The sequence below is a fragment of the Chondromyces apiculatus DSM 436 genome (genome assembly GCF_000601485.1).
GTDB lineage: Bacteria > Myxococcota_A > Polyangia > Polyangiales > Polyangiaceae > Chondromyces > Chondromyces apiculatus.
On the sequence record NZ_ASRX01000036.1, the window covers coordinates 1 to 49,057 of the forward strand.

At 69.7% G+C, this 49,057-nt stretch carries 20 protein-coding genes and 1 tRNA gene; 12 read left to right on the plus strand and 9 right to left on the minus strand.

What is annotated here, in order from left to right:
* The first annotated feature begins 1,471 nt into the window (after nt 1–1,471).
* Nucleotides 1,472–3,532 carry a TonB-dependent receptor plug domain-containing protein gene (locus CAP_RS22375; protein ID WP_231511622.1) on the plus strand — a complete coding sequence of 687 codons (2,061 nt, stop codon included), beginning with the start codon at nt 1,472–1,474 and terminating at the stop codon, nt 3,530–3,532.
* A gap of 15 nt (nt 3,533–3,547) precedes the next feature.
* Here the strand turns inward: CAP_RS22375 and CAP_RS22380 are convergent, their stop codons facing one another.
* From CAP_RS22380 to CAP_RS22405, 6 genes are all read right to left on the minus strand, one after another.
* Complete coding sequence (locus CAP_RS22380) at nt 3,548–4,351, minus strand: endonuclease/exonuclease/phosphatase family protein (protein WP_044244453.1); 804 nt, start codon at nt 4,349–4,351, stop codon at nt 3,548–3,550.
* Entirely contained in the window at nt 4,348–5,547 is a 1,200-nt protein-coding gene (locus CAP_RS22385; protein ID WP_052375659.1) for a phospholipase D-like domain-containing protein, read from the minus strand. Before CAP_RS22385 ends, CAP_RS22380 begins: the two co-directional genes overlap by 4 nt.
* Nucleotides 5,544–7,442, minus strand: a complete 1,899-nt coding sequence (gene treZ / locus CAP_RS22390; RefSeq protein ID WP_044244455.1) for a malto-oligosyltrehalose trehalohydrolase — start codon at nt 7,440–7,442, stop codon at nt 5,544–5,546. Before treZ ends, CAP_RS22385 begins: the two co-directional genes overlap by 4 nt.
* Complete coding sequence (treY, locus tag CAP_RS22395) at nt 7,439–10,687, minus strand: malto-oligosyltrehalose synthase (RefSeq protein ID WP_052375660.1); 3,249 nt, start codon at nt 10,685–10,687, stop codon at nt 7,439–7,441. Before treY ends, treZ begins: the two co-directional genes overlap by 4 nt.
* A gap of 54 nt (nt 10,688–10,741) precedes the next feature.
* Nucleotides 10,742–12,946 (minus strand): glycogen debranching protein GlgX, encoded by a 2,205-nt coding sequence (glgX, locus tag CAP_RS22400; protein WP_044244457.1) that lies wholly within the window; start codon nt 12,944–12,946, stop codon nt 10,742–10,744.
* A gap of 150 nt (nt 12,947–13,096) precedes the next feature.
* Nucleotides 13,097–13,909 (minus strand): DUF5995 family protein, encoded by an 813-nt coding sequence (locus tag CAP_RS22405; protein ID WP_044244460.1) that lies wholly within the window; start codon nt 13,907–13,909, stop codon nt 13,097–13,099.
* Nucleotides 13,910–14,356: 447 nt separating this feature from the next.
* Here CAP_RS22405 and pepN point away from each other — a divergent pair, with 447 nt between their 5' ends.
* The 6 genes from pepN to CAP_RS22435 all read left to right on the plus strand — a co-directional run bounded on the left by pepN (nt 14,357) and on the right by CAP_RS22435 (nt 21,391).
* Nucleotides 14,357–16,912, plus strand: coding sequence for an aminopeptidase N (pepN, locus tag CAP_RS22410; protein WP_052375661.1), 2,556 nt, complete (start codon nt 14,357–14,359; stop codon nt 16,910–16,912).
* Nucleotides 16,913–17,004: 92 nt separating this feature from the next.
* Complete coding sequence (locus CAP_RS22415; RefSeq protein WP_052375662.1) at nt 17,005–18,048, plus strand: CheR family methyltransferase; 1,044 nt, start codon at nt 17,005–17,007, stop codon at nt 18,046–18,048.
* Nucleotides 18,049–18,064: 16 nt separating this feature from the next.
* A complete protein-coding gene (locus CAP_RS22420) occupies nt 18,065–18,769 on the plus strand; it encodes a class I SAM-dependent methyltransferase (RefSeq protein WP_052375663.1) in 705 nt (234 codons plus the stop codon).
* A gap of 190 nt (nt 18,770–18,959) precedes the next feature.
* Nucleotides 18,960–19,496 (plus strand): GNAT family N-acetyltransferase, encoded by a 537-nt coding sequence (locus CAP_RS22425; RefSeq protein ID WP_044244461.1) that lies wholly within the window; start codon nt 18,960–18,962, stop codon nt 19,494–19,496.
* Between the two features lie 53 nt (nt 19,497–19,549).
* Complete coding sequence (locus tag CAP_RS45260; protein ID WP_052375664.1) at nt 19,550–21,247, plus strand: choice-of-anchor Q domain-containing protein; 1,698 nt, start codon at nt 19,550–19,552, stop codon at nt 21,245–21,247.
* Between the two features lie 68 nt (nt 21,248–21,315).
* Nucleotides 21,316–21,391 (plus strand) — tRNA-Arg (locus tag CAP_RS22435).
* Between the two features lie 21 nt (nt 21,392–21,412).
* Here the strand turns inward: CAP_RS22435 and CAP_RS22440 are convergent.
* The gene (locus CAP_RS22440) at nt 21,413–22,462 is read right to left on the minus strand and encodes a hypothetical protein (RefSeq protein ID WP_156041047.1); all 1,050 of its coding nucleotides are present in this window, start codon (nt 22,460–22,462) and stop codon (nt 21,413–21,415) included.
* Between the two features lie 243 nt (nt 22,463–22,705).
* Here CAP_RS22440 and CAP_RS22445 point away from each other — a divergent pair, with 243 nt between their 5' ends.
* From CAP_RS22445 to CAP_RS22465, 5 genes are read left to right on the plus strand one after another with little or no spacing between them, the layout of a single operon-like run.
* A complete protein-coding gene (locus tag CAP_RS22445; RefSeq protein WP_231511623.1) occupies nt 22,706–26,062 on the plus strand; it encodes a methylmalonyl-CoA mutase family protein in 3,357 nt (1,118 codons plus the stop codon).
* A gap of 12 nt (nt 26,063–26,074) precedes the next feature.
* A complete protein-coding gene (locus CAP_RS22450) occupies nt 26,075–27,850 on the plus strand; it encodes a methylmalonyl-CoA mutase family protein (RefSeq protein ID WP_044244466.1) in 1,776 nt (591 codons plus the stop codon).
* Nucleotides 27,847–30,012 (plus strand): methylmalonyl-CoA mutase, encoded by a 2,166-nt coding sequence (scpA, locus tag CAP_RS22455; protein ID WP_044244468.1) that lies wholly within the window; start codon nt 27,847–27,849, stop codon nt 30,010–30,012. The genes CAP_RS22450 and scpA overlap by 4 nt, the downstream gene beginning before the upstream one ends.
* Nucleotides 30,009–31,052 (plus strand): methylmalonyl Co-A mutase-associated GTPase MeaB, encoded by a 1,044-nt coding sequence (gene meaB / locus CAP_RS22460; RefSeq protein ID WP_044244471.1) that lies wholly within the window; start codon nt 30,009–30,011, stop codon nt 31,050–31,052. The genes scpA and meaB overlap by 4 nt, the downstream gene beginning before the upstream one ends.
* Entirely contained in the window at nt 31,049–35,275 is a 4,227-nt protein-coding gene (locus CAP_RS22465) for a non-ribosomal peptide synthetase (protein ID WP_044244473.1), read from the plus strand. Before meaB ends, CAP_RS22465 begins: the two co-directional genes overlap by 4 nt.
* A gap of 62 nt (nt 35,276–35,337) precedes the next feature.
* Here CAP_RS22465 and CAP_RS45265 read toward each other — a convergent pair whose 3' ends face one another.
* Together CAP_RS45265 and CAP_RS22475 are read right to left on the minus strand one after the other, a co-directional pair.
* Nucleotides 35,338–45,963 carry a hybrid non-ribosomal peptide synthetase/type I polyketide synthase gene (locus CAP_RS45265; RefSeq protein ID WP_052375665.1) on the minus strand — a complete coding sequence of 3,542 codons (10,626 nt, stop codon included), beginning with the start codon at nt 45,961–45,963 and terminating at the stop codon, nt 35,338–35,340.
* A partial coding sequence (locus CAP_RS22475; RefSeq protein WP_044244474.1) for a type I polyketide synthase occupies nt 45,960–49,057 on the minus strand: 3,098 nt, incomplete at its 5' end. The genes CAP_RS22475 and CAP_RS45265, both read right to left, overlap by 4 nt.

Genomic DNA, 49,057 nt, shown 5'->3' on the forward strand with positions numbered 1-49,057 from the left:
GAGGTGGGGGCTGGCGGGGATGGCGTCTCAGAAGCACGTCTCACCTGCGGTCTGGCTGGCGATGAGGCGTGAGGGCGAGCCGCCCTGTGGCGGCGCTGAGGGGTGGGGGGTGACCGGGGGCGGGATGGCGCGCGGTTCGGTGCTCTGGCGCCCCCCGCGGCCACCCCGCGGCACCACCCCCCCACGCGCGCCCGCATCGCGCACGGACACGCAGGGCAGAAGAGGGGGATGGAGAGGTGTCGGCGGTTGGGGTGGAGTCCGGTTGACCCATATCGCCCTCCACCCAGGCCACATCGCCATCCCGGGTAGCCCATATCGCCCTCCACCCAGGGCCACGTTCGCCTTCCGGCAGGCCGACATCGGCATCCTGCCAGGCTGACATCGACCTCCACCCAGGCCGACATCGGCATCCCCGGAGGTTCATTTCAGCTTCCTGCCAGGCCGACATCGGCATCTTGCCAGGCTCACGTCGTCCTCCACCTAGGCCGACATCAGCATCCCCGTAGCCTCATCTCGCCCTCCACCCAGGCTCACGTCGTCCTCCACCCAGGCCGACATCAGCATCCCCGTAGCCTCATCTCGCCCTCCACCCAGGACCACGTCGTCCTCCACCCAGCTCGATGTCGACCTCTACCCAGGCCGACATCAGCATCCTCGTAGCCTCATGTCGTCCTCCACCCAGGCTCACGTCGTCCTTCACCCAGGCCGACGTCAGCATCCCCGTAGCCTCATCTCGCCCTCCACCCAGGACCACGTCGTCCTCCACCCAGGCTGATGTCGACCTGCGGGGAGGCTGACGAGGAGACCCCGGAGCCTCCTTCAGGAGGATCCAACCTCTCCTCCGGGAAGAGCCATCGCGTGTCCTGTCTCGCAGGCAGGACACCTGCGCTCTCGTGTCCTGGCAGAGGGAGCCGCGTGTCCTGATTGGGACACCACCGCGGTTGGGGAGAGGGGTGAACGGGACCTCCTCGTCGACGGTCACCTGGGCCTGAAGCGAGCTCCATGCGTGATCGTCGACCCTCGGTTGTTCCTCGCTCTGCCTCCCCACTGTCTCGGTCTACCTCCACCTGGTAACCCCCACCCAACCAGGAAGCCTCTCTCGGAGCCCCCAGCACCAGGGTGCAGGTGGGGCATGCGGGCGCAGACGGGCGCGCCAGAGCACCGAACCGCGCGCCATCCCGCCCCTGGTTGCTTGAACCTCTCAGCGCCGCCACAGGGCGGCTCGCCCCCACGCCTCACCGCCAGCCAGACCGCTGGTGAGACGCGCTTCTGAGACGCCATCCCCGCCAGCCCCCACCTCCCCCGTGTCTTGTCTCCCCCTGAGCGCCCGCCCGCGCCCGCATACCCCACCTGCACCCTGGTGCTGGGAGCTCCGCAGAGCCAGGTGCACCCCCGCACCGTTTGCCGCTAGCCTGCGCCACCGATGGGAAGGCGTGTGCTGCATCGCGGGACCAGGGCTGGTGCGCTGGCCATGACGCTCGCCGCGTCGACCGCGCTCGCCCAGCAGCCACTGTCCACTTCCCCCGAGAAAACAGCGCCGTCCCAGCAACAGACGCCCGCCTCGCCCGCGCAGGACGCCCCCGGGAGTCCACGGCCCGACACCAGACCTGCACCGGGACGAGCGCCCGAGGCCGTCGAGGTGGTCGTCACCGGCACGAGGACGCCGGAGAGCAGCCAGCGGTCCACGGTGTACACGCAGGTCATCACCAAGGCGGAGGCGGAGCGCCGGGGTGCCACCAACGTGGGAGAGGCGCTCTCGCAGCAGCTCGGGGTGCAGGTGAACCCGAGCGCGTATGGCAGCCTCGGGAGCCCGAGTGCCATCCAGATCCAGGGGTTCGATCGGGACAGGGTGCTGGTGCTCGAAGACGGGGAGCGGGTCATCGGAGACACGGGAGGGGCGATCGACCTGTCGCAGCTCCCGCTCACGGATGTCTCGCGGATCGAGCTGGTCACGGGACCGACCAGCTCCCTCTACGGAACCGCGGCGATCGGCGGGGTGGTCAACGTGCTCAGCGGACCGCCGGCGCAGTTCGGGGCGAGTGGGCGGGTGAGGCTCGAAGGGAGGAGCCGGTGGGGGCTCCTCGCGCAAGGGACGGGGGCGTACCGGGCCGAGGACCTGTGGGTCAGCGCGGATGCCTCGGTGCAGCGGGAGGATGGGCTGGCGCTGGATCCGAACAAGCCGGATCTGTGGCTGCCGGACAGGATGCAGACGCTGCTCGGGATCAAGGCGGGGGCGCCCCTCGGGTCGCGCTCGCAGCTCAGGTTGAAGGCGCGGTGGCTGCGCGACGGGCAGGACACGCTGGAGTCGCAGGAGCTGCCGGGGCTCGACACCTACCTCACGGACGTGCACGAGACGACGCAGCGGGTGACGCTGAACGCCTCGGAGGTCGTAGATCTCGGGGGTGGCTCGAACCTGCGCATGTCGCTGAGCCGGCAGTGGGCGGGGAGGACGCGGAACAGGGACCTGCGGGACTCGCCGGCGGACGAGACGCGGGAGCTGCGCGGGAGCATGCAGAGCTTCGAGGCGACGGCGACGTTCGCGGAGGGGCCACGCACGTGGGTGGTGGGGACGCGGGCGGAGGTGGAGGTCCTGTCGCAGCAGATCCTGCGGTCGGAGGCGACGCCGGACGGGGTGACGACGCGGGAGCTGACGGAGGTGCCGTCGACGAAGCTCGGGAACGGGGCGGCGTATGCGCAGCTCGGGTGGAAGATCGGGGACACGCTGACGGTGCTGCCGGGGGTGCGGGGGGAGATGCACCTCAGGTATGGCGGCGTGGTGGCGCCGCGGCTCGCGGTCGCGTACCGGCCTTCGTCGCGGCTCGGGCTGCGGCTCTCGGGGGGGCGAGGGTTCCGGGCGCCGAGCGGGAAGGAGATCGGGTTCTCGTTCGACCACTCGTACCTGGGCTACCGGGTGATGGGGAATCCGGACCTGAAGCCGGAGGCCTCGTGGGGGGTGAACGGGGACGCGACGGTGGAGGTCGCACAGGATCTCCAGGTGCGGGTGGGGGGGTTCATGAACTGGGTGGACAACCTGATCGACATCGATGTCGAGGTGCCGCTCTCGTCGTCGGGTGGGGTGGACACGTACGCCTACCGGAACATCGCGGAGGCGCGCACGGCGGGGCTCGACGTGCAGGCGACGGCGAAGGTGGGCGGGCTGCGGGCGGAGGTGGGGTACGCCTACCTGTGGACGCGGGACGACACGCACCAGCGCCCGCTGGAGTCGCGGCCGCCGCACACGGTGCAGGCGTCGATCCGCGCGGAGCTGCCGTGGAAGCTTGAACTCGTGCTCAGGTACAGGGCGGTGTCGGATGCGTTCCTGGATCAGGGGCTCAGGACGGTGCCTTTCCAGACCATCGACGCGCGCCTGGCGCGGCCGCTGTGGTCACGGGCGCAGGCGTACGTGGGGACCCGGAACGCGCTCGGGGTGCAGCGGGACGTGCTGAGGCTCGGGGACCAGCGGCCCATGGAGGGGCGCATCGTGTACGCGGGGCTCATCGCCGAGCTGCCCTGGGACGACGAGGAGGATTGAGGGCAGGCTGATCCTTCAGGGCGGCGGGTGGGGCTCCGGGATCAAGCGGAGGTCGGCGAGGACGCCGAGGTGGTCGGAGCCGGCGTAGGGGATGCGGATGCAGCGCTCCACGTGCCAGACGGGGGCGGGCTGGCAGAACACGTAGTCGATGCGGCGAAGCGGCAGGATGGCGGGCCAGGTGCCGCCGCGGGCGCGTGCGGGGTTGCAGCACTTCCAGGCGTCGCGCCAGGCGCCGTGGGTCTCGTGCTCCAGGGCAGCGATGGCCTCTTCGTGGGGAGGCGCGTTGAAGTCGCCGAGCAGGATGGCGCCTGCGCTCCGGGAGCGCTCGCGCTCGGCGCGGATGAAGTCGCCGAGTTCGCGGAGGGTCCGGGCGCGGGCGCGCTGGGAGAGGGAGAGGTGGGTGACGAAGACGTCGATCCGATGGCTCTGGTGGGTGATGCGGCCGCAGAGCGCGACGCGGCGGTTGCCGGCTTCGAGGTAGTCGTGGGGATCGAGGCTCAGGGCCTCGACGGCGCGCTCGTGGACGTCGCGGGCGCAGAGCAGGGCGATGCCCTCGCACGAGGAGAGGCCGATGGGGCGGGCGTGGGCGAAGTAGGCGGTGTAGCCGCCGAGGAGGGCGGCGAGCTCATGGGCCTGGCTCACCTCCTCGTGGCCTTCCCGCGGGGCGCGGACCTCCTGCAGGCCGATGATGTCGGGCCGGATGCGGGCGAGGGTGCGGGCGAGGAGGTCACGGCGATCGGGCCAGGCGGCGGCGCCGCCCCAGAGGTTCTGGGTGAGCACCACGAGGGCGTCGTCGCTTGCGCGGGGGCCGCCGTTCATCCCGGGATCTTGGACTGCCTGGCTGGAGGGCCGAAGAGCACGTCGATGACGCGGAGGCCGTCACAGGCGAGGTGATCGATGAAGCGCTTGTGGATGGGGCGGGCGCGCGCCTTCTCCAGGGTGACCTCGTCGCTCTTGCCGCGGTCGCGCTTGAAGACGGCGGTGAGCTGCTGGATGAAGGTGCGATCGTGAACCCAGACGTTGACCTCGTTGGCGAGGCGCATGCTGGTGGGGTTGGCGTTGAGGGTGCCCACGGTGCAGAGGTCGTCGTCGAAGACGGCATACTTGGCGTGGAGCGTACCGTGCGCGTACTCGAAGATGCGCAGGCGCTGGTTGATCCAGTAGGCGTAGTCGGCGCAGGCGGCGCGGCGGATGATGGGCAGGTCGGTGGTTCCGGTGGCGATGACCTGCACGTCGACCCCGCGTGCAGCCGCGTCGAAGAGGGCGTCGCGCATCTCGGCGGGCGGGTAGAAGTAGGCGTTGCACATCCACACCCGCGACCTGGCGCGCCGGATGGCGTCGAGGTAGCGCTCGTAGACTAGGTCCTCTTTGCCGGGGGCGTCGGCGAGCAGCTCAAGGTCGGGGTACTTGCCGCCGCACGTGTAGTCGCAGGGCTCCTCGTTGTCGCCGTTGGCGTCGGCCCAGCGCATCTCGAAGAGGTGCGCGAAATCCTCCACGCAAGGGCCTTCGAGCTGCATACAGACGTCGTGCCACCCCTGCCCGCCGAGCTCGCGGGGGAGCCACTCGTCGCCCCAGGCAGCGCCGCCCGTGTAGGCGTGGTCGTCGGCGACGATGACCCGGCTGTGGTCACGAGGGAACAGGCTGCCGCGCCCGAAGACGAGGTGCGCGGGCCTGTAAGCGCGCACGTCGATGCCGCGGCAGCGCATCTCGTCGAAGAAGGCGGGGTCGGTCTCCTGGGAGCCCAGAGGATCGTAGATCATCCGCACGTCGACGCCGCGCTGGGCCGCGAGGGCGAGGGTGTCCGCGAAGCCGCGTCCGAGCTTGTCGTCGCGGTAGATGTAGGTCTCGATGAGGAGACGACGCCGTGCACGCTTTGCATCCCGCTGGATGGCGGTGAGCATCACGTTCATGTCGGGGAGCAGCCGCAGCTTGTGCTGCGCGGTGCGGATGGTCGGGGGGAGCGGATCGTCTTCGAGCACCTCCAGCGGGGCCGGGGTGACTGCGGAGCTGTTCATGGGATGACCTCGAGGATGAGGGCCGCAGGGCCCGGGAGCGTCACCTTTCCGGAGGCGGGCGACGGGTGCTGGGCATCGCCACCGAAGCGTGGTTCCTCGCTGTAGGCGAGGATGTGCGGTTTGTGCCCGCCGAGGTCGATCTCGACAGGGCCGCGCAGACTGACCAGCAAGACCAGGGCCACTCCGTCCGCGCGCCGTTCGAGCCTCACCGCGTCGACGCCCACCGGGTCGGCGCTGAAGCTGCCGCGGGCACGTCGCGCGAGGGCGGGGTGCTGGGCGCGCAGGGCGCCGAGGGCCTGGTACCAGGCGAGGACACCGGCGTGCGGGGCGCGCTCACGCTCGGACCAGTCGAGCTTGGAGCGGAGGAAGGTCTGGACGTCCTGGGGGTCGGGGACCTCGGGGCCAGCGAAGGAGGAGAAGCTTCCGAACTCCTTGCGGCGGCCCTCGGTGACCCGTCGGCCCAGCTCCGGCTCGTGGTCGGTGAAGTACTGGAAAGGCGTCGAGGCGTTCCACTCCTGGCCCATGAAGAGCAGCGGGGTGTACGGGCCGAGCAAGAGAAGGGCGCTCATGGCCTTGTAGGCCGAGGGGGTCACCCGCTCGAAGAGGCGATCGCCCGTGGCGCGGTTGCCGATCTGGTCGTGGTTCTGGATGCAGTGGACAAGGCGCGCGGGCGGCAGGCCATCGGCAGGGGTCCCGCGGGGAGCGTTGTGGAAGCGCGAGAGCTGGCCCTCGTAGAGCCAGCCGTGCTGGAGGGCCGCGGCGATCTCGGCGGCGGTGCCCGCGTAGTCCGAGTAATAGCCGTCGCGGTCGCCCGCGAAGGCGGCGCGGACGCTGTGGTGGAAGTCATCGGCCCACACGCCGTCGAGGCCGATGCCGCCCTGGGAGGCGGGCGTGACGAGGCGCGCGTCGTTGCGCTCGTCCTCCGCGATGACCACCACGGCGCGCCCCTCGCCAGCCGCATGGGCGGCGGCGGCGATCTCCTGGAGCAGGTGGGTCGGCGCGTCGTCGACGAGGGCGTGGGTCGCGTCGAGGCGGAGGCCATCGGCGTGGTAGTCGCGGATCCACATCGCCGTGTTGGCGAGGAAGAAGGCGCGCACCGCGGCGGAGCCCTCGTCGTCGAGGTTGAGCGCGTCGCCCCAGGGGGTCTGGTGCTTGTGGGTGAAGTAGTGCGTCGAGAAGGCCCGCAGGTAGTTCCCGTCGGGGCCGAAGTGGTTGTAGACGGCATCGATGAGCACCGCGAGGCCCTCGCGGTGGGCGGCGTCGATGAGGCGGCGCAGGCCGTCAGGGCCGCCGTAGGGTGCGAAGGGCGCGAAGAGGCTGACGCCGTCGTATCCCCAGCCGCGCGCGCCAGGAGCGCTCGCCAGGGGCATCAGCTCGATGGTGGTGACGCCCAGCGCGCGGATGTCGGCGAGGCGGCCGATGAGGGCGTCGAAGGTCCCCTCGGGCGTGGCGGTGCCCACGTGCACCTCGTAGATGACCAGCTCTTCGAGCGACTTGCCCTTCCAGTCCGTATCGGTCCAGGGGAAGGCGGCGTCCCAGAGCGCCGAGGGGCCGTGCACACCGTGGGGTTGCGCGCGGGAGCATGGATCGGGGAAGGGGCCTTCGCCGTCCACCCGCAGCTTGTAGAGGGCGCCGGGCCCGAGGCCCGGGATGCGCGCCTCGAAGTAGCCTTTGCCGGTGTCCTCGGCCTGAGCGCCCGATGCGTCAGGCGTTGCCGATGCGCCCGGCGCTCCCGATACGCCTGTAGAGAGCGGCGTCGCCGCGATCTCGCGCTGGATGGTCTTGCCGTCCTCCGCGAAGAGGACGACGTCGATCCGGGTGTGCTCGGGCGCCCAGACCCGGAACCATGCCTCCCCGTCTTCCAGCCACGCTCCCGTACGCAGTGTGGTGCTCATGCCGCTCCTTGGTCGAGACCCCGTGCGAGCAGTGCGACGGGAAGGGTGTGCAGGATGCCGTCGAGGGACAGCGACGCCCCCGCCTGCGCATCGTTGGCAGCCTCCTTCGGGGCGTCCTGCCGCGCTTCCTCCGGCATGTCGACCGCACGGATGACGGCGCCGGTGAGCAGGTCGGTGTAGCGCGCCCCGGACTCGGTCGGGATCCAGGTGCCGCGCCAGACGTCCCCGAGCGGCGGCGCGCACTTGCCCTCCATGAGCTTGGCGGTGAACCTCGGCGCGACGACCACGATCTCGCGATCACCGGCGCGGCGGGCGAAGGCGACGACGTGGTCGGCGCGCTCGCCACCGGCCATGAGCGGGACGTAGGCGCCGACGTCTCCGAAAAGCTCGGGCGCGCGGCGCCGGGCTTCGAGGGCTCGGTGGATGACGAAGAGCTTGATGTGCCCGTCCTCGGCGCGCTCGAACAGCTCCTTCGCGAGCGCCGCGAGCCCGGTGGGCTCTCCGGAGCGGGCGCGGATCTCGGCGAGCGCCCTGGCGCGCACCTCGAAGTCGACGGGCCTGCGGTTGTCGGGATCGACCAGGCTGTCGTCCCACAGCTCGGTGCCCTGATAGAGGTCGGGCACGCCGGGGGAAGTGAGCTTGAGCAGCACCTGCGACAGCGCGCCCCACATGCCGTGGTAGGCGGCCACGCGGGCGACGGGCAGGATCTCCTGGAGCGCCGCCGAGGGTGCGAGCAGGGTGCGCACGAACGCCTCCACCGCCGCGTCGTAGTCGGGGCTCGGCTGGATCCACGAGGTGTTCACCTTGGCCTCCTTGGTGGCCTTGCGCATGTACGCGACGACGCGATCCACGTACGTGGCGAGGGCGTCTCCCTCGGGGAGGCTGGGCCCCTTCGCGTCGAGCAGCGGCACGAGCGGCATGCTGCCGATGAGGGTCTGGTAGAGCAGGTACTCCTCGTTGGGGTCGGGCGCGGGCCGGCCGTCGACGTCGGCGCGAGGGCCCACGGTCGCGGCCGTGGCGTGCGCCAGGGCCTCTTCCCAGGCCCCGGGCACCTCGCTCAGCACGCTGATGCGCGCGCGCACGTCCTCGCTCCGCTTGGTGTCGTGCGTCGAGGTGCCGAGCAGCCCGTTCGGCCAGGCGCGCTGCCGCGTCGCGTTCTCCCGGTGGAAGGCGGCGATGCTCAGCCCGTAGCGCTCGGGCTCGCCGCCCACCTCGTTGAGCGAGACCAGGCGGTTGTAGATGTAGAAGGTGGTGTCCTCCAGGCCCTTGGCCATGACCGGGCCGCTGAGCTGCTGGAACTTCATCACGAACTCGCGCCAGAGCGCGCGGTCCCTGTCGCTGACGTCCTGCGCAGGGTCGAGCGTCAGCACGGAGCGGACGAAGGAGAACACCGAGCCCTCGGTGGTGGGGTTCCGGCGGCGCGCGACGCCGATGGCCCGGTGGATCGCCACCCGGTCGTGATCGGAGAGGGTGGTGGTGCGCTCGTTGATGTAGGTGCGGTAGACGGGAAAGCAGGCGATGACCTCGCGCAGTGCGTCCGTGAGCGATCCCAGGGTGAAATCCCGGAGGTGCCGGTCACGCTCGGTGATGCGGTTCAGCGCGTGCGCGAGCACGTTCAGCTCGCTGGAGAGCGACGAATTGAGGATGAGCTGCTTCTTCTCGTAGACGAGATCCTCGAAGTCGTGGCGCTCGCCGATGAACCGCTCGTAGGTGGTGGTCATGGCCGCCTCGCTCGCGGGGTCGACGAACAGGGCCCCGACGCTGCGCCCGAACTCGTAGCCGCTCGTGCCGTACACTGCCCACTCGTCAGGCAGGGTCTCGCCGCGGGAGAGGATCTTCTCGACCACCAGGTAGAGCTTCCGGGAGGCCACCGAGCGGGGGTCTGCCTGGAGGCGGGCGTCGTAGCGCGCGGCGAACTCCAGGGTGGGGGGAGACGCCGTGGGGGAGGACGGACGAGGCGAGGGAGCCCCGCCGCCCTGACGCTCGCGCGTGGGCTGAGAGGTGGGCTGCGTCGTGGCCTGAGTCGTGGACTGCAGCGCGTACGTCGCACAGCGGGCGAGGAAGTAGCTGCGCTGCAGCGCGCTGAAGTAGCCGATGGGATCCCACAGGCCATCGGGGTGGTCGATGCGCAGACCGGTGAGCTGACCCGAGGCGAACAGCTCGATGATGAGCCGGTGCGCCGCCTCGTACACGGCAGGGTTCTCCATGCGGATGGCCGCCAGGTCGTTGATGTCGAAGAAGCGCCGGTAGTTGATCTCCTCGGCCGCCGTGCGCCAGTAACTGAGCCGGTACGCTTGCTCCTCCAGCATGCGATCCAGCGCGTCGAAGGAGCGCGGCTCGCCGACGGTGCCGTTCATCCGGGCGATGCCCTCGCGGAGCGCGCGCTCCACCGCCGGCATCTCCGCGACGAGGTTTGCGAGCCTCCGCTTCAGGATCTCCTTCTCGCGCCGGCGCTCCATGACTCGGGAGCGCTGGGTCTCGGTGCGGACCGGGAGGTTGCGCAGGCCAGTGAGAATGCTGAGCAGCTCCATCACCGCGTCGTGCTCCGCGCCGAGCTTCTCGGAGAGGAGCGGCACGAGCGGCTCCAGGATCGTGGTGTAGGTGCGGGGGTTGAGGGGGAAGCGGTTGTCGTAATAGCGCAGGAAGAACGCCCCCCCGTCGCTCTCCACCCGGAGCTCGCCGCGCTCGAGCACGTGGCCGTAATGGTCGCCGAGAATAGGCAGGAGCACCTTGTTCCGGAGCTCGGGTTTCACCGGATCCCAGTCGATGTCGAAGTACGGGGCGTGAAGCGAGCTCGGCCCGTTCTCCAGGACGTCGGCCCACCAGGCGTTCTGGGAGACGCCGATGCCCATGTGGTTCGGGACGAAGTCGAGAACGAGGCCCATGCCGTGCTCGCGGAGGGTGGCAGAGAGGGTGTCGAGGTCCTCGCGCGTGCCGATCTCCGGGTTGAGCGCGTTGTGGTCGGTCAGGTCGTAGCCGTGATTGCTCCCCGGCATCGCCTTGAAGAAGGGGGACGAGTAGAGGTGGCTCACCCCGAGGTCGGCGAGGTAGCCCGCCCACCGCCGCGCGTCCTGAAAGGTGAAGCCGCCGTTGAGCTGCACCCGATAGGTGGCGCGGGGGATGTCGGCCACGAGCTGCGCCGAGACCTCGTCGATGACGCGCTCCGCCGTCGCCACCTGTTCGAGAGACACGCGGTCTGCCTCGTCACTCCCGTCGCCGAACTCACCTCCCCAAGGTTGCTTCATGGATCTCCCGTTCCTCGTCTCGCCAGGGCACGCCCTGCGCGCCGGTTGCTCTGATCATGCGGTGCGCTCGATGCGCCGCAGGATCGCCATCGAGCGTCCGATCAGCCGGAACCTGTCCGCTGCCCTGGAGGGAGGCACGCCTTCCTCCGGGGGCAGGGCGGTCGCCGTGTCCAGCGTCAGCGCCCACCGCTCGCCCCATTCGATGTCGGGGAGCACGAAATCGAGCGCTCTGTCGCTCGCATTGAGCAGAAAAAGAAGGGTGTCACCGGTGACGCGCCCGCCACGGGGGTCGAGATCGGGGATGGCGTCCCCCCCGAGCAGGACGGCGAGCGCCCGGGTGTGAGGCAGGTGCCAGTCCTCGCCGGTCATCTCCTGGCCATCGGGCCTGAACCAGACGATGTCCCTCTGGCCGCTGCCGTGCACGTTGCCCCCCGAGAAGAAGGAGCGGCGTCGGAGCACCGGCTGGGAGTTGCGGAAAGCGACGAGGCGAGCCGCGAAGTCGAGGAGCGCCTGCCGGGGCGCATCGAGGTTCCAGTCGAGCCAGGAAAGCTCGCTGTCCTGACAGTAAGCATTGTTGTTGCCCTGCTGGGTGTGGCCCATCTCGTCGCCGGACAGGATCATCGGCACGCCCTGAGAGACCAGCAGCGCGGTGAGCAAGTTGCGCTTCTGCCGCTCGCGCCGTTCGAGGATGTGGGGATCGTCCGTCTCGCCTTCGACGCCGTGGTTGTCGCTGTGGTTGTGGTCGTTCCCGTCGCGGTTCTCCTCGCCGTTCGCCTCGTTGTGCTTGTGGCTGTAGGCGCAGAGGTCGTGAAGGGAGAACCCGTCGTGCGCGGTGATGAAGTTGATGCTCGCCTGGGGGCGCCGCCCGCTCAGCTCGAAGAAGTCGCTGGAGCCGGTGAGCCGGTAGCCGATCTCCGCGGCCAGTCGGGGCTCCCCCTTCCAGAACCTGCGCATGCCGTCGCGGTAGCGGTCGTTCCACTCCGCCCAGCGGATGGGAAAATTGCCGACCTGGTAGCCTCCTTCGCCCACGTCCCAGGGCTCGGCGATGAGCTTCACGCCAGCGAGCACCGGATCCTGGTGAACGGCGGCGAAGAACGCTCCGACGCGGTCCACGCCATGGGCACCGCGGGCGAGGGTGGAGGCGAGGTCGAAGCGGAAGCCGTCGACGTGCATCTCCGTCACCCAGTACCGCAGGCTGTCCATCACCAGCATGAGGACCTGGTGGTGGCGCGTGTTGAGGCTGTTGCCGCACCCCGTGTAGTCGCGGTACAGGCGCGGTGAGCGCGGCTCGAGGCGGTAGTAGGTGCGGTTGTCGATCCCGCGCATGCCGAGCGTGGGCCCGAGGTGGTTGCCCTCGGCGGTATGGTTGTAGACGACGTCGAGGATGACCTCGATCCCGGCGGCGTGGAGGGCGCGCACCATCCGCTTGAACTCGACGATCTGCTCCCCACGCCTGCCGCTCGATGCATAGCGGCCCGCGGGCGCGAAGAAGGAGAGGGTGTTGTAGCCCCAGTGGTTCTGGAGTCCCCGCGCCCACAGCTCGCGCTCGGAGACCATCTCGTGCACCGGCAGGAACTCGACGGCGGTGACTCCCAGGCGCTTGAGGTGGGCGATGGATGCCTCGGAGGCGAACCCGGCATAGGTGCCGCGCAGCGCTTCGGGGACACCGGGGTGGCGCATGGTGAAGCTCTTCACGTGCACCTCGTAGAGGATGGTGTCCTGCCACGGCGTCCTCGGCGGGCTGTCGCCAGTCCAGTCGAAGGCAGGGTCCACCACCACGCACCTGGGCGCTCCCCAGGCGCTGTCGCGCGTGCAGGGAACGAGGTCGTCTTCGGGCGCCGCCTGGCGATCGAAGCCGAACAGGGGTGCCCGCCAGTCGGGTTCGTTGGCGATCGCGCGCGCGTAGGGATCCACGAGAAGCTTGTGCGGGTTGTGGCGCTGGCCCGAGGCCGGGTCGTACGGCCCGTGCACCCGGAAGCCATAGAGCTGGCCGGGGGCAAGGCCAGGCACGTAGCCGTGGAAGACGTGCGCCGTGCGCGCAGGGAGGGTGATGCGTGCGCGCTCGTGGACCGTTTCGCGCGCCGGTTTCTCGCGGCCCTCGCGACGGCCCTCGCGGCGGCCTTCGTGGGCCGCCTCTTCATCGAACAGACACACCTCCACCCGGGTGGCGCTCTCCGAGTAGAGGGCGAAATTGACCCCGGAGCCGTCGTAAGTGGCGCCGAGAGGATGGAACGTGCCAGGCCAGACGCGCGCGCTCATGGGGGAGGCGGACTCTACGATGCACGTTCTCGCGGGAACGTCGCGTCGCGTCGAGTGAAAAGCGCTTTGACGCGCGGCGCTGTGCGCGACGCGTCTTCCTTGGAGCGCCCGGGAGCTGTGACTTTCAGGTCAGGCAGGAAATAGAGAGGCTCAGGCGGCAAGGCCGGCAAGGGCGGCGATGCGGGCACGGGCTCCCTGGAAGAGCGGCCGACCAGCGACGTAGGCGGCGCTCGGGAGCACGATGGCGCGGCCGATCCAGGCAGCGCGCCGACCCATCGCCTCGACGATCTCCTCGCGCTCCTCGGCAGTGTCGGCGTTCAGCATGGCGAGGACCGTGTCCCAGACCTGGGCGCGCCACTGGCGGAGCATGAACATCGCGAACCAGCGGGCCGAGGTCTTCGCGCGCTGGTAGACGACCTCGGTCACCGAGCAGCGGTGCCGCTCGATGAGCAGCTCCAGGGTCTCGTACACGGCCCCGTGGAGGATCTCGTTCACCTGGTCGTGGTCACGCTTGTAGCGGGCCAGCATGCGCTCGTCCTTGGCATGGCCGAACTCGACGATGGTGTCGTGAATCCCGATCGCCAGGTCGTAGTTGATGTGCGCGCTCAGCCCGAGCAGCGCCTCCTGGACCGGGAGGCTGGCGCCCTGGGGGCCGTAGTGGTGGGCGAGCTTCCAGGCCTCACAGGTCTGCGTGTCCCCCGAGAAGCTGCGGCTCACGGTCTCCAGGTACATCTCGCAGAAGCGCCCTGCGAGTCGCGAGATCCACTCCGGCTCCAGATACATGCCGCCGTCGGAGCGGGTGACCTGCTCCGCCACCCGGCGGGTGATGACCGCATACACATCGGGGAATGCGGCGCGGGGATCACCCTCGCTTCGCAGCAGGTCTGCGACGGCATCCAGAGCGCGGAGCGCCTCCACGGCGTTCCTCGGCTGCTCATCGATCCTGCTCCCATCGAGCTTCATGACTGCTACCTCCGAGTCCCTTCGAACTGCGACGAATCGCCTGAATATCGTGCCTCGATCGCTCACTTGACCTGCTTGGATTTTGGAGTCCGGTTTCCTCTTCCGAGCCAGGTCGGGTCGCCATCTGGTGACTTCGTAAGGAGCGCCCCGAGTGACCAATCTGTCGTTTCGCAGGTCATTCGCGGCTGGTGCGCCCATCACCATGGGCGCGGTCGCGGTGCGTGGCCTGCGGTCGACGACCAGAGCCTCTTGCACCCCCCGTTCCGCTCCCGATCGGTCCCGAATCGGCAGTTTCGTCACGCCCCTGCTGCGCGGACCCTGCCCTGGGCAGGTGCCGCCGCCCCTGGCGGCGTGCAGAGCCGGAACTGTCTGGTCGCCTTGTGCAAGCTCAGCCTAGGCTGTGACCCCATGATGGCGGTCCAGAGTACGAATGGGGGCGGTAGAGACATGCTCACCCAGCAGCACGCCGGGGAGCGCGCCGCTCGGGTCGATGATGTCCGCTATGAGCTACGGCTCGACATCGAGCACGGAGCCTCTTCCTACAGGGGTGAGGTCACCGTGCAGTTTCGCGCCACCGGGAGCGGCGACACGTTCCTCGACTTCAGGGGTCGGCAGGTCGAGCGGCTGGAGATCAATGGCACGGAGCTGACGCCAACCTGGGCGGACTGTCGTTTGATCCTGCCCGGCGCGCACCTCACTCCCGAGACCCGCGTGCGGGTGGTCTACCAGAACGACTTCGACCATACAGGCGACGGCTTTCATCGGTTCGTCGACCCTGAGGACGGCGAGACGTACCTGTTCACCGACTTCGAGCCTTACAGCGCGCACCGGCTCTTTCCCTGCTTCGATCAGCCCGATCTCAAGGCCACGTACCGGCTCACGGTCACGGCGCCGGCAGGCTGGGAGGTGGTGAGCAACGCCCCAGTCGACAGGACGGAGCCCGCGGCGGACGGGCGCACCACCCACTGCTTCCAGGAGACGTTGCGCTTCAGCACCTACCTGTTCGCGCTCGTCGTCGGCCCTTACCACGCAGTCCGGGACGAGTACCGCGGCATCCCCCTCGGCCTCTTCTGCCGCCGCTCCCTCGCGCGCCACCTCGACCCGGACGAGGTCTTCACGATCACTCGACAAGGCCTCGACTTTTACCCGGACTTCTTCGACTACCCTTACCCGTTCAAGAAGTACGACCAGCTCTTCGTCCCCGAATACAACGCAGGGGCCATGGAGAATGTGGGGGCGGTGACCTTCAGTGAACGGATGATCTTCCGCGACCCGCCCACCGCGCACCAGCGTCTCTCCCGGGCGGAGGTGATCCTCCACGAGATGGCGCACATGTGGTTCGGCGACCTCGTCACCATGCGCTGGTGGAACGATCTGTGGCTGAACGAGAGCTTCGCGACGTACATGTCCTATCTGGCGCTGGAGCACGCCACGCGGTTCGGGCCGGATGCATGGACCTCCTTCAACGGGATCAAGGGCTGGGCCTACCGTCAGGATCAGCTCTGCACGACCCACCCCGTCGCCGGCGAGGTGCCCGACACCGATCACACCTTCCTCAACTTCGACGGGATCACCTACGGCAAGGGCGCTGCGGCCATGCGGCAGCTCGTGGCGGCAATCGGCCTCGACGCATTCCGTGAAGGCATGCGTCGCTATTTCCGGCGTCACGAGTTCGGCAATGCGTCACTGCGCGATTTCCTCGACGCAATCGCCGTCCCCGTGGGCGGGCGGGCGCTCACCGACTGGGCGCACCTCTGGCTGGAGAAGCCTGCGCTGAACACGCTGCGCGCAGACGTCACGATCGAGGGCGAGCGGATCACGCGCCTCCGTCTGCAGCAGGAGGCGCCGCCCGAGCACCCCACGTTGAGGCCCCACCGGGTGGATGTGGTGCTCGGCTGGGACAAAGGCGGCACGCTCACGCTGGAGGCGCTCCCCGCCTTCATCGACGGCGCGGAGGTGGATGTCCCGGCGGCCGTCGGACGCCCCGCGCCAGCGCTGGTCTTCCCGAACCACCAGGACCTCACCTTCGCTCAGGTTGCCCTCGATGCGAGGACCCTCGCGTACGTCAGGGCAAACCTGGAGGGTGTACACGACCCTCTCCTCCGACAGCTCCTCGGGGCCTCCCTGTGGAGCATGGTCCGGGACAGACAGCTCTCGTCGCTCGAGTACCTCGCCCTGCAACGGGAAAAGCTCCCCCTCGAGCCCGATCTCGAGCTCACCGAAACCACGCTGGGGCACGCCACGCTCTGCCTCTCGCGCTACGTCCCCGAGGAGGAGCGCGCCGCCGCGGCCTCGGCGCTCTGCGAGGTGGCGCTGCGCGGCATCGGCACCGCGCCTCCCGGCGACGCGCGCCTCACCTGGGCCCGCGCCCTGGTGAACGCCGCCTTCAGCCCGGAGGATCTGCGGCTCGCCGCCGACCTGTGCGACGGCGCGCGCGGCATCGGGGAAGTGCCGGTCGATCAGGACATGCGCTGGACCGTGGCCACCAAGTGGATTGCCCGCGGGATGCCTGGCGCCGAGGAGCGCCTCGCCGAGGAGCGTCGCCGCGACGTGTCCGATCGTGGACAGCGCGCCGCGTTGCGCGCCGAGGTCGCGCGGCCCGATGCCGGTGCCAAGGCCGCCGCGTGGGAGCGCTTCCACGGTGAGGGCTTCGGATCGCTCCACCTCACCACCGCGGCCATGTCCGGCTTCGCCTGGTCCTTCCAGCGCGAGATCCTCCTGCCGTTCAGCGAGGCCTTCTTCGAGCAGGTGGTCGGCGTCTTCGCCTCCAGGCCGCCCGAGCTCGCCCGTGCCTACGTCAACCACCTCTTCCCAGCATGGCGCGTGGAACCTGCAGTCCTGGAGCGCTCCGCCGCGCTCCTCGCCTCGCTGAACGGTGAGCACCCCATCCTCGCGCGCATGCTCCGCGAGGCCAACGACGACCTCGCCCGATCCATCGCCTGCCGCGCACACGCCCTTCAGGTGCTGTCGTCCTCCTCACCGTCCGGTGCCGTCACGACGTGATCCAGGTTGGAACGCTGCTCCATTTCGAGCAGAGTGGTCCTGATCGGCGGGGGGACCGGCCTGCGGGCCCCCGAGCACCAGACACCGACCCGATGATCGAGCTGCACCGAGCGCGCGCCCCCCAGAGCTCCTCCGGGAGAGAAGGATACGGGAGCGCCTCGTCGTCGCCGGCTTCGCTCCCCCTCCCCTCCTTCCTCCCGCCGCCCCTCGTCCCCCCTTCTCCATTCTCCCTACCGCCTCCGCTCTCCCTGCCGCCTCCGCTCTTCCGTGCCTTCCGTGAGCTCGCCGCAGAGCAGTGCGGCATTAGGCTTCGCGACGGCAAGGAGACGCTGGTCGCCACGCGCATCGCAGGCCGCATGTCCGAGCTTGGACTCGTCGACCCTGCCGCGTACCTGGCCCGCCTGCGCGCCGACCCCTCGGGCGTGGAGATGGTGCGCTTCCTCGACGCCCTCTGCACGACCTTCACGGGCTTCTACCGTGACGCCGAGCACTTCACGCTCCTCGCCGGCGAGGCTGGGCGCCATGCGTCCAGGGACGGGCGCCAGATGCGGGTGTGGTGCGCAGCCACGGCGAGCGGGGAGGAGGCCTACAGCGCCGCGATCACCCTGAGCGAAGCCTTCGGTGGCGACGACGAGGCCTACCGGATCCTGGCGACGGATCTCTCGACGAGCGCCCTCGCCACCGCCGTCGCTGGCCGCTACACCGAGCAGCAGGTCGCCCCCGTCCCCGAGCGGCTCCGCGCCAAGTACTTCACCGCCGTCCCTCCCGCGACGCCCGCTGGTCCTCCCTCCGCGCTGTCTCCCGGCGCCGTCACGGCTGCGGACCCGGGGGCATCCTCGCCCGCGGCGCCTGGCCTCTACGAGGTCTCCCAGCGCCTGCGGGAGCGCATCCTGTTCACCCGCATGAACCTCACGACGGCGCCTTTCCCTCACCTGCCACACTTCGACGTCATCCTGTGCCGCAACGTGATGATCTACTTCGACGTCCAGCTCCGGCAGCGCCTCCTCGACGATCTCACCCGCCTGCTCCGCCCCGGCGGCCTCCTCCTCGTGGGGCACGCCGAGACGCTCACCGGGCTCGCCTACCGCCTCAACCAGGTGCGCCCCTCGGCCTTCCGCAAGCCGCGCGGCTACTGACCTCGCGCGGAGAGCCATGCGGGCACAGATCGGCAAGACCCTCGTCGACCTCGGTCCTGCAGAGCTGCGCGCGCGGCTCGAAGGCCACGCTCACGTGCTCATCGACGTCGGCACCGGCGATGGTCGCTTCGTCTACCGCTGGGCCAGCGCGAACCCGGACACCCTGTGCATCGGCATCGACGCCGTGGGCGAGCGCATGCGCGAGGTCTCCCACCGCGCCTCCCGCAAACCCGCGCGCGGCGGCCGCCCCAACGCCCTGTTCATCGTCGCCTCGGCGCAGGCGCTCCCGGAGGAACTCGACGGCCTCGCCGACACCCTGACCATCAACTACCCGTGGTCATCGCTCTTCACGGCCCTCGTCCTGCCAGATCCCGAGGTCCTCGCCGGTCTCCGGCGCCTCGTTCGCCCTGGCGCGGAGCTCGTCACGCTCCTCAACCAGAGCGTGCTCGACGACCGCCCTTATGCCGAGCGCCTCGGCCTCCCTCCCCTCACCGACGAGCGGGTCGAGGCGGAGCTGCGCCCCGCGTACCTCGCCGCAGGCTTCGAACTCCGCGAAAACCGCCTCCTCGACGGCGACGCGCCCCACCAGACCTCGTGGGGTCAGCACCTCACCCTTGGCTCCGGCCGGCGTACCCGCCTCGTGACGGCCCAGGCGGTCGCGGCTGCGTCCACACCGGCAGGCGCGAGCGCCGCAGCGTCGGGGGCGGCGGAGAGCGTCTGAGCGCAAACGTCGCCAGCATTGTGCCGACAAACTCATCATCTCCGGGGTGCTGCGCCGGAGGACGCGGGTCATACTCACCCGCGCGGGGAGGGCGCAGGAGACGCTGAGGGGGTGGTTCCCCTGCAGCGCTCCTCCGAGCATGTCGGCTTTGCGCCCGCGCGCCCGCTTCGCACGCCCGAGCCCTGCCCCCATGCCCCCCAACCAGATCACCCGCATCACCCTCCGCCGTGCCATCCCCCGCGATGCCAGCGCCATCGCCCGCGCCCATGTCGATAGCTGGCAGGCCGCGTACCTCGGCCTGATCCCCGCTGCCGTCCTGAACCGCCTCACCGTCCCCGTCCAGACCGCCAACTGGCGCCGCATCCTCGACGCCGACGAGACCGGGACCCACACCTGGGTCATCGCCAACGACAGCACGGTCCTCGGCTTCTCGAGCGCGGGCCCCTGCCGCGACGACGACGACAACCCCCGCCACGTCGGCGAGATCTACACGCTCTACCTCATCCCTGCCGCGTGGAGCCGGGGCCTCGGCAGCGAGCTGCTCGACACCGCACAGTCCGGCCTCGCCCGCCGCGGCCTGTCCGCGGCCACCTTGTGGGTGCTCGCCGGCAACACCCGCGCGCGCCGCTTTTACGAACTCAACGGCTTCGTGCCGGACGGCGCCCGTAGACCGACGAAGCTCGGTGACGCCGAGCTCACCGAGATGCGCTACCGCCGCGCGCTGTAGAGACGGCTCTGGTAGCCTCGCTGCGCGCCCCCACCGGGCCGCCTGGAGGTTCCATGCCCCTCTCTCGCCCCGCCTCTCGCTTCGCCCTTCCCCTCGTCGCTGGAGCCCTCCTCGCAGCCCTCAGCGCCGCATGCGGCGGCGACGACGCGGGCACGACCGGCGGTGATCCTGGCGGGACGGGAGGAGCCGGCGGCGCAGGTACGGGCGCAGGCGACCCGGGGACTGGCGGCAGCGTCCCCGTCCCACCGCCTCCCGAGGCCACCTGCGAGCCCCCCGTCACGCTCGCCGACGTGACCACACCCTCCACCGTCATCGGCGACGGCACCCCCGGGAGCTGCACCGAAGCGGCGCTCGACGCGGCGCTCGCCGCCGGAGGGACCATCGTCTTCGACTGCGGCCCCGACCCCTTCACCCTCCCCATCACCACCACCAAGGAGATCACCGCCGACACCGTCATCGACGGCGGTGGCCTCATCACCCTCGACGGCGGCAACGCGACCCGCATCCTCGCCCTCGACACCGGCAACTACGAGGCCACGAGCCCCACGCTCACCGTGCAGCGCCTCACCTTCACGCGGGGTCGCGCGAGCGGCACGGCCATCCCCCTCGGCACCGACACCGACGGGGGCGGCGGCGCGATCTACCACCTCGGCGGCACGGTCATCGTCATCGACAGCGTCTTCGACGGCAACGCCTGCGCCGAGGTGGGCCCCGACGTCGCCGGCGGCGCCATCTACGGCATCGGGCGCGGCGAGACCATCGTCGTCGGCAGCACCTTCGTGAACAACCGCGGGGCCAACGGCGGCGCCCTCGGCGCGCTCGGCACCGCCCTCACGATCGTGAACAGCACCCTCGTGAACAACACCGCCACCGGGGAGGGCGCGAACTACATCGACGGCAGCGGCCAGCAGGCAGGTCGCGGGGGCAATGGTGGCGCCATCGTGATGGACGGCCAGGGCCGCACCCTGACCATCTGCGGCACCCTCGTCCGTGGCAACAACGGCGGCGCCCTCGGCGGCGCGCTCTTCCGCACCGGCTACGAGAGCGAGCCCACCACCATCGACCGCTCCCACTTCGACGACAACGCGGTCACCGACAGGACCGACGATCTGCCGAGTGGCGCCGGGGGTCTCTACATCCAGGGCACCCACGTGACCATGACCGCGACCACCGTCTCCGGAAACGCTGCCCGTTCGAGCGCCGGGCTCTGGATCCTCGGGCATGGTGCTGCCGCGGCCACCGCCGATCTCACCAACGTCACCCTCTCCGGCAACGCGACCTGGCCCCGCGAGGACTTCACCACGCGCGGCATCGGCGGCGGCCTCGTCATCGGCGACAACACCACCGGGACCTTGCTCAACTGCACCATCGCCGGCAACCAGGCGCAGTTCGCGTCCGGCATCGCGCGGGTCAGCAGCCTGACCCTGCGCAACACCATCGTCAGCAACGAGGCCGACAACGAGTACACCCCGCTCAACTGCACGGGCAGCGCGTACAACACGCCCTCGGGCTCCGGCGAGCACAACCTCCAGTGGCCGAATGGCCTCCAGGACGATCTCGACTGCACGCCCGGCATCCTCCGCGCCGATCCGCTCCTCGGCCCCCTCGACGATCACGGCGGCCCTGCCCCCGCGATGGCCCCTCTGGAAGGGAGCCCCGTCCTCGGCGCGGGCACCGACTGTCCCCCGACCGATCAGCGCGGCAACCCGCGCGACACGACCTCCTGCGCCCTCGGCGCCTACGAGCCCTGATCCGACGGCGAGCAGCTTCAGGCCAGCATTGACCTGCGCGTCAGGGCATGAAAGTCTGCGCGCCCCCTGCCCCCGTAGCTCAGTGGATAGAGCAGCGGTTTCCTAAACCGAAGGTCGCAAGTTCAATTCTTGCCGGGGGTGCCAAAGGAGCCTGCACACCCTGCCTCAGGGCAGGGGCCCGAGCGGCACCGCATGGTCCACGAGGACGAGTCGGCCGTCGTCGCAGCCGACGACGAGGGCGGCGCCGACCTGCGTGCCTACCTGCGTCACGGCGGTGATCGCCGCAGGTAGCTCGACACGCGCGACCTCCTCGCCCTCCGCGTCGAGGAACCTCAGCCGTGTCGAGGCCACACGCCGCGCCCGCGCGCTCTCCTTGCCTCCGCCGGGCCACTGGACCTCAGCGCGCACGAGCGCCGCGTTGCCCTCTTCGAGCGCCACGAGATGCGTCACGTCCTCGAAGCGCGCCTCGATGTCCAGCGGCGCCCGGTCCGCGTGGGGGAGACGCTCGTCGCCGCCCGGGGGCGGGACGGGCAGGCACGCGGTGCCCACGAGGCACCCACGCACACCGAGCGCCACGGCGATGGGCTCGTGCTCCGAGGGGCGCATCGTCTCCCCCAGCACCACGTCGAGCACCCGACGGCCGCTCGACACCTCCGCCACGACCAGCACCTCTTGCTGGCCCCACCCCCAGTCCCCGACGCTCGTGTAGTGAACGTCGAGCCCAGTCAACGCGACGGTCTCCCCGTCTGCGCTCAGCGCCACCCGGTCGACCTCGAAGCAGTCCCGGGTCTCCGGCTCGATCTTGCCGAGCCACGCCCCGCACGCCTCGTCCACGATCTCCACCGAATCGTTCCGGTACGACCCGGAGAGCATCCCTCCCGCGGGCACGATGCGCGCCGAGACCGGGGCTCGCGCTGCCGGACACCACCGCCTGCACGCGCCGATGTTGTAACGCGTCACCGCTCCAGAGGCGCGCTCCAGGAGGACGACCTCTCCGGACTGCGCGACGAAGTACACCCGGTCTCCCCAGCCTCCCGCGCCTGCCAGCGGACCTGCGAGCACACCTACGGCACGCGGGGTCACGGGGAGAGGTGCCGAGGTGGGGACGACGAAGCAAGCACCACCATCGCACACGACGGCGAGCACATCCGCCTCTGCAACGAGGGCGAGGATCCTGGGGGCGGCGGGAAGCTGGGCCAGTGTCGTCCGTGGCACGAGGGCAGGAGCCTACCGAGGCTTGACTATGAAACCGAGCGCCATGAAGGTAGGCCGCCGATGCCGCTGAAAGCCCCTCATCGGGGGGATCGACGCCTACACCGCCACCCCGAGAGCACCTGAGAAGGAGGGTCTCGTCTCGTGCAGCCTCCTGCCGCCACCGCACCGTACAGCCCCCGCCACCACGTCCGCCTCGTGAGCGCTGCCTCGCTCTTCGATGGTCACGACGCCGCGATCAACGTCATGCGCCGGCTGATGCAGTCCTCCGGCGCGGAGGTCGTGCACCTCGGGCACAACCGCTCCGTCGCCGAGATCGTCAACTGCGCGATCCAGGAGGACGTCCAGGGAATCGCCATCACCTCCTACCAGGGAGGTCACGTCGAGTACTTCAAGTACATGATCGATCTCCTGCGGAAAGCGGGAGCGCGGATCGAGGTCTTCGGCGGGGGTGGCGGGACGATCCTCCCCTCCGAGATCCAGGAGCTGCACGAGTACGGCGTCTCCCGCATCTACTCCCCCGACGACGGCCGGGCGATGGGGCTGCAGGGGATGATCAACGATCTCCTGGCGAGGTGTGACTTCGAGAAGCGCTCCCCGGACTTCGAGCCGCTCCTCGCGCGCCTCGGCCAGCGTGAGCCCGACACCATCGCGGCGCTCATCACCATCGCCGAGAATTTCCCCGAAGCAGGCGACAAGCTGCGCGCGGCGCTGGCGGCGCTCCCCCCTCGGGAGCGCAGAGCCCCGGTGCTCGGGATCACTGGCACCGGCGGCGCTGGCAAGTCGAGCCTCGTCGACGAGCTGGTGCGCCGCTTCCTCGCGGAGAGCGAGGACAAAACGATGGCGGTGCTCTCGGTCGATCCCTCGAAGCGCAAGTCGGGTGGGGCCCTGCTCGGCGACCGCATCCGCATGAACGCAATCGACGACCCGCGCATCTACATGCGCTCCCTCGCGACGCGCCAGTCGAACCTGGCCCTCTCCAAGCACGTGGGGGAGTCGATCGAGGTGTGCCGGGCGGCCGGCTTCGATCTCATCATCGTCGAGACCTCGGGCATCGGGCAGTCCGACACCGAGATCACCGAGTACGCCGACGTGTCGCTCTACCTGATGACGGCGGAGTACGGCGCCGCGACCCAGCTCGAGAAGATCGACATGCTCGACTTCGCCGACATCGTCGCCATCAACAAGTTCGACAAGCGGGGCTCGCTGGACGCGCTGCGCGACGTGAAGAAGCAGTGGCGGCGCAACCACAACGCCTTCACCGTCGCCGACGAGGACCTCCCGGTCTACGGGACGATCGCCTCGCAGTTCAACGACCCGGGGATGAACCGGCTGTACCGGACGATCATGCAGCTCGTCGCCAGGAAGACGGGGGCGCCCCTCGACCCGCGGACGGAGATCACCGCCGGCATGAGCGAGAAGCGCTGGATCATCCCGCCGGAGCGCACCCGTTACCTCGCCGAGATCGTCGACACCTGCGACGCCTACGACGCCTTCGTGCGCGCCCAGGCGGCGATCGCGCGGCGGATGTACCAGCTCCACGGCACCATCGAGGCCCTCCGCGCCAACGTGGGCAAGAAGCGCCTGGAGATCGTGGAGCCCGCCGGCCCCACCGACACCGTGCAGGTCACCCAGCGCATCGAAGGGGAGCCAGCGTTTCTCGGCGAGATCGTGGATCTCTACCGCGACCTGGAGGTGCGCCTCGCGCCCGAGTGCAAGCAGCTCCTCGACGAGTGGCCCGCCACCAAGCGCCGCTACGCGGCTGCGAAGTACCAGTTCCAGGTACGCGACAAGGTGATCGAGCTCGACCTCGTCTCCGAGTCGCTCTCGCACCTGCGCATCCCCAAGGTCTCCTTGCCCAGGTACGAGGACTGGGGCGACGTGCTCACCTGGCTCCTCCGCGAGGCGCCCCCCGGGCAGTTCCCCTTCACCGCCGGCGTCTTCCCGCTCAAGCGGGAGAACGAGGATCCGGCGCGCATGTTCGCGGGCGAAGGCGGCCCCGAGCGCACCAACAGGCGCTTCCACTACGTGTCGCGCGGCCTGCCTGCCAAGCGGCTCTCGACGGCGTTCGACTCCGTCACGCTCTATGGAGAGGACCCCGACCACCGGCCCGACATCTACGGGAAGGTCGGCAACTCCGGCGTCTCGATCGCCAACGTGGACGACGCCAAGAAGCTCTACTCGGGCTTCGACCTGTCCGATCCGACGACGTCGGTCTCGATGACCATCAACGGCCCGGCGCCGATGCTGCTCGGCTTCTTCCTCAACGCCGCCATCGACCAGGGCTGCGAGAAATGGATCCGGAGCCAGGGGAAGGTCGCCGAGATCGAGCAGAAGATCACCGAGATCTTCGCGCAGCGCGGGGTGCCGCGGCCGAGCTACCAGGGAGCGCTCCCCGAGGGCAACGACGGGCTCGGCCTCATGCTCCTCGGCGTGTCCGGCGACGAGGTCCTGCCCCACGAGGTGTACACGAAGATCCGCGCGGCAACGCTCTCCGCGGTGCGGGGGACGGTGCAGGCCGACATCCTCAAGGAGGATCAGGCCCAGAACACCTGCATTTTCTCGACCGAGTTCGCGCTGCGGCTCATGGGCGACATCCAGCAGCACTTCATCGAGAACAAGGTCCGGAACTTCTACTCCGTCTCGATCTCCGGCTACCACATCGCCGAGGCCGGGGCGAACCCCATCTCCCAGCTCGCGTTCACGCTCGCGAACGGGTTCACGTTCGTCGAGTACTACCTCTCGCGCGGGATGCACATCGACGACTTCGCCCCGAACCTGTCGTTCTTCTTCTCGAACGGCATGGATCCCGAATACACGGTGATCGGGCGGGTGGCGCGGCGCATCTGGTCGAGGACGATCCGCGACAAGTACCGCGGCAACGAGCGCTCGCAGAAGCTCAAGTACCACATCCAGACGTCGGGCCGCTCGCTGCACGCCCAGGAGATCGCGTTCAACGACATCCGCACCACGCTGCAGGCCCTCCTCGCCTTGCAGGACAACTGCAACTCCCTCCACACGAACGCCTACGACGAGGCGATCACCACGCCGACCGAGGAGAGCGTGCGGCGGGCGCTCGCCATCCAGCTCGTCATCACCAAGGAGTTCGGCCTGGCCAAGAACGAGAACCCGACCCAGGGCTCGTTCATCGTCGAGGAGCTGACGGACCTCGTGGAGGCGGCGGTGCTGAACGAGTTCCGCTCGATCTCCGAGCGCGGCGGCGTGCTCGGCGCGATGGAGCGCATGTACCAACGCTCCAAGATCCAGGAAGAGTCGCTCTACTACGAGACCCTCAAGCACAACGGGGAGCTGCCCATCATCGGGGTCAACACCTTCCTCGATCCGAAGGGTTCGCCCACGGTGGCGCCTCCCGAGGTCATCCGCGCCACCACGGAAGAGAAGGACTACGCGATCACCTCGCGCGACGCCTTCTGGAAGCGCAACGCGGCGGTGGCGCCGGCAGCCCTGGATGCGGTGCAGCGCGCGGCGCTCGACGGGGGCAACGTCTTCGACGCGCTCATGGAGGCCTGCAAGGTCTGCACGCTCGGCCAGCTCTCGGGAGCGCTCTACCAGGTCGGCGGACAGTACCGGCGCAACATGTAGGAGGAGCCCGCGGTGGAGTTTTCACCCGTCACCGTCGCCGAGTGGCGAGCACAGGTCGAGAAGGAGCTCGCGGGCAAGCCGTTCGACGCGGCGCTCGTCCACGAGGCGATGGAGGGCATCCTCGTCGCGCCGCTCTACACCGAGGGCCCTCGGGCCACGCTGGCCACACTGGCCCCGCGCGAGCGGCGCGGGGTGCCGTTCCGGATCTGCATGCGCCATGAGCCCGGCGCAGCCGCCGACGACAGCGCTGGTGACGCCGATCTCAAGGCAGGCGCCGACCTCAAGGCAGACGCCGATCTCAAGGCAGACGTCGAAGGAGGCGCCGACGCGCTGTGGCTCGGGCTGGAGAGGGCGCTCACGCGCGACGACCTGGCCCGCAGGTTCCACGTCATCGACATGGACGAGGCCTCCTCGGCGGAGGACCTGGAGAGCGCCGTGGGCCGGCTCGCGCCCGTCGCCACGTCGGGCTTCGCCCTGACCCTGGATCCGCTCGCGCGGCGCGCGCGGGGGAGCGCGCCTTTCATGACCCTGGCGGAAGACCTCACGACCCTCGGGCGCGTGGCGCGGGCCGTCGAGGAGCACGCGCAAGGCGCGACCGCGGCGATGGTCTCCACGCTCCCGTACCATGAGGCTGGCGCAGACGCGGCCGACGAGATCGCCTTCGCGCTCTCCACCGGCGCGCGCTACCTCGACGCGCTGCTCTCATCGGGCCTCTCGCCCGATCAGGCGGCGCGCCAGATCGCGGTGCAGGTCTCCGTCGGCAGGGACACCTTCCTGGAACTCTGCAAGCTGCGCGCGCTCCGGACGTGCTGGCAGAAGCTGCTCGCGGCGCTCGCGGCCGTGGACACGCGCCGCGCGGGCCCCGCGGAGGCGACGCTGATCCACGCGGTCTGCTCGTCACGGACGCTCACCGCGCGTGACCCCTGGGTGAACATGCTGCGCGTCACCACCCAGGTGTTCTCCGCGGTCCTCGGCGGCGCCGATCTCGTCACCCCCAGCGCCTTCGACCAGGCCCTGGGCGCCCCCTCCGCGCTCGGTCGGCGCGTCGCGCGCAACACGGGCCTCGTCCTCCGCGAGGAGAGCTTCCTCGGCAGGGTGATCGACCCCGCGGGCGGCGCGTACTACTTCGAGACCCTCACCGATGCGCTCGCGCGCGAAGCCTGGCGCCGCTTCCGGGCCATCGAGCGGGAAGGCGGCATCACCGCCGCCCTGGAGAGCGGCCGGATCTCGGCGAAGCTCGACGCGGCCTGGCACGACTGGCTCGCCCGGATCGCCAAGCGCAAGGCGCCGATCCTGGGGGTGTCGGAGTTCGCGAACCTCGACGAGACCCTCCCGCGCCCGGCCCCGCGCGACGAAGCTCCGCAGGCCTCCCCCGGGGCCCTCGCAGCCCACCGCGACGCAACGATCTTCGAGGCCCTGCGCGCGCGCGCAGAGGCCGCGGGTACGCCTCCGGAGGCGCTGCTGGTGACCCTCGGCCCCTTTGCCGAGTCCCGCGCGCGCGTCGGCTTCGCCACTGGCTTCCTCGGCGCGGGCGGCATCCGCACCCGCGAGAGCACCGCGGACGAGGGTGTCCCCCTCGCCTGCCTCTGCGGAAGCGACGAGCGCTATGCCGCCGAGGCCGTGGACCGCGCGCGGGCGCTCAAGGCTGCGGGTTGCAGGCGCGTCCTCGTCGCCGGGAGGCCCGGGCGGCTCGAAGCTCCGCTGCGCGAGGCAGGCGTCGACGGCTTCATCTTCATCGGCTGCGACGTGGTCGCTGTGCTCTCCGAACTCCTGGAGGTGCCGTCATGAGCCACCGTCTCCCTGACTTCGCGGGCCTCGACTTCGACGCCGTGCAGGTAGACGCCGCACCGGCGGTCACCGGAACCACGCGCCCCGCGGGCCCCGCGGACACCTGGGATACCCCCGAAGGAATCCCCCACCGGCAGATCTACACGGCCGACGACCTCGCGGGCGTCGCCCACCTCGGCAGCCTCCCCGGCTTCGCGCCGTTCGTGCGCGGCCCCTACCCGACGATGTACGTCCAGAAGCCCTGGACCGTGCGGCAGTACGCGGGGTTCTCGACGGCCGAGGAGTCCAACGCCTTCTACCGGCGCAACCTCGCCGCGGGGCAGATGGGCCTGTCCATCGCCTTCGATCTGGCCACCCACCGCGGGTACGACAGCGACCACCCGCGCGTCAGCGGCGACGTCGGCATGGCCGGCGTGGCGATCGACTCCATCCTCGACATGCGCCTGCTCTTCGACGGCATCCCGCTCGACAAGATGAGCGTGTCGATGACCATGAACGGCGCGGTCCTGCCGATCCTCGCCCTCTACATCGTCGCCGCGGAGGAGCAGGGCGTCTCGCCGGAGAAGCTCACCGGCACCATCCAGAACGACATCCTCAAGGAGTTCATGGTGCGGAACACCTACATCTATCCGCCCGCTCCCTCGATGCGGATCATCGCCGACATCTTCGCGTTCACCTCGCAGAAGATGCCGAAGTTCAACTCGATCTCCATCTCCGGCTACCACATGCAAGAAGCCGGGGCGACCGCGGACCTGGAGCTCGGGTACACCCTCGCCGACGGCCTCGAGTACGTGCGCACCGGCATCGCCGCGGGGATGAACGTGGACGCCTTCGCGCCGCGCCTCTCGTTCTTCTTCGCGATCGGGATGAACTTCTTCATGGAGGTGGCGAAGCTCCGCGCCGCGCGCCTCCTCTGGGCGGAGCTGATGGCGCGCTTCTCGCCGAAGAGCCAGAAGAGCCTCGCCCTCCGCACCCACTGCCAGACCTCCGGCTGGTCGCTCACCGCGCAGGACGTCTACAACAACGTGATCCGCACCTGCATCGAGGCGATGGCGGCGACGCAGGGCCACACCCAGAGCCTCCACACCAACTCGCTCGACGAGGCGCTCGCGCTCCCCACCAACTTCTCCGCGCGCATCGCCCGCAACACCCAGCTCCAGCTCCAGCTCGAGTCGGGTACCTGCCGGCCCGTCGACCCGTGGGGAGGCAGCTACTACGTCGAGCGGCTCACCCACGACCTCGCCGCCCGCGCCCGGGCGCACATCGAGGAGGTCGAGGCGCTCGGCGGCATGGTCAAGGCCATCGAGGCCGGCGTGCCCAAGCTCCGGATCGAGGAGGCCGCCGCCCGCACCCAGGCCCGCATCGACTCCGGCCGCCAGGCCATCGTGGGCGTGAACCGCTTCCGCCCCACCAGCGACGAGGCGGTCCCCGTGCTGAAGGTCGACAACGCCGCCGTCCGGCGCACGCAGATCGAGCGGCTGGAGCGGCTCCGGCGCGAGCGCGACGAGTCCGCGTGCCGAAGCACCCTCGACGCCCTCACGGCCTGCGCGGAGGGCGGCGGGGGCAACCTGCTCGAGCTGGCGACGCACGCCGCGCGGGCCCGCGCCACGGTGGGTGAGATCTCGATGGCGCTCGAAAAGGTGTGGGGACGCCACCAGGCCGAGATCCGCTCCATCGCCGGCGTGTACGCGGGCGAGGTGGGAGAAAGCATAGTCTCCGTGGCGACGGCGCGAGAGCGCACCAGGGCGTTCCTCGATCGGGAAGGCCGAAGGCCGCGCATCCTCGTCGCCAAGATGGGCCAGGACGGCCACGACCGCGGCCAGAAGGTGATCGCCACCGCCTTCGCCGACCTCGGCTTCGACGTCGACATCGGCCCGCTCTTCCAGACGCCCGAGGAGACGGCGCAGGCCGCCGTGGAGAACGACGTCCACGTCGTCGGCGCGAGTTCCCTCGCAGCCGGCCACCTGACCCTCGTCCCTGCGCTGCGGGCAGCCCTCGCGGACCTCGGCCGCCCCGACATCCTGGTCGTCGTCGGCGGGGTCATCCCTCCCGACGACTACCCGGCGCTGCGCGAGGCCGGAGCGGCGGAGATCTTCGGGCCCGGCACCGTGATCGCCGAGGCAGCCTGTGCCCTCATCGATCGCCTGGAAGAAGGTCGATGACCCGGAAGCGCCCGCGCCTGGCGCTCGACGAGTACGAGCGCGGTGTCCGCGCGTGCGACCGGGCCATCCTCGCGCAGGCGATCACCCTCGTCGAGAGCCGCGACGAGGCCGACGCCGCGCTCGCGCAGGCGCTCCTCATCCGGCTCCTGCCCGCAACGGGGAACGCGCGCCGGGTCGGCATCACCGGCGTGCCCGGGGTCGGCAAGAGCACCTTCGTGGACGAGCTGGGGATGCGCCTCCTCGGGCGCGGCAGCCAGGTGGCGGTCCTGGCGATCGACCCGTCGAGCACCATCTCGGGCGGCTCCATCCTCGGCGACAAGACCCGCATGGCCAGGCTCTCGCTCGAGCGGCGCGCCTTCATCCGGCCCTCGCCGAGCGGGCTCTCTCCCGGCGGCATCGCCCGGCGCACCCGCGAGACCATGCTCCTCTGCGAGGCCGCGGGGTTCGACGTGATCCTGGTCGAGACGGTGGGCGTCGGGCAGGGCGAGACCGCGGTCAGTGACATGGTCGACTTCTTCCTGGTCCTGGCGCTCCCAGGCTCCGGCGACGAGCTGCAGGGCATCAAGAAGGGCATCCTGGAGCTTGCCGACGCCATCGCCGTCAACAAGTGCGACGGCGACGGGGCGGCCCGCGCCCGCACCTCGCTCGGCAACCTGCGGGCAGCCCTTCGCTACCTGCCCCGAAGGCGCCCGAGCTGGGAGGCCCACGCCCTCGCCGTCTCGGGCCTGACCGGGGAAGGGCTCGACGCGCTCTGGGACGTGGTCGAGGAGCACCGCCGCACGCTCGAAGCCTCCGGGGACCTCGCCGCGACGCGCGCCGAGCAGCAGCGCTCGTGGATGTGGTCCCTGATCACCGAGCGGCTGGAGCGCACCTTCCGCGCGCATCCGGGGGTCGCGCGGCGCCTCGCGCAGCTCGAGGCCGACGTGGTCGCAGGCCGCACGACGCCACCGATCGCTACCGACAAGCTCTTCGCCGCCTTCGCGCTCCCGCCAGACGCAGCCGAGCCGGCCACTGGTGTAAAGGACCTCGTTGAATCATGAGTATCAGCCAGCTTCTGAGCGATCTTGCGCGGCAGGGCATCAAGCTTCTGGCAGACGGTGATCAGCTCCAGATTCGAGCCCCCAGGGGCACCCTGAGCGCCGATCTGCGCGGCAGGATTGTGGAGAACAAATCGGCGATCCTGTCGCTGCTCCAGCGCGATCCCCTCGAGGGAAACCTCGAGGCGCAGGCCTCCGCCGTGACTGTCCCCGCGGATCGGCACCTGCCCTTCCCGCTCACGGACATCCAGAAGGCCTACTGGATGGGCCGCACAGGCGCGTTCGCGGTGCCGACGGGCATCCACCTGTACCAGGAATACGACTGTGTCGATCTCGACATCGAGCGGCTGGACCGCGCGTTTCGCAGCGTCGTCAATCGGCACGGCATGCTGCGGGCCAGGACGCTGCCCGAGATGCACCAGGTCGTCGAGCCCGAGCTCGACAGCGCCATCGAGGTGGTCGACATGCGCGCCCTCTCGACGAGCGACATCGAGGCGAGGCTCGCCTCGATGCGAGGGGCGATGTCCCATCGCATCTATGACACCGAGCGCCTGCCTCTCCACCACATCGTCGCCGCGCGCGTCGACGACCGGCGGGTCCGGCTCCTGGTCAGCATCGATCTGATCAACGTCGACGCCGGCAGCCTGGCCATCCTGTTCAAGGACTGGATGAGCTACTACACGGCCCCCGGCACGCCACTCCCCCCCCTGGAACTTTCGTACCGGGATTACGTGCTCGCGCTGGAGGCGCGGAAGAACCTCGATCCCTACAGGCGATCCCTTGAGTACTGGAAGCGGCGCGCCGCGGAGCTGCCTCCCGCGCCTGCCCTCCCGATGGCCGCTGACCCGGCGACCGTCGGGAAGGTAGGCTTCGAGCACCACGAAGTGAGCCTGTCGGCGGCCTCGTGGGATCGCCTCAAAGAGCGGGCCAGGGAGGCGCAGCTCACGCCGACAGTCGTCCTCCTCGCCGCTTATGCAGAGGTGCTCGGCTGGTGGAGCGCGGTTCCGCGGTTCACCATGAACGTCACGTTCTTCAACCGGCTCCCCCTCCATCCCGAGGTGAATCACATCATCGGAGATTTCACGTCGATGCTCTTGATGGACATCGACACCTCGTCGGGCCAGACGTTCGAGCAGCGCGCACAGGGGATCCAGCAGCAGCTCTGGGAGGCCATGGAGCACCGCGAGGTGAGCGGGATCGAGGTGCAGCGGGAGGTCGCCCGGATCTGGAGGCAGCACCAGGGCGCGCTGTTCCCCGTGGTGTTCACGAGCATGTTGAACAAGAGGGTCGAGGGGATGGACGCGCTGAACGGGCTCGGCGAGTGCGTCTATTCGATCACGCAGACCCCGCAGCTCTTGCTGGACCACCAGGTCTCGGAGCGGGACGGGGCCATCACCCTCGTGTGGGACATCGTCTCGGGGGTCTACCCCGAGGGGTTCATCCGCGACATGTTCCAGGCCTACACGGAGATCCTCGGCCGGCTCGCCGATGAGGATGCGCCCTGGAGGCAGGCCTCGATCGATATCTTGCCGGCGGCGCAGCGGGCCCGGCGCGAGGCCGTGAACGCGACCGGCGCGGACTTCCCCGAGGAGCTGATCCATGAGCTCTTCGCGCAGCAGGCTGCCGCGGCCCCGGATCGGGTCGCGGTGATCACGTCAGAGAAGATCCTCACGTACGGAGAGCTGGATCGCCTCTCGAATCAGCTCGCGCACGAGCTGCGGGCCATGGGTGTGGGGCCAGACGATCGTGTGCCCATCCTCATGGAGAAGGGCTGGGAGCAGATCGTTGCGGTCTTCGGGGTGCTCAAGGCCGGCGGCGCGTATGTCCCCCTCGACGCAGCCGGCTCGGAGGAACGCCTGAAGCGCATCGTGCAGGACAGCGAGGCCCGCGTCGCGCTGACCCAGGCCGAGCACGCGCCGAGCCTCTCCTGGCTCGAAGGCGTGCGGTTGCTGGTGGTCGACGGGCGCGCGGCGCTGGCAGGCGAGGACCGGCCGCTCTCCTCGGTGCAGGGACCGCGCAACCTGGCCTATGTCCTCTATACCTCGGGCTCCACGGGGCAGCCGAAGGGGGTGATGATCGAGCACCGCAGCGTGACGCACCGGATGATGGAGGTCGCGACACGCTGGAACCTCCGTCCAGAGGATCGTGCGCTCGCAGTGACGGCGCTGCACCATGACCTGTCGGTCTTCGACATGGTCTGCGTCCTCGGCGTGGTCGGCGGGGCGATCGTCCTGCCCGACGCGGACAAGACGCGGGATCCAGCGCACTGGATCGCGCTCATGAGGGAACACAAGGTGACCCTCTGGAACTCGGTACCGGCATTCCTTCAGATGCTGGTGGAGCACGCGGAGCACCGGCTGGCTCAGGACGATGCCGTGCCGACCTCGCTGCGCTGGGTGATCCTCTCGGGCGATTTCATCCCCGTCGATCTCCCAGATCGCCTGCGCGCGCTGCTCGGTGGGGTCGAGGTGGTCGGCGCTGGGGGCCCGACCGAGACCACGGTCTGGGACATCTGTTATCCCATCGGCAAGGTCGATCCGACGTGGAAGAGCATCCCCTACGGGAAGCCCATGCGGGGCGCCAGCTACCATGTACTGAACGAGCGGCTGCGCGAGTGCCCGGACTGGGTCCCGGGCGAGCTGTACATCGGTGGCGTCGGGCTGGCGCGAGGCTACCTGCGCGATGAAGAGAAGACGCGGGAGCGCTTCATCACGCACCCGTCGACCGGGGAGCGCCTCTACAGATCGGGCGACAAGGGCCGATGGTTGCCCGACGGGAACATCGAGATCCTTGGTCGGGCAGACCTGCAGATCAAGATCCGCGGCTACCGCATCGAGCCGGCAGAGGTCGAGGAAGCGCTCAAGAAGGATCCGGGCGTGCGTGACGCCGTGGTCGTCGCCGTGGGAGACAGTGCGGCGAGCAAGCGGCTGGTCGCCTACGTGGTCCGAGAGCGCGGAGAGGCGCGCACGGAGCCGCCTGTCCACGCCGACAAGCCCGTTCAGGAACCAGGCACGCTGAGCGATGCGGAGAAGGGGCAGTTCATCCTGGGCCGCCCTGGTCTGCGCCACGACGTCGGCGACAAGCCGCTCGTGAATCTCGGCGCACCGGAGCAAGGAGATGCCTCGCTCGAGAGCTACGCCCGACGCCGCAGCATCAGGACCTTCCTTGAAGCGCCGATCCTGCTCGCGGATCTCGGCCGCTTCCTGAGCTGCCTGTCCCTGGTAGAACCCGAGGGCGCGGTGCTCCCCAAGTACCTCTACCCCTCAGCGGGGGGCCTGTACGCCGTCCAGACCTATCTTCACGTCAAGCCGGGCCGCGTCGAGGGTCTCGAGGGTGGCTACTACTACCACGATCCCCGGGGCAACCAGCTACGGAGGCTCTCCGATGAGGGCCTCGATGCCCAGGTACACGCACCTTCCAACGTCGACATGTTCGCGGAGGCGGCGTTCGTCGTGCTGTTCGTGGGGAAGCTCGACGCGCTCAAGCCTGTCTTCGGCTCGCTCGCGCGTGATCTCTGCCTGCTGGAAGCCGGCTACATGGGTCAGTTGCTGATGGATCGGGCGCCGTCCTGCACCCTCGGGCTCTGCCCCGTGAGCGCTATCGACTTCGAGCGCGTCCGGCCAGCGCTCGGCGCGGACCCCTCCTGCGTCCTCGTGCATGGCATCCTGGGAGGTCGGGTAGATCCCGATCAGTACGCCGTCTCGGCGCTCGGGCAGGAGTCATCTCCGAAGCGTGCGCTCCGGGCCCGGGGAGAAGATCTCTCGGAGCTCCTCAAGCGCACGCTCCGCACGAGGCTCCCCGAGTACATGATTCCGAGCGTCTTCATCGAGATCGAGGCCCTGCCGCTGACGTCCAACGGCAAGGTGGATCGCAAGGCGCTGCTCGATCTCAAGCAAGCCCCGGCGGAGCCTCAGGGAGAGCGGATCCTGCCGCGCAACGCGCTCGAGGAGAGCCTGGCCGCGATCGTGAAAGAGGTTCTCGGGATCGCGGAGATCGGGATCGATCAACACCTGTTCGACATGGGGGCCACGTCGGTCCACGTGATCACGATCGCGGGCCGGCTGCGCAAACTCACCGGCCGCGATGTGCCAGTCACCGAGGTGTTCCGCTCCCCGAACATCGGCGCGCTCGCGGCCGCCCTGAGCGGGCCTCAGGGCGAGGCCGTCTCCCTGCGGCGGGCACAGGACCGCGTGGAGGCCCGAAGAAAAGCCCGCATGCGCCGCTGAGGGAGGTCGCGCAGGCCGCTCTCGACGCCCACGAAAGGGCGAGATCGGTCAGGGGGGGACGCTCAGTCGGCCTCGTTGAGGCACGCGCGGAGCCGCGCCGCCAGGGTCTGGATGTGCGGCTCGAAGACCATCCGGAAGTGCGTCCCGGGAACGTCGTGGTTCACGACAGGGTGCGGCGAGCAAGCGCTCCATCCCTCGCCGAGGTGCGGGAGGGGGCCCGACTCCGACACGTACCAGCTCGTGTCGACCGCGCGAAAGAACGTCATCCGGCAGGGCGGGCGCGGCGCGTAGCGCTGCCCGGCCTTGAGGTGCGTGTCCATGTGCGCCAGCAGCCGAGCGGGGGAGAGTTCCGGAGGCAGAACCCCGGCGGCGAAGATGCGGTCGTGTATGTAGGCGAGGCGCTGCTCTGGCGCGACCGCGTCGAGGTCCTCGATAGCGAAATCGACACCCAGGCCCTTGGCCAGCTCGATCAGAGCTTCGAACCCGTCCTGGGGCGCGTTGTGGTGGATGAAATCGGGCGGCGCCGTGTCGAGGACGGCGAGGAGCGCGATCTCCTGGCCGGCGTCGTGGAGCTGTCTCGCCATCTCGATGGCGATGAGCCCGCCGAGCGACCACCCTCCCAGGAGGTAAGGACCTTCGGGCTGCACCGCGCGGATCGCCTCGACGTAGCGGGCTGCCATCGTACCGACGTCGTCGGAGGTCGCCTGGTCATCGAGGAGTCCCTGCGCCTGAAGGCCGTAGAAGGGGCGATCCTTGCCCAGGTGGCGCGCGAGGGGGAGGAACACCATGACCGTCCCGACCAGGGGGTGCACGCAGAAGAAGGGGCGCCCTTCTCCTGCAGGCTGGATCGTGACCAGCGGAGACCATGGCCTCGGCGTTGCCTGGTCGCGCAGGAGCTCCGCCATGCCTCCAGGTGTCGGCGCCCGGAAGAGGGCATCGATGGGGAGCCGCTGCCCGCACCGTTGCTCGACGCGCTTCATCAGCGCTACGGCCAGGAGTGAGTGGCCGCCGAGCACGAAGAAGTCGTCGTGGAGCCCGACGGGGGACACGGCCAGGGTCTCCTCCCAGATCCGCACCAGCTCGAACTCCAGCGCGTCCCGCGGCTCTGCCAGCGCCCCCTCGTGCTCTCCGCGGGTCTCGGGTGGCGGCGGCAGGGCCCGCCGGTCGATCTTGTCGCTCGAGGTGACCGGCATCGACCCGAGCCACACGAACATCGATGGAACCATGTAGTCCGGAAGCTCGTGCTGCAGGGCCTTCCGCAGGTCGCTCGTGCTGCACCCGCCCGAGGGCTCCTGCGGGACGACGTAGGCCACGAGGCGCTTGTCACCGGGCCGATCCTCGCGCGCGATCACGGCAGCCTCGCGCACCCCCGGGTGTCGCTGCAGGACGCTCTCGATCTCGCCGAGCTCGATCCGGTGGCCCCGGATCTTCACCTGATGATCGAACCGCCCCAGGAATTCGAGGTTTCCATCGCTCCGCCACCGCACCCTGTCGCCGGTGCGGTACATGCGGGCCCCGGGCACGTGCGCGAAGGGATCCGGGACGAAGCGCTCGGCGGTCAGAGCCGGGCGGTTCAGGTAGCCGCGCGTCACCCCGAGGCCGCCCACACACAGCTCGCCAGGGACGCCCGTGGGTACAGGCTGCAGGTGACGGTCGAGGACGTAGCACTGCATGTTCTGCACGGGACGCCCGATCGGGGCCCGGTGGTCAGGCGCGACGTCGGGCGCGACGTCGGGCGCGACGGGGTACAGCGCGGCGCAGACCGTGGTCTCGGTGGGTCCGTAGGCATTGACGACGCGGAGTCCAGGGACGCGCGCGGCGATGTGCGCGAGGGTTCGCTCCGAGAGGGGCTCCACGCCCACCATGATCCGCTGCAGGGACACAGGGCCGCCGCCGTCGGCGAGCATGGCGTGCAGGGGCTCGACCAGGAACGGCGGGATGTACGCGCCCCGGATACGCCGCTCCCCCAGCCAGGCGATGAATGCCTCTGCGCGGACACGCACGTCCTCGGGAGGGATGTCGAGCGCACCGCCGGTGAGGAGCGCCGAGAAGATCTCGTAGACGGAAGCGTCGAAGCACTGGCTGGACCAGAAGCTCGAGGTGTCCCCAGGCTCCAGCGCCCGCAGCATCTGGAAGTGGGCGATGAGGTTCACCACACCTGCGTGAGGGCAAGACACCCCCTTCGGCCGCCCCGTCGAGCCGGAGGTGTAGATCACGTACGCAAGGTGTTCCGGCCGTGTGACCGGCACCGGGTTGACGTCCATGCGCGTGTCGCTGGCTTCGCGGACGTCGTCGATCAGGATCTGACGGGCGGGGTACGCCGACAGGGGCCGGGCACAGGCGGCGCGCGTGACCAGTACGCGCACCTCGGCATCGGCGAGCATGAACCGGAGCCGCTCGGCGGGGTGGCCAGGGTCCAGCGGCAGGTAAGCCCCGCCGGCTTTGAGGATGCCCAGCATCCCCACGAGAAGCTCGGGCGAGCGCTCCATGCACAGGCCAACCACCGCGTCGGGGCCTACCCCTGCTGTGCGCAGGAGGTGTGCGAGCCGGTTCGCCCTGGTGTTCAGTGCGTCGTACGAGAGCCGCTCACCCTCGAACACCACCGCCGTGGCGTCCGGCGTTCGCTCCGCCCACGCCTCGACGATCTGGTGGATGCACTTGCCCTCGGGGAAACTCTCCCGGGTGTCGTTCCAGGCCACGAGGAGCCGCTCGCGCTCCTCGGCCTGGAGCAGGGGCAGCTCCGAGATCCGCTGCTCGGGCGCCCGGGTGATGCCCTCCAGCAAGGTCAAGAAGTGCCCTTCCATCCGGGCCATGGTGGAGGCGTCGAAGAGGTCCGTGTTGTAGTGGAGCGAGCCGGTGAAGCGCCCGCTCACCTCGGCCATCATCAGGGAGAGATCGACCTGCGCGCCGCGGTCCGGCAGGGTCATCGTCGCGGCCTCCAGCGATCCCAGAGTGAGGAGCGTCCCCTCTTCGCCGACAGCCAGCGCAGCCGCATCCTGGAAGCGGTGCGACTTCTCCAGGACGAACATCACCTGGAACACGGGCGAACGAGAGGGATCGCGGGGTACGCCCAGCCGTTCCACGAGGAGCGAGAAGGGGTAGTCCTGGTGCTCGATCGCGCCGAGCACCGTCCGGTGGGTCCGTGCGAGCGCGGTCTTGAACGCAGGATCGTCCCCGAAGTCGGCGCGCAGGACGACAGGGTTGACGAAGTAACCGACCACCGACTGGAAGGCGTCCTGGCTACGCCCCGCCGCGGGCGAGCCGACGAGGATGTCGTTCTGACCTGACCACCGGTGGAGCAACACCTGGAACACGGAGAGGAGGACGGAGAACGCGGTCGTCCCCTCGCTCCGGCAGAGCTCATTGAGCCGCGCGCCGAGCTCCGGAGGTAGGGTGAACGATCGCGAAGCGCCGCGGTAGGACTGCGATCTGGGCCGCGCTCTGTCCGCTGGCAGCTCGAGCGGTGGGAGCTCGCCGCGGAGCTCCTCCTTCCAGTAGGCGAAGAGCCGCTCTCCCTCTGCGCTCGCCAGCATCTGCCCCTGCCAGCGGACGAAGTCTGCATAGGTGTGCTGGAGCGGAGGCAGCTCCACGGGAGCGCCGGTCTCGTAGCCCGCGTAGAGCGTAGAGAGCTCCTCAAGGAGGATGGCGAGCGACCAGAGATCGATCGCGATGTGATGCGTGGTGACGAGCATCACGTGGTCGAGGGGCCCGCGGGAGAAGATCTGCACGCGCAGCATGGGCCCGCGCTCGAGGTCAATCGGGACGTTGGCGAACGCGGCGACGCGCTGAGAGAGTTCTTCGTCGGGCCACGTGGTGGCATCGGTGACCTGGAAGAGCGCCTCGCCGCGCCGCTCGACGCGCTGAGAGACCTCGCTGTCATGGGCAATGTACGTCGATCGCAGCACCGCGTGCCTCTGGACGACACGCGCAAGTGACCGCCTGAGCGCGTCCACGTCGAGCCGAGACCGAACGCGCAGTGCCGAACCGACGATGTACGCGGCGCTCTCTGGCGCGATCCGGTACAGAAACCACAGAGCGCGCTGGCCCTGAGACAGAGGAAGCGCCTCGTGCTCGTTGGCTTGCGCCTCCGCCTGTGCCACGGGAGTCGGCGCCGCGCCGCCGTGGACGACGTCGCGACCAAGCTTGCCCGCCAGGTGCTCGGCCACGGAAGCGAGATCAGGGTGGGTGAGCAGCACGGTCGCCCCGATGGGGATGCCCAGGCTCGCCACGAGGCGGTTACGCAGCTCAAGGCTCATCAGGGAGTCCACGCCCAGATCCTTCAATGGGGTGCGCTCGCCCATCCGGGAGGTGTCCATCCGGAGCACGCGCGAGAGTTGCTCGGTCACATGCTCCGTGAGGAGGCGCAGCCGCTCCCCGGGAGCGGCGCCCGCGAGCCGCTGCTGGAGGAGCCTGGCACGATCCGGGATCCGCTCCGGATTTCCGTCACCTGCAAGGAGTAGCTCGGAGAAGAATGGCGCGCCGATGATCTGAGGGAACAGTTCGGCCCAGTGCTGGACGTCGATCCGGGCAACTCCCACCTCCGTCCGAGGGTGCTGGAAGAGACGCGCGACCGCCGTGAGCCCCTCGGCCGGCGACAGGCTCCGGATCCCACGATCCTCGAGGCGCGCTCCCCGGTTCTCCTGGGCAGCCGCAAGGCCCACTTCCGAGAATGCGCCCCACTGGATGCTCATCGCCGGCAAACCCTCACGCGCTCGCCAGTGCGAGAGCCCGTCGACGAAGGCATTCGCTGCCGTATAGCTGCCCTGCCCCGGAGAGCCGAACAGCGCCGCAGACGAGGAGTACAGCACGAAGAAGTCGAGTTCCTTGCCTGCGGTCAGCGTGTGCAAGTGGAACGCGCCGTGGACCTTAGGGCCGAAGACGTTCCGGAAGCTCTCCTCCGAGAGGTCGCTCACGGTGCGATCATCCAGCACCGCCGCCGCGTGCACGACGCCGCGGAGCGGCGGCATCCGCGCCTCCACGGTGGCGAGGACCCGCTCGACGTCCTGCCTCCTGGACACGTCCGCCTGCAAGCACACGACGCGGGCTCCTGCGGCCTCCAGGGCCTCGACAGCCGCGCGGGCCTCCTCACGCGGCGCGCTGCGCCCGACGAGTGCGATGTGCATCGCACCTCGGTCGACCATCCATTGCGCCAGCGAGAGGCCGAGTCCCCCAAGGCCGCCCGTGATCAGGTAGCTCCCGTCCGCACGGATGCAGATCGCGCGCGCGTCCTGCGCGGGGAGGATGCGGATCTCCGGATCCTTCATCGCAAGCGCAATCTTTCCGATGTGCCTGGCCTGCGCCATGAAGCGGAACGCGCCCTCGGCTTCAGACGCGCGGAATACCTGGAGTGGCAGCGGCGCGAAGCGCCCCTCCTCGATGTGCTGCATCACCTCCAGGAGCAGAGACGCGAACAGGTCTGGCCGCTCGGCGGACATTCCCGCGAGGTCGACGGCACTGTAGGACAAGCTCTTCCGGAACGGCAGGAGCCCGATACGGGCATTGTCGTAGATGTCCCGCTTGCCGATCTCCAGGAAGCGACCGTAGGGCGCAAGCACGTCCAGGCTCCTGGAGATCGCCTCGCCGGAGAGGGAGTTCAGGACGAGGTCCACGCCGCGTCCGCCGGTCGCGGCCATGATGTCGACTGCGAAGGCAAGCGAGCGCGAATCCATCACGCCCTCAATGCCGAGAGCGCGGAGGTGGGCGCGCTTCTCCTCGCTCCCCGCCGTCGCGAAGATCCGGAGGCCGAGCATGCGCGCCACTTGAATCGCAGCGAGCCCTGTTCCCCCTGCGCCCGCGTGGATGAGGATGCTCTCGCCGGGACGCGCCCTGCCCAGGTGATGGATCGCGTACCAGGCGGTCATGAACACCAGCGGGAGCGTCGCCGCTTGCGCGAAGCTCAGCGTTCCAGGTTTCGGAGCCACGAAGCGTGCAAGCGTCGTGGCGTGCGAGGCGAACGCAGCGGGGGCGAGGGCAACCACCTCCTGCCCGACCTGTATCCCGGAGACGCCCTCACCGATGGCGACCACCCGCCCGGCGCACTCGCCGCCAAGCGCCACGGAGCCGGGCGGCAAGCCGGGGTAGGTCCCCAGGGCCTTGAGCACGTCGATGAAGTTGATCCCCGCAGCCTCGACCTCGATCTCCACCTCTCCTGGGCCCGGTGGCCTCCGCTGCATGGCGTGGAGCGCCAGGCGCTCCAGCACACCGGGCGCCGGTGTCTCCAGGCGGAACGGCCGGCCTTCCGCCGGCTCGAGGGTACGCGCTGTGATGTCGCCGGGCTGGGGCTCGAAGCGGCCGCGCGCAATCCGCGCCACGTGGCGCGCAGAGGAGCGCAGCGCGATCTGATCCTCGCGATCGCTGGAGGTGAGCTCTCGCAGAAGCAGCGTTGCTTCATCGCTGCCGCCCCGCGGATCGAGGTCGATGCAGAGGCAGCGAAGCTCCGGGTGCTCGAGCGCGATCGTGCGGCCGAGCCCCCAGACCGGCGCCTGGGAGACGCTCACCGCGTCATCCGTGGCGACTGGCTGCGCCCCGCGTGTCACCAGGACGAGCCGCGGCGCCCCCTCGGGGCCCTCTTGCACGAGCCCTTGCGCGAGGTAAGCCACGCTGACGGCCCCGCGGGAGAGGTCATGGTCCAGGCTCTCCGGCGTGGCCTGATCAAACGGCGCCGCGTCCAAGCCGAAGAGGTGCACGGCCCCCGCGCAGCGCTCCGCTTCGCCGAGCGCGTCGCGCAGCACTCTCGGGATATCGCCATGGCTCGATGGATCGATCTCGTAGAGATCCGGTTCAATCCGCCGGTAAGAGGCGCCCGCGAAAGCGCGTACACAGCGCTGACCGCCGGCAGTCAAGAGCTTGCGGAGCGAGGCGCCGACCCCGCTCCGATCTTCGAGGAGGAGCCAGGTGCCAGCGTCAGAGAGGGCCGCTTCCTGCAAGGGCTCCGCGCGACGCCACGCAAGTTCGAGGACGCAGCTATCGATCGCGTCCGCACGCCCCGCAGTAGGAAGCCGACGGACGCGGAAGCCACTGATCTCGACGATCACCTCCCCTCGCTCGTCGAGGAGCCACAGGTCGAAGGCGCGCTCGTCATCGTGGCCTGTCGTCGTGGCCCGTAGCTTGCCCGCGACCCACACCTCCCGCCCAGGGCTCCCGGCGACATGGCAGTGCTCGATCCCCACGGGCACATAGGCTTCGCCCATCGCACTGTCCGCGGCACCGGAGGAGAGCGCCCCCAGTACCTGGAAGCATGCGTCGAGCAGCGCCGGGTGAACGCGGTAGCCCGCGTCGTCCAGGTCCTGGGGCAAGGATACCCGCCCGAGGACCTCATCGCCGCCTGCCCAGAGCTCCAGGACCCCCTGAAACGCGGGGCCATACTTGATGCCTGTCGCTTCGACGCGGCGGTAGTGTGCCTCCCGGGGAAGCGCAGGCGTGAGTCGGATCTTCCGCGCCTCCGGGGCTTCGCGAGGGCGCTCGGACATCTCTTGCCTGGCGACGCGGCGCATGCGCCCCGTCATGTGCGTTTGCCACGTCCCAGCCGTTTCGGCCCGGCTCGCCACCTGGAATGCGGCCTGACCCGGGCCGTCCTCCGTCAGCTCGACCTCGACAAGCAGTTCGCCGTGCTCGGGCAACACCAGCATGCGATCGATCGAGAGCCGCTCGATCGAGAGCACCTCCTCGCCAGCGAGCGATGCGCCGGCGGCAAGCGCCATCTCCACAAAGGCGGCCGCCGGCATGACCGCATCGCCATGGATTCGATGGTCGCTGAGCCAAGGTACTGACTGGACCGAGAGCGGCTGCGCCCAGACACGCACCTCGGGGCGGCGCGACGATGTGAACGGCGCCCCGAGGAGGGAGTGCTGCGCGACGCCGCCCCTGACAGGGCGCGGGGACGCCCGCCGCGCCGTGTTCGTCCCGTCCACCTGGAACCAGTAGCGCTCACGCTGCCAGGGATAGGACGGCAAAGGAACGACGCGGCCACCCTGCGGGTAGAGCGCCTTCCACGGGACGGCGACGCCGCGCGCGTAGAGCACGGCCAGCGCCTCCTGCAAGCAACGCCGCGCGTCCGACGCTCGACGCAGCGCCGCGATCGCCGTGCCCTGTAGCCCCCTCTCGTGGAGGCTCTCCTCGACCGACGCGGTCAGGATGGGGTGGGGGCTCATCTCGAGAAAGATCGCGTGATCAGCGTCGAGAAGAGCGCTGATCGCCTGCGCGAACAGCACTGGCTGACGAAGGTTGTCCGCCCAGTAAGAGGCGCCCAGCTCGTCACCCCGAACTGCCGCGCCCGTCACGGTCGAGCACATCGGCAGGGAAGCGCTCCTCGGCGCCACATGGCGCAGGGAGACGAAGAGCTCCTCGCGCAGCGGATCCATCTGCGGGCTGTGCGACGCCACATCTACGTTGACCCGCCGGCAGAAGATCTCACGCCCTTCGAGCCCCGCGACGAACTCGTCCACTGCCGCAGGCTCGCCTGAGAGCACGGTCGACCGAGGCCCGTTGCTCCCGGCGACGCTCAGCCTCCCCTCGTAGCCACGGAGCTCGGCCTCGGCCTGCGCCAGCGACAGCTTGCACATCACCATGGCTCCCTGACCGTTGACGCGATGGAGCAACCGGCTGCGCCTGCAGATGATCGCAGCGGCGTCTCCCAGCGACAGCACGCCTGCGACGTGCGCCGCGGCCACTTCACCCATGCTGTGGCCCACCACGGCGTCAGGCGTGAGGCCCCATCCGCGCCACAGCGCCGCGAGCGCCACCTCGACGGCGAAGAGCACGGGCTGCACGACGTCGATGGCCTCAAGCCGTTGCGCGCAGTCCTCGGCCTCCAGCACGTCGCGCACGGAGAAGCCTGCCTCGCGCCCGATCGCCTCGTCGCATGCCTCAAGCGCCTCGCGGAACACGGGTTCCTCCGCGAGGAGCTGCCGACCCATGCCCGCCCACTGCGAGCCTTGACCGGGGAAGACAAACACCACCTTCGGCGGCAAGCCTGACGCCTTGCCTTGCGTGACGCCTGCGGGCTCCTCGCCCGCCAGGAACGATGCGAGTGCCGTCGCCATCTCTTCCCTGGATCCACGCACCACCGCGAGCCGGTGCTCGTGATGACTACGCCGCACGCTCGCCGTGTAAGCCACGTCGTGGAGCTGCGCGCCGTCTGCAAGGAAGAGATCACGGTAGGAGCGAGCGAGCGCTTCAAGCGCTTCGGCACTCCTCGCCGAGATCGGGAGCAGGTGGCTCGACGTCGCGACGGCCTCGGTGGCAGCGCTCTGACCCCGAGGTGCCTCCTCCAGCACCACGTGCGCGTTCGTTCCGCCCATCCCGAAGGAGCTCACCCCGGCGAGCCGCGGCTTCGTACCTGGCCACACCTCGCGCTGGGTGGGGATCGAGAAGGGCGTTCCCTCAAGCGAGATGCGCGGGTTGAGCGCCTCGAAATGGAGGTTTCCCGGGATAGCGCCGCGCTGGAGGCACAGGACGGCCTTGATCAGTCCAGCTACGCCTGCCGCGGCCTCCAGGTGTCCGATGTTCGTCTTCAAAGCGCCCAGCACGCAGCGCGATCCATCCGTGTGCGGCTTGCCCAGCACCGTCCGGAGAGCCTCGAACTCGATCGGATCACCGAGCGGAGTCCCGGTCCCATGCGTCTCGACGAATCCGATGTCCTCCGGCGCGACCCGGGCGTCCTCCAGCGCCTGCCGCAGCAAGGCCTGCTGGGAGAGCACGTTCGGCGTCGTCAGCCCGGTTGAGCGGCCGTCCTGGTTCACCGCCGACCCGCGGATCACCGCCTGGATCGGATCTCCATCCCGCACGGCATCCGAAAGGCGCTTGAGCACCAGGATGCCGCAACCCTCTCCGCGCACGAACCCGCTCGCGCCCGCGTCGAAGCTCCGGCACCGCCCGTCGGGCGCGAGCGCCCCGAGCCTGGCAGACATGCGCGATGGTGAGGGGGACAGCATGAGGTTCACTCCCCCCGCGAGCGCAAGCGATGCCTCGCCGCTCCGCAGGCTCCGGCACGCGAGGTGCACGGCGACCAGGGACGAAGAGCAGGCAGTGTCCACCGCCAGGCTCGGCCCCTGAAGTCCGAGCGTGAACGAGAGGCGGCCGGCCGGAAAGCAATGGCCGTTGCCCGTGGCGGCGTAGAGGTCCTGAGCGGCCGGGTCGCCGAACAGGGAGAGCTCGGCGTAATCGGTGTTCATGATTCCGAGGAACACCCCGGAGCGACTCCCCACCAGGCGCTCCGGCGCTTGTCCGGCGCACTCGAGGGCCTCCCACGCGACCTCCAGGAGCAAGCGCTGTTGCGGATCCATGGCGTGCGCCTCGCGGGGCGAGATCCCGAAGAAGGCAGCATCGAAGAGGCGTACATCCTCCTTCAGAAAGGCCCCCCAGCGGGTGCCTCTCGCTGCCGGATCAGCTTGATCCTGATCGGTCAGATCCGCCCGGAAGCGGTCGGAGGGGACCTCCGTGACGGCATCGAGGCCATCCTCAAGCTGACGGAAAAAGTCCTCTGGCGAATGCGCGCCTCCCGGCAGGCGGCACGCCATCCCCAGGATCGCGATGGGCTCCGACCTCGCTTGCTCCAGCGCTTCGATCGTCGATCGCGCCTTGCGGAGTGCCATGAGGGCGCGCTGGAGCGGCGTGAGCTCCGCCGCCGGCGTGGTCACGCCATCCGCGTGGGTGTTCTCGGGTGACATCGTCGGGTGCGTCTTGCTCATTGCAGGTAGTCTTCAAGGGCCGCGAGCTCTGCTTCCACTGCCAGCGTGGTTTCTCGCTCGGTCATCTGGGAGATAGCCGCCACCACCGCGCCTTTGTCTGACAATGGCGCCTCCACGGCGTGCTGCGGCGGCTCCTGCTCCGCCGGCCAGAGTTCCGCGAGCAGGTAGCCGGTGAGCGAAGCCACGGTCGGGTACGTGAAGAGGAGCGTCGCCGAGAGACGCACGGAGAGGCTCGCCTCCAGCCGGTTGCGCAGCTCAAGGCTCATCAGCGAGTCGACGCCGGAGCTCTGCAGGGGAGCGGCAGGATCGAGCCTGGTCACATCGACGCGCAGCACGCTCGCCGCCTGCTCGAGGAGGTGCCGCCGGAGCAGCCCTTCCCTCGCGGCGGGGGGCGCCTCCTCCAGCACGCGCCGCGCGTCGCCTTGAGCCCGGCGCGTCGCCCCCGCCTCCCCCTGGAGCACCGCGAAGAAGGGGAGCGCCGCCGCCCGCGGGTAGAACTCCAGCCACTGCCGCACGTCGAAGCGGGCAACAGCAACCTCCGGACGTGGGTGCTCGAAGAGCTGCGCGAGCCCCGCGAGCCCCTCCTCGGGGGTGAGGTTCCTTGACCCGCGAGCCTCGATCCGCTTGCCGCGGATGTCTTCCGCCGCCGCGAGCCCCACCGCCGAGAACGCGCCCCACTGGACGCTCATCGAGGGACGATGTGTCCGGTCGCGGAGGCGCGCGAGCGCATCGAGGAAGGCGTTCGCCGCCGTGTAGTTGCCCTGGCCCGGAGAGCCGAAGAGCGCCGCTGCGGACGAGTACATCAGGAAGAACGCGAGTTCCTGGCTCCCCGTGGCCTGGTGCAGGTGAAAGGCTCCGAGCACTTTCGGAGCGAACACGCTCCTGAAGTTCTCGGCGGAAAGCTCGAGCAGCGTGTGGTCGTCCAGGACCGCCGCTGCATGCACGACCCCGCGGAGCGGTGGCCCCTCCCGCCCGACCGACTCCATGAGTTGCTGGACGTCCTCGCGCCGCGCGACATCGGCCTGCACGGTGAGCACGCGCGCGCCGGCCGCCTCCATCGCAGCAATGGCCACGCGGGCGCGCTCGTCGGGGGCCCGACGCCCCACGAGCGCGAGGTGCTTCACGCCGCGCTCGACCATCCAGCGCCCCAGCTCAAGACCGAGCCCGCCAAGCCCACCCGTGATCAGGTAAGACGCGTTCGCTTCCAGCCGGTAGCGCACCTGAGGCTTGGATGCGCGTGGCGTGTGCGCCTCCACGCGTCCGCGCACGATCCGCGCGACGTGGCGGACGCCTCCCCGCAGCGCGATCTGATCCTCCCGATTCTGTGCGACGAGTTCACGGAGAAGGAGCGCAGCGTCTCCCGCTCCAGCAGCAGGATCCAGGTCGATGCGCAAGCATCGCAGCTCCGGATGCTCGAGGGCGATCGTCCGACCAAGCCCCCAGAGCGGCGCCTGGGAGACGGCGATCTCGTCTGTGTCAGCGACCTGCTGCGCTCCCCGCGTGATCAGGACCAGCCGCGGCATGTCCCTCCACCCCTGCCGCAGCAGCGCTTGCCCGAGGTAAGCTGCGCTCTCGGTCCCACGCGCGAGATCCTCGCTCAGGTTCTCCGGCGTGGCGTGGTCGAAGGGAGTGGCGTCCAGGCTGAAGAGGTGTACGGCCCCCAGGCAGGCCCCTCCCTCGCCGAAGGCGTCACGCATGAGGCGACCGTGATCCTCGCGGCGCTGCGGGTCGATCCGGTACACGTCGGGCTCGATCCGGCCGTATGCAGTCCCCGCGACGACCTGCACGCAGCGCTGCCCGCGGTGCGCGAGCAACGCTCTCAGCGACGCGCCAACCCCGCCTCGATCCGAGAAGATGAGCCACGCCCCCTCGCGCGACAGGCTCGCCTCTGGCGAGGGCTCCGTCCGCTCCCAGGCCACTTCGAAGAGCAGCTCCTCGAGACCGCGCTGCGCACGCAGCGCCCCCTCGACCCGCCGCAGCCGCATGCCCAGTACCTCGACCAGAGTCGCCCCATCTTCGTCCAGCAGGCGCAGGTCGACGACGCGCTCCCGCGCGTCTTCCGTGCCCTGGTCCGCGGACATCCCTGCGAGCACCCACACCTCGCGCTCCGGCAGGCGATGCACGCGCACCCTCGCGATCGCTACCGGTACATAGGGGGCTTCCTCGCTGGCGGCATCCGCACCTCTCGCCCCGAAGAGGCCGGCAGAGACCTGCAAGCACGCGTCGAGGAGCGCAGGGTGCACGGTGTGACCTGCCCCCTTGATCCGCTCGGGGAGCTGAACGCGCCCGAGCACCTGGCCCTCGCCCAGGGCAATGTCGACGACGCCCTGGAATGCGGGCCCGTAATCCAGACCGAGGGTTCGCAGGTCCGAGTAATGCGACGTTCCCGTGCGGACTGTACCCAGCCGCGCTCGGAGCGCTGCGGGGCGCTCTGTCGTGGTAGGGGGTAGCGCTTCGCCCTGGCTCCCCCGCACCTTCCCCACCGCATGCCGCTGCCATCCTGTCTCCCTCTCGGCGCGGCTAGAGATCTGGAAGGATGCAACCGAGTCCCCCTCGGCGGTGAGCACGGTCTGCACGATTCGCTCCTCATCGGTCGGCAAGGCGAGCATGCGATCGAGGGTCAGGTCCTCGATCGAGACCACGGCCCCAGGGAAGATCTCGACCCCTGCCGAGAGCGCCATTTCCACGTACCCGGCTGCAGGGAACACCACCTGCTCCAGGACGCGATGATCCTCCAGGTATGCGGGTGAGTTGCTGTAGAGCGCTTGCTCCCAGAGGTGCATACCGGGCAGCGCCGACACGCTCGTCGACATGCCGAGCAGAGGATGCGCCGCACCGCTCCGGACCGACAGCGCCTGCCTCGGACGCCGCGCCGGGATGGCCGGAGCGCTGAACCAGTACCGCTCGCGCTGCCAGGGATAGCTCGGCAGCAGCACCACCCGCCCTCCCTCGGCCTGCTGCTTCTTCCAGTCCAGCGCGTACCCGCGCGCGTACAACGCTCCTAGCCCCTCCAGCAGGCTCCGCCGCTCCTCCACATGCCGACGCATCGCTCCGAGCGCCACCCCCACCCGCCCGCTCTCCCGCACGTTCTCTT

Bases quoted from the DNA above. Each gene is read 5' to 3' on its own strand.
- CAP_RS22405 (WP_044244460.1), bottom strand. From the start codon at position 13,909: ATGAAGCTCGATGGGAGCAGGATCGATGAGCAGCCGAGGAACGCCGTG.
- meaB (WP_044244471.1), top strand. From the start codon at position 30,009: ATGACCCGGAAGCGCCCGCGCCTGGCGCTCGACGAGTACGAGCGCGGT.
- CAP_RS22425 (WP_044244461.1), top strand. From the start codon at position 18,960: ATGCCCCCCAACCAGATCACCCGCATCACCCTCCGCCGTGCCATCCCC.
- CAP_RS22445 (WP_231511623.1), top strand. From the start codon at position 22,706: ATGCGCCGGCTGATGCAGTCCTCCGGCGCGGAGGTCGTGCACCTCGGG.
- treY (WP_052375660.1), bottom strand. From the start codon at position 10,687: ATGAAGCAACCTTGGGGAGGTGAGTTCGGCGACGGGAGTGACGAGGCA.
- CAP_RS22465 (WP_044244473.1), top strand. From the start codon at position 31,049: ATGAGTATCAGCCAGCTTCTGAGCGATCTTGCGCGGCAGGGCATCAAG.
- glgX (WP_044244457.1), bottom strand. From the start codon at position 12,946: ATGAGCGCGCGCGTCTGGCCTGGCACGTTCCATCCTCTCGGCGCCACT.
- CAP_RS22375 (WP_231511622.1), top strand. From the start codon at position 1,472: ATGACGCTCGCCGCGTCGACCGCGCTCGCCCAGCAGCCACTGTCCACT.
- CAP_RS22415 (WP_052375662.1), top strand. From the start codon at position 17,005: ATGATCGAGCTGCACCGAGCGCGCGCCCCCCAGAGCTCCTCCGGGAGA.
- treZ (WP_044244455.1), bottom strand. From the start codon at position 7,442: ATGAGCACCACACTGCGTACGGGAGCGTGGCTGGAAGACGGGGAGGCA.
- CAP_RS45265 (WP_052375665.1), bottom strand. From the start codon at position 45,963: ATGAGCAAGACGCACCCGACGATGTCACCCGAGAACACCCACGCGGAT.
- pepN (WP_052375661.1), top strand. From the start codon at position 14,357: ATGCTCACCCAGCAGCACGCCGGGGAGCGCGCCGCTCGGGTCGATGAT.
- CAP_RS22385 (WP_052375659.1), bottom strand. From the start codon at position 5,547: ATGAACAGCTCCGCAGTCACCCCGGCCCCGCTGGAGGTGCTCGAAGAC.
- CAP_RS22420 (WP_052375663.1), top strand. From the start codon at position 18,065: ATGCGGGCACAGATCGGCAAGACCCTCGTCGACCTCGGTCCTGCAGAG.
- CAP_RS22380 (WP_044244453.1), bottom strand. From the start codon at position 4,351: ATGAACGGCGGCCCCCGCGCAAGCGACGACGCCCTCGTGGTGCTCACC.
- scpA (WP_044244468.1), top strand. From the start codon at position 27,847: ATGAGCCACCGTCTCCCTGACTTCGCGGGCCTCGACTTCGACGCCGTG.
- CAP_RS45260 (WP_052375664.1), top strand. From the start codon at position 19,550: ATGCCCCTCTCTCGCCCCGCCTCTCGCTTCGCCCTTCCCCTCGTCGCT.